At 69.7% G+C, this 55,486-nt stretch carries 58 protein-coding genes and 1 riboswitch (2 of these 59 cut by a window edge); of the genes, 24 read left to right on the top strand and 34 right to left on the bottom strand.

Going from position 1 to position 55,486, the window contains the following annotated elements; genetic code table 11:
- Both ACWZJV_RS24295 and ACWZJV_RS24290 read left to right on the top strand, forming a co-directional pair.
- Positions 1-404 carry the end of a hypothetical protein gene (locus ACWZJV_RS24295; RefSeq protein WP_457179158.1) on the top strand. Its footprint begins 634 nt before the window's first position, so only the last 404 of its 1,038 coding nucleotides appear in the window; its start codon lies beyond the left edge, outside the window; it ends in the stop codon at positions 402-404.
- Positions 405-411: 7 nt separating this feature from the next.
- A complete protein-coding gene (locus ACWZJV_RS24290; RefSeq protein ID WP_457179157.1) occupies positions 412-891 on the top strand; it encodes a GNAT family N-acetyltransferase in 480 nt (159 codons plus the stop codon).
- On the opposite strand, the gene ACWZJV_RS24285 is transcribed toward ACWZJV_RS24290, so the two are convergent.
- On the bottom strand, positions 888-2,228 hold the full coding sequence (locus ACWZJV_RS24285; protein WP_457179156.1) for a class II 3-deoxy-7-phosphoheptulonate synthase: 1,341 nt from the start codon (positions 2,226-2,228) through the stop codon (positions 888-890). The two genes, ACWZJV_RS24290 and ACWZJV_RS24285, sit on opposite strands and share 4 nt — an antisense overlap.
- 110 nt (positions 2,229-2,338) lie before the next feature.
- Positions 2,339-3,757, bottom strand: a complete 1,419-nt coding sequence (locus ACWZJV_RS24280) for an APC family permease (protein WP_457179155.1) — start codon at positions 3,755-3,757, stop codon at positions 2,339-2,341.
- A gap of 190 nt (positions 3,758-3,947) precedes the next feature.
- Between ACWZJV_RS24280 and ACWZJV_RS24275 the strand changes: the two genes are divergently transcribed.
- The 5 genes from ACWZJV_RS24275 (at position 3,948) to ACWZJV_RS24255 (ending at position 8,044) form a co-directional block, all read left to right on the top strand.
- Positions 3,948-4,778 (top strand): DUF1028 domain-containing protein, encoded by an 831-nt coding sequence (locus ACWZJV_RS24275; RefSeq protein ID WP_457179154.1) that lies wholly within the window; start codon positions 3,948-3,950, stop codon positions 4,776-4,778.
- Positions 4,775-6,244 carry an FGGY family carbohydrate kinase gene (locus ACWZJV_RS24270; RefSeq protein WP_457179153.1) on the top strand — a complete coding sequence of 490 codons (1,470 nt, stop codon included), beginning with the start codon at positions 4,775-4,777 and terminating at the stop codon, positions 6,242-6,244. Before ACWZJV_RS24275 ends, ACWZJV_RS24270 begins: the two co-directional genes overlap by 4 nt.
- Entirely contained in the window at positions 6,241-6,711 is a 471-nt protein-coding gene (locus tag ACWZJV_RS24265) for a hypothetical protein (RefSeq protein WP_457179152.1), read from the top strand. The genes ACWZJV_RS24270 and ACWZJV_RS24265 overlap by 4 nt, the downstream gene beginning before the upstream one ends.
- The gene (locus tag ACWZJV_RS24260) at positions 6,708-7,580 is read left to right on the top strand and encodes a metallophosphoesterase (protein WP_457179151.1); all 873 of its coding nucleotides are present in this window, start codon (positions 6,708-6,710) and stop codon (positions 7,578-7,580) included. The genes ACWZJV_RS24265 and ACWZJV_RS24260 overlap by 4 nt, the downstream gene beginning before the upstream one ends.
- 62 nt (positions 7,581-7,642) lie before the next feature.
- Positions 7,643-8,044, top strand: coding sequence for a nuclear transport factor 2 family protein (locus ACWZJV_RS24255; protein WP_457179150.1), 402 nt, complete (start codon positions 7,643-7,645; stop codon positions 8,042-8,044).
- Here ACWZJV_RS24255 and ACWZJV_RS24250 read toward each other — a convergent pair.
- Both ACWZJV_RS24250 and ACWZJV_RS24245 read right to left on the bottom strand, forming a co-directional pair.
- Positions 8,026-9,363, bottom strand: a complete 1,338-nt coding sequence (locus ACWZJV_RS24250; RefSeq protein ID WP_457179149.1) for a DUF222 domain-containing protein — start codon at positions 9,361-9,363, stop codon at positions 8,026-8,028. The two genes, ACWZJV_RS24255 and ACWZJV_RS24250, sit on opposite strands and share 19 nt — an antisense overlap.
- A 392-nt stretch (positions 9,364-9,755) precedes the next feature.
- Entirely contained in the window at positions 9,756-11,057 is a 1,302-nt protein-coding gene (locus ACWZJV_RS24245; RefSeq protein WP_457179148.1) for an endo-1,4-beta-xylanase, read from the bottom strand.
- 218 nt (positions 11,058-11,275) lie between these two features.
- On the opposite strand from ACWZJV_RS24245, the gene ACWZJV_RS24240 reads away from it, so the two are divergent.
- Positions 11,276-11,809: a GNAT family N-acetyltransferase gene (locus tag ACWZJV_RS24240; protein WP_457179147.1), complete on the top strand. Its 534-nt coding sequence runs from the start codon at positions 11,276-11,278 to the stop codon at positions 11,807-11,809.
- A gap of 186 nt (positions 11,810-11,995) precedes the next feature.
- On the opposite strand, the gene ACWZJV_RS24235 is transcribed toward ACWZJV_RS24240, so the two are convergent.
- From ACWZJV_RS24235 to ACWZJV_RS24220, 4 genes are all read right to left on the bottom strand, one after another.
- Positions 11,996-12,889 (bottom strand): hypothetical protein, encoded by an 894-nt coding sequence (locus tag ACWZJV_RS24235; RefSeq protein ID WP_457179146.1) that lies wholly within the window; start codon positions 12,887-12,889, stop codon positions 11,996-11,998.
- Between the two features lie 25 nt (positions 12,890-12,914).
- Positions 12,915-13,760, bottom strand: a complete 846-nt coding sequence (locus ACWZJV_RS24230) for an arylamine N-acetyltransferase family protein (protein WP_457179145.1) — start codon at positions 13,758-13,760, stop codon at positions 12,915-12,917.
- Positions 13,757-14,158 carry a flavin reductase family protein gene (locus ACWZJV_RS24225; RefSeq protein WP_269210794.1) on the bottom strand — a complete coding sequence of 134 codons (402 nt, stop codon included), beginning with the start codon at positions 14,156-14,158 and terminating at the stop codon, positions 13,757-13,759. The genes ACWZJV_RS24230 and ACWZJV_RS24225 overlap by 4 nt, the downstream gene beginning before the upstream one ends.
- Positions 14,159-14,238: 80 nt before the next feature.
- Complete coding sequence (locus ACWZJV_RS24220; protein ID WP_457179144.1) at positions 14,239-14,976, bottom strand: lysophospholipid acyltransferase family protein; 738 nt, start codon at positions 14,974-14,976, stop codon at positions 14,239-14,241.
- A gap of 98 nt (positions 14,977-15,074) precedes the next feature.
- Between ACWZJV_RS24220 and ACWZJV_RS24215 the strand changes: the two genes are divergently transcribed.
- Complete coding sequence (locus ACWZJV_RS24215) at positions 15,075-15,563, top strand: hypothetical protein (protein WP_457179143.1); 489 nt, start codon at positions 15,075-15,077, stop codon at positions 15,561-15,563.
- Here ACWZJV_RS24215 and ACWZJV_RS24210 read toward each other — a convergent pair.
- Genes ACWZJV_RS24210 through ACWZJV_RS24190 form a run of 5 tightly spaced genes read right to left on the bottom strand, consistent with a single transcriptional unit; the run spans position 15,560 to position 19,589 of the window.
- The gene (locus ACWZJV_RS24210) at positions 15,560-16,522 is read right to left on the bottom strand and encodes an ROK family protein (RefSeq protein WP_457179142.1); all 963 of its coding nucleotides are present in this window, start codon (positions 16,520-16,522) and stop codon (positions 15,560-15,562) included. The genes ACWZJV_RS24215 and ACWZJV_RS24210 overlap by 4 nt on opposite strands.
- Positions 16,523-16,546: 24 nt before the next feature.
- Positions 16,547-17,500: an ROK family glucokinase gene (locus tag ACWZJV_RS24205; RefSeq protein WP_008363120.1), complete on the bottom strand. Its 954-nt coding sequence runs from the start codon at positions 17,498-17,500 to the stop codon at positions 16,547-16,549.
- A gap of 3 nt (positions 17,501-17,503) precedes the next feature.
- Complete coding sequence (locus ACWZJV_RS24200) at positions 17,504-17,926, bottom strand: DUF5304 family protein (RefSeq protein ID WP_008363121.1); 423 nt, start codon at positions 17,924-17,926, stop codon at positions 17,504-17,506.
- Positions 17,927-17,928: 2 nt separating this feature from the next.
- A complete protein-coding gene (locus ACWZJV_RS24195; RefSeq protein WP_008363122.1) occupies positions 17,929-19,146 on the bottom strand; it encodes an ArsA family ATPase in 1,218 nt (405 codons plus the stop codon).
- 11 nt (positions 19,147-19,157) lie between these two features.
- Positions 19,158-19,589 (bottom strand): SRPBCC family protein, encoded by a 432-nt coding sequence (locus tag ACWZJV_RS24190; protein ID WP_008363123.1) that lies wholly within the window; start codon positions 19,587-19,589, stop codon positions 19,158-19,160.
- 132 nt (positions 19,590-19,721) lie between these two features.
- On the opposite strand from ACWZJV_RS24190, the gene ACWZJV_RS24185 reads away from it, so the two are divergent.
- The gene (locus ACWZJV_RS24185) at positions 19,722-21,515 is read left to right on the top strand and encodes an AMP-dependent synthetase/ligase (RefSeq protein ID WP_008363124.1); all 1,794 of its coding nucleotides are present in this window, start codon (positions 19,722-19,724) and stop codon (positions 21,513-21,515) included.
- 96 nt (positions 21,516-21,611) lie between these two features.
- Here the strand turns inward: ACWZJV_RS24185 and ACWZJV_RS24180 are convergent, their stop codons facing one another.
- The 4 genes from ACWZJV_RS24180 to ACWZJV_RS24165 form a co-directional block, all read right to left on the bottom strand.
- On the bottom strand, positions 21,612-22,835 hold the full coding sequence (locus tag ACWZJV_RS24180; RefSeq protein ID WP_457181983.1) for a M48 family metalloprotease: 1,224 nt from the start codon (positions 22,833-22,835) through the stop codon (positions 21,612-21,614).
- 5 nt (positions 22,836-22,840) lie between these two features.
- Entirely contained in the window at positions 22,841-24,055 is a 1,215-nt protein-coding gene (locus tag ACWZJV_RS24175; protein WP_457179141.1) for a hypothetical protein, read from the bottom strand.
- A gap of 37 nt (positions 24,056-24,092) precedes the next feature.
- The gene (locus ACWZJV_RS24170) at positions 24,093-25,079 is read right to left on the bottom strand and encodes an NlpC/P60 family protein (RefSeq protein ID WP_457179140.1); all 987 of its coding nucleotides are present in this window, start codon (positions 25,077-25,079) and stop codon (positions 24,093-24,095) included.
- Positions 25,080-25,094: 15 nt separating this feature from the next.
- A riboswitch (cyclic di-AMP (ydaO/yuaA leader) is annotated at positions 25,095-25,299 on the bottom strand.
- A gap of 96 nt (positions 25,300-25,395) precedes the next feature.
- Positions 25,396-25,593, bottom strand: coding sequence for a hypothetical protein (locus tag ACWZJV_RS24165; RefSeq protein WP_008363129.1), 198 nt, complete (start codon positions 25,591-25,593; stop codon positions 25,396-25,398).
- Between the two features lie 122 nt (positions 25,594-25,715).
- Between ACWZJV_RS24165 and ACWZJV_RS24160 the strand changes: the two genes are divergently transcribed.
- Genes ACWZJV_RS24160 through ACWZJV_RS24150 form a run of 3 tightly spaced genes read left to right on the top strand, consistent with a single transcriptional unit; the run spans position 25,716 to position 29,071 of the window.
- The gene (locus ACWZJV_RS24160) at positions 25,716-26,981 is read left to right on the top strand and encodes an NYN domain-containing protein (RefSeq protein ID WP_196874723.1); all 1,266 of its coding nucleotides are present in this window, start codon (positions 25,716-25,718) and stop codon (positions 26,979-26,981) included.
- A gap of 36 nt (positions 26,982-27,017) precedes the next feature.
- On the top strand, positions 27,018-28,769 hold the full coding sequence (locus tag ACWZJV_RS24155; RefSeq protein WP_457179139.1) for a DEDD exonuclease domain-containing protein: 1,752 nt from the start codon (positions 27,018-27,020) through the stop codon (positions 28,767-28,769).
- A 23-nt stretch (positions 28,770-28,792) separates the two neighbouring features.
- Positions 28,793-29,071, top strand: a complete 279-nt coding sequence (locus tag ACWZJV_RS24150) for an Lrp/AsnC family transcriptional regulator (protein ID WP_040757138.1) — start codon at positions 28,793-28,795, stop codon at positions 29,069-29,071.
- A 29-nt stretch (positions 29,072-29,100) separates the two neighbouring features.
- Here the strand turns inward: ACWZJV_RS24150 and trpD are convergent, their stop codons facing one another.
- Positions 29,101-30,138 carry an anthranilate phosphoribosyltransferase gene (trpD, locus tag ACWZJV_RS24145; RefSeq protein WP_457179138.1) on the bottom strand — a complete coding sequence of 346 codons (1,038 nt, stop codon included), beginning with the start codon at positions 30,136-30,138 and terminating at the stop codon, positions 29,101-29,103.
- Complete coding sequence (locus tag ACWZJV_RS24140; protein ID WP_008363138.1) at positions 30,135-30,545, bottom strand: hypothetical protein; 411 nt, start codon at positions 30,543-30,545, stop codon at positions 30,135-30,137. The genes trpD and ACWZJV_RS24140 overlap by 4 nt, the downstream gene beginning before the upstream one ends.
- A 139-nt stretch (positions 30,546-30,684) precedes the next feature.
- Here ACWZJV_RS24140 and ctaE point away from each other — a divergent pair, with 139 nt between their 5' ends.
- The 5 genes from ctaE to ACWZJV_RS24115 all read left to right on the top strand — a co-directional run bounded on the left by ctaE (position 30,685) and on the right by ACWZJV_RS24115 (position 35,623).
- A complete protein-coding gene (gene ctaE, locus ACWZJV_RS24135) occupies positions 30,685-31,350 on the top strand; it encodes an aa3-type cytochrome oxidase subunit III (RefSeq protein ID WP_196874724.1) in 666 nt (221 codons plus the stop codon).
- Between the two features lie 13 nt (positions 31,351-31,363).
- Complete coding sequence (gene qcrC, locus ACWZJV_RS24130) at positions 31,364-32,245, top strand: cytochrome bc1 complex diheme cytochrome c subunit (protein WP_040757077.1); 882 nt, start codon at positions 31,364-31,366, stop codon at positions 32,243-32,245.
- Positions 32,242-33,405: a cytochrome bc1 complex Rieske iron-sulfur subunit gene (gene qcrA, locus ACWZJV_RS24125; protein WP_008363144.1), complete on the top strand. Its 1,164-nt coding sequence runs from the start codon at positions 32,242-32,244 to the stop codon at positions 33,403-33,405. The genes qcrC and qcrA overlap by 4 nt, the downstream gene beginning before the upstream one ends.
- Positions 33,402-35,129 carry a cytochrome bc1 complex cytochrome b subunit gene (gene qcrB, locus ACWZJV_RS24120; RefSeq protein ID WP_008363146.1) on the top strand — a complete coding sequence of 576 codons (1,728 nt, stop codon included), beginning with the start codon at positions 33,402-33,404 and terminating at the stop codon, positions 35,127-35,129. Before qcrA ends, qcrB begins: the two co-directional genes overlap by 4 nt.
- A gap of 113 nt (positions 35,130-35,242) precedes the next feature.
- A complete protein-coding gene (locus tag ACWZJV_RS24115) occupies positions 35,243-35,623 on the top strand; it encodes a hypothetical protein (RefSeq protein ID WP_457179137.1) in 381 nt (126 codons plus the stop codon).
- 4 nt (positions 35,624-35,627) lie between these two features.
- Here the strand turns inward: ACWZJV_RS24115 and ACWZJV_RS24110 are convergent, their stop codons facing one another.
- From ACWZJV_RS24110 to ctaC, 10 genes are all read right to left on the bottom strand, one after another.
- Positions 35,628-36,479, bottom strand: a complete 852-nt coding sequence (locus tag ACWZJV_RS24110; RefSeq protein WP_008363150.1) for a MurR/RpiR family transcriptional regulator — start codon at positions 36,477-36,479, stop codon at positions 35,628-35,630.
- Positions 36,476-37,351, bottom strand: coding sequence for a phosphonate ABC transporter, permease protein PhnE (gene phnE, locus ACWZJV_RS24105; RefSeq protein WP_457179136.1), 876 nt, complete (start codon positions 37,349-37,351; stop codon positions 36,476-36,478). Before phnE (ACWZJV_RS24105) ends, ACWZJV_RS24110 begins: the two co-directional genes overlap by 4 nt.
- The gene (phnE, locus tag ACWZJV_RS24100; protein WP_457179135.1) at positions 37,348-38,169 is read right to left on the bottom strand and encodes a phosphonate ABC transporter, permease protein PhnE; all 822 of its coding nucleotides are present in this window, start codon (positions 38,167-38,169) and stop codon (positions 37,348-37,350) included. The genes phnE (ACWZJV_RS24105) and phnE (ACWZJV_RS24100) overlap by 4 nt, the downstream gene beginning before the upstream one ends.
- Positions 38,166-38,969, bottom strand: coding sequence for a phosphonate ABC transporter ATP-binding protein (phnC, locus tag ACWZJV_RS24095; protein WP_457179134.1), 804 nt, complete (start codon positions 38,967-38,969; stop codon positions 38,166-38,168). Before phnC ends, phnE (ACWZJV_RS24100) begins: the two co-directional genes overlap by 4 nt.
- Positions 38,966-39,943 (bottom strand): phosphate/phosphite/phosphonate ABC transporter substrate-binding protein, encoded by a 978-nt coding sequence (gene phnD, locus ACWZJV_RS24090; RefSeq protein ID WP_457179133.1) that lies wholly within the window; start codon positions 39,941-39,943, stop codon positions 38,966-38,968. Before phnD ends, phnC begins: the two co-directional genes overlap by 4 nt.
- Complete coding sequence (locus ACWZJV_RS24085) at positions 39,937-40,659, bottom strand: HAD family hydrolase (protein ID WP_457179132.1); 723 nt, start codon at positions 40,657-40,659, stop codon at positions 39,937-39,939. Before ACWZJV_RS24085 ends, phnD begins: the two co-directional genes overlap by 7 nt.
- A gap of 204 nt (positions 40,660-40,863) precedes the next feature.
- On the bottom strand, positions 40,864-42,021 hold the full coding sequence (locus tag ACWZJV_RS24080; protein WP_008363157.1) for a L,D-transpeptidase: 1,158 nt from the start codon (positions 42,019-42,021) through the stop codon (positions 40,864-40,866).
- A 201-nt stretch (positions 42,022-42,222) separates the two neighbouring features.
- On the bottom strand, positions 42,223-42,639 hold the full coding sequence (locus tag ACWZJV_RS24075) for a cytochrome c oxidase subunit 4 (RefSeq protein ID WP_457179131.1): 417 nt from the start codon (positions 42,637-42,639) through the stop codon (positions 42,223-42,225).
- Between the two features lie 5 nt (positions 42,640-42,644).
- Positions 42,645-44,327, bottom strand: a complete 1,683-nt coding sequence (gene ctaD / locus ACWZJV_RS24070) for an aa3-type cytochrome oxidase subunit I (RefSeq protein WP_457179130.1) — start codon at positions 44,325-44,327, stop codon at positions 42,645-42,647.
- A complete protein-coding gene (gene ctaC, locus ACWZJV_RS24065) occupies positions 44,324-45,217 on the bottom strand; it encodes an aa3-type cytochrome oxidase subunit II (protein WP_196874732.1) in 894 nt (297 codons plus the stop codon). The genes ctaD and ctaC overlap by 4 nt, the downstream gene beginning before the upstream one ends.
- A 175-nt stretch (positions 45,218-45,392) precedes the next feature.
- Between ctaC and ACWZJV_RS24060 the strand changes: the two genes are divergently transcribed.
- Both ACWZJV_RS24060 and ACWZJV_RS24055 read left to right on the top strand, forming a co-directional pair.
- Positions 45,393-46,502 (top strand): cysteine desulfurase family protein, encoded by a 1,110-nt coding sequence (locus ACWZJV_RS24060; protein ID WP_457179129.1) that lies wholly within the window; start codon positions 45,393-45,395, stop codon positions 46,500-46,502.
- Between the two features lie 79 nt (positions 46,503-46,581).
- A complete protein-coding gene (locus ACWZJV_RS24055) occupies positions 46,582-46,818 on the top strand; it encodes a sulfurtransferase TusA family protein (protein WP_457179128.1) in 237 nt (78 codons plus the stop codon).
- 24 nt (positions 46,819-46,842) lie between these two features.
- Here ACWZJV_RS24055 and ACWZJV_RS24050 read toward each other — a convergent pair whose 3' ends face one another.
- Complete coding sequence (locus ACWZJV_RS24050; protein ID WP_457179127.1) at positions 46,843-47,826, bottom strand: carbohydrate kinase family protein; 984 nt, start codon at positions 47,824-47,826, stop codon at positions 46,843-46,845.
- A gap of 119 nt (positions 47,827-47,945) precedes the next feature.
- Here ACWZJV_RS24050 and ACWZJV_RS24045 point away from each other — a divergent pair, with 119 nt between their 5' ends.
- Positions 47,946-48,161 carry a hypothetical protein gene (locus ACWZJV_RS24045; protein ID WP_196874735.1) on the top strand — a complete coding sequence of 72 codons (216 nt, stop codon included), beginning with the start codon at positions 47,946-47,948 and terminating at the stop codon, positions 48,159-48,161.
- A gap of 93 nt (positions 48,162-48,254) precedes the next feature.
- On the opposite strand, the gene ACWZJV_RS24040 is transcribed toward ACWZJV_RS24045, so the two are convergent.
- The gene (locus ACWZJV_RS24040; protein WP_457179126.1) at positions 48,255-48,866 is read right to left on the bottom strand and encodes a TetR/AcrR family transcriptional regulator; all 612 of its coding nucleotides are present in this window, start codon (positions 48,864-48,866) and stop codon (positions 48,255-48,257) included.
- An 87-nt stretch (positions 48,867-48,953) separates the two neighbouring features.
- On the opposite strand from ACWZJV_RS24040, the gene ACWZJV_RS24035 reads away from it, so the two are divergent.
- Positions 48,954-50,366, top strand: coding sequence for an MFS transporter (locus ACWZJV_RS24035; protein WP_457179125.1), 1,413 nt, complete (start codon positions 48,954-48,956; stop codon positions 50,364-50,366).
- A 97-nt stretch (positions 50,367-50,463) separates the two neighbouring features.
- Here ACWZJV_RS24035 and erpA read toward each other — a convergent pair whose 3' ends face one another.
- The gene (erpA, locus tag ACWZJV_RS24030; RefSeq protein ID WP_008363173.1) at positions 50,464-50,817 is read right to left on the bottom strand and encodes an iron-sulfur cluster insertion protein ErpA; all 354 of its coding nucleotides are present in this window, start codon (positions 50,815-50,817) and stop codon (positions 50,464-50,466) included.
- Positions 50,818-50,881: 64 nt separating this feature from the next.
- Entirely contained in the window at positions 50,882-51,967 is a 1,086-nt protein-coding gene (locus ACWZJV_RS24025; protein ID WP_457179124.1) for a glycerate kinase family protein, read from the bottom strand.
- Between the two features lie 94 nt (positions 51,968-52,061).
- On the opposite strand from ACWZJV_RS24025, the gene ACWZJV_RS24020 reads away from it, so the two are divergent.
- Together ACWZJV_RS24020 and nadA are read left to right on the top strand one after the other, a co-directional pair.
- On the top strand, positions 52,062-53,111 hold the full coding sequence (locus ACWZJV_RS24020) for a DUF695 domain-containing protein (protein WP_457179123.1): 1,050 nt from the start codon (positions 52,062-52,064) through the stop codon (positions 53,109-53,111).
- A gap of 76 nt (positions 53,112-53,187) precedes the next feature.
- On the top strand, positions 53,188-54,360 hold the full coding sequence (gene nadA, locus ACWZJV_RS24015; RefSeq protein WP_008363175.1) for a quinolinate synthase NadA: 1,173 nt from the start codon (positions 53,188-53,190) through the stop codon (positions 54,358-54,360).
- A gap of 86 nt (positions 54,361-54,446) precedes the next feature.
- Here nadA and ACWZJV_RS24010 read toward each other — a convergent pair whose 3' ends face one another.
- Positions 54,447-55,486, bottom strand: the 3' portion of a protein-coding gene (locus tag ACWZJV_RS24010) for a sensor histidine kinase (RefSeq protein WP_457179122.1). The gene runs 394 nt beyond the window's last position; only the last 1,040 of its 1,434 coding nucleotides appear in the window; its start codon lies off the right edge, out of view — the gene reads right to left on this strand; its stop codon occupies positions 54,447-54,449.

Below are 55,486 nucleotides of genomic sequence, written 5' to 3'. Positions count from 1 at the left end.
CCACGGTGGAGGCTGCGTACCAGCCCTTCGTCCAACCTTCGGGGAAGCTCGTCCAGGAGCAGCGGAACGGTCAGGCCCGTCGCTGGGCGCCGCAGGAGACGGTCGTGGAGGAGACCGCGGCCGACCAGGTCTACGAGACCGAGCCCGCCTACGCGGCCGGCTACGCCGAGGGGGCCTACGCCACCGACGAGGCGGCCGACTGGCAGAACGGCTACGGATACGCCGGCGAGCAGGAGCCGATCGAGCAGGACTTCGGCGACTACGGCGTCCAGCAGGAGTACGTCTCCTCGCTGATGGCCGCCGAGCCCGAGGACAACCCCTCGACCTGGATCGTGCTGCTGTGGGTCGGAGCGATCTTCATGATCGTGATGTTCGTGCTCGGTGTCTGGCTGATGACGCTGTAGCGCCTGTATGCCGAGAATCATCGTCGCCGAGATCGACAGCGACGAGCAGCGCGCCCTTGCCCTCGACGTGTGGCGGGCGGCCAACGCCGCTCGCCGCCGCACCGCCACGGAGGCCCGCGTCCGCCGGGTCCGCGAGAAGCTGGCCGGCGCCGAGCTCGCGCTGCTCGCCCACTACGGCACCCGGCCGGCAGGGATGCTGGTCGCCGAGACCTACCTCGTCGACGGCGTACCGCTGCCGGGCTACGGCCACATCTCGATGGTCTTCGTCGACCCCGCGGTCTGGGGATCCCACGTCGGGACCGAGATGATCCGCGACCTCCAGGCACGCGGCTGGGAGGGCCTCAGCGTCTGGACCCGCACCGACAACCGGCGGGCCCAGCGTCTCTACGAGCGCACCGGGTTCACCGACACCGGCAACCGCAGCACCCTCCACGACGGCGAGGAGATCATGCAGCTGGCGTGGGCGCTGGACGCCGACGACGACTAGCGGGAGCGGAGCATCTCGGCGACCTGAAAGGCCATCTCGAGCGACTGGACGCGGTTGAGGCGCGGGTCGACCACGGACTCGTAGCGGTGCACGAGGCCGGCCTCGTCGAGCTCCTCGCCGCCGCCGATGATCTCGGTGACGTCGTCGCCGGTGTTCTCCACGAGGATGCCGCCGGGGACGGTGCCGAGGGAGTGGTGGACGTCGAAGAAGCCCTGGACCTCGTCGAGGACGTCCTCGAAGCGGCGGGTCTTGTAGCCGTTGGAGGTGGAGAAGGTGTTGCCGTGCATCGGGTCGGAGATCCAGGTGACGTTGACGCCCTCGGCAGTGATCTTCTCGACCAGACCGGGCAGCCCGTCGCGCACCTTGTCCGCACCGAAGCGGGTGATGAAGGTGAGCCGGCCCTCCTCGTTCTTCGGGTTGAGCTTGGCGGCCAGCGCGAGCGCGTCGTCGGGGGTCGCGGTGGGGCCGAGCTTGCAGCCGATCGGGTTGTTGAGGTGGCGGAAGTACTCCACGTGGGCGCCGTCGAGCTGACGGGTGCGCTCACCGATCCAGACGAAGTGGCCCGAGACGTTGTAGGGCGTCTCGGTGCGCGAGTCGATGCGGGTCATCGCGTGCTCGTACTCGAGCAGCAGCGCCTCGTGGGAGGAGTAGAAGTCGACCCGGTGGAACTCCTCCGGGTCGGCGCCGATGGCCTCCATGAAGGCGATCGCACGCTCGATCTCGGAGCCCATCGCCTCGTACTTCGCACCGACGGGCGAGTTGCGCACGAACTCGGAGTTCCAGGTGTGCACCTGGCGCAGGTCGGCGTAGCCACCGGTGGTGAAGGCGCGCACGAGGTTCAGGGTCGAGGAGGAGGCGTGGTAGACGTCCAGCAGCCGCTGCGGGTCGGGGATGCGGGACTCCTCGGTGAACTCGAAGCCGTTGACCGCGTCACCGCGGTAGGCCGGCAGGGTCACCCCGTCGCGGGTCTCGGTGTCGGAGGAGCGCGGCTTGGCGTACTGCCCCGCGAGACGGCCGATCTTCACGACCGGGACGGAGGCGGCGTACGTCAGGACCACGGCCATCTGCAGCAGCACCCGGAGCTTGTTGCGGGTGTTGTCGGCGGTCGCCTCGGCGAAGACCTCGGCGCAGTCGCCGCCCTGCAGGATGAACGCCTCGCCGCGGCCGGCGGCGGCGATCGAGCTCTTGAGCTGGTCGCACTCCCCCGCAAAGACGAGCGGCGGCTGCTTCCTCAGCTTCTCGACCGCCGCGGCCAGCGCGGCCGGGTCGGAATAGGTCGGCTGCTGAAGGGCTCCGATGGCGTGCAGCTGCTCGAGGGAGGGGAAGGCGTCGTTCACGTGCCTCAGGGTACGCGGATCGAGCGATTGTTACGAAGTCATCTCAGACACGGCGAGGCCGGCGTACGTCCTGTGGAGAACGTGCGCCGGCCCCGACCGATGTCACCTCGCTACTGGTCGTCCTCGGGGTTGACGTCCATGTGCTCGATGTCGGTGAAGTGCGGCGGCTCGTCGTCCTTGTTGGCGAACTTGTTGACCAGCCAGGTGACCGCCCACAGGATCACGCCGATGACCATCAGGCCGCCGGCGATCTCGTAGACGATGCCGTCGCGGTCGACCCACGGGCCGGCCAGGTAGATGCACAGGATCGCGGCGATCGGCGGCAGCCACCTCGGCGCGGTGAAGAACGTCTTCTCGGTGTCGGGGCGCCGGTTGCGGAGCACCACGCAGGCGATGTTCACGATCGCGAACACGCACAGCAGGAGCAGCGCGGTCGTCGAGCCGAGGTTGGACACGATGTTGCTGTCCGGGTCGCTGGAGACGTACCAGATCAGCAGCAGGGCCAGCAGGGTGGTGAAGATGATCGCGATGTAGGGCGTGCGGCGGCCGGGCAGGACCGCGCCCAGCTGCTTGGGCAGCACTCGCTGCTTGGCCATGCCGTAGACCAGCCGGCTGGCCATCAGCATGTTGATCAGCGCCGTGTTGGCGACGGCGAAGACCGCCAGGAACGGGAACACCTTGTCGATCGGGAAGTCGGGAGCGCCCTTGCCGACCACCTCGAGCAGAGCCCGGCCCTCGGACTCGCGGATCGTCTCGAGCTCACCCGGCGTCAGCACGCTGACGACCGAGATGGCCACCAGGATGTAGAGCAGCGCCGCCGCGCCCAGGCCCATCAGCATGGTGCGCGGGAAGATCCGCTCGGGCTCCTTGGTCTCCTCGACCATGTTGACGGCGTCCTCGAACCCGACCATCGCGAAGAACGCGACCGAGGTCGCGGCGGTGACCGCGAAGACCACGCCCATGTTGGAGTAGTCGTCGAAGGAGACCAGCTCCGACATGTCCGCCTTGCCCTGGGCGATCACGTAGAAACCGACGCCGATGACGATGCACAGCGCGACCATCTCGACGACGGTGAGGATGATGTTGAACTTCACGCTCTCGCCCACGCCACGCAGGTTGATCAGCGCGAGCAGGACCATGAAGCCCAACGCCAGGAGGGTGACGACGCCCTCGCTGGGCGCATCCATCCAGCCGTTGATCTCCAGGCCGCCGAAGAAGTTCTGCGCCAGCGTGTTGGCCGAGGTCGAGGCGCTGGTGATGCCCGAGCAGGCGACCGCGAAGGTCACCATGAAGGTGAGGAAGTGGAAGCCGAACGCCTTGTGCGTGTAGAGCGCGGCACCGGCGGCGCTGGGGTACTTCGTCACCAGCTCGAGGTAGGAGTACGCCGTCATGGTGGCCACCACGAAGGCGAGCAGGAACGGCAGCCACAGGATGCCGCCGACGTAGCCGGCCATGGTGCCGGTCACGGCATAGACGCCGGCTCCCAGGATGTCACCGACGATGAAGAGCAGCAGGAGCCACGGCCCCATCACTCTCTTCAATTCGGGTGTTTCTTCTTTCGCCAGGGTTGTCATGATGTCCTTCCTGGTCACGATCGAAACTCAGTTCCGAAATTGGGATGAAGGGATCCCTCAATCAAAGCCCAACCACGCCGTCAGGTGTACGACAATTCGTAAACACGCCGTAGCCGGACGAAATTTCGTGGATAGGGTCGCTGCCATGACCTTCTCCATCGTCGCCAGAGCTGTTGATCCAGGCACCGGGGAGCCCACCTGGGGTGTGGCCGTCGCTTCGAAGTTCCTCGCCGTCGGATCGGCCGTCCCGGCCGCCGTCGCGGGGGTCGGCGCGATCGCCACCCAGGCCGAGGCCAACGTCGCCTACAAGGGTCTCGCGCTCGCCCACCTCGACGAGGGTGCGACCGCCGCTGTCGCCCTCGAGAGGCTGCTGGAGGAGGACGAGCGCCGTGACCACCGCCAGGTCGGCATCGTCGACGTCGACGGCAACGCCGTCTCCCACACCGGACCGTCCTGCTTCGACTGGGCGGGCGGCCGCACCGGCGACGGCTACGCGATCCAGGGCAACATCCTCACCGGCCCCGAGGTGGTCGAGGCGATGGAGGCCGCCTGGCTCGCCTCCTCCCCCGAGGAGCCGCTGCAGCACCGGCTCCTGGCGGCCCTGGCCGCGGGCGACGAGGCCGGCGGCGACAGCCGCGGGCGGCAGAGCGCGGCGCTCCTGGTCGTGCGCGAGGACGCCGGCTACGGCGGCAACGACGACATCGCGGCCGACCTGCGCGTCGACGACCACGCGGCGCCGATCACCGAGCTGAAGCGACTCCTCGACCTCAGCGACTTCTACCTGACCGCCTCGACCGAGGCCGAGAAGGTGCCGGTCACGCCCGAGCTCGAGGCCGAGCTGGAGACGTACGCCGCGGCGCAGGGCGCCACCGGCTTCCTCGCCTGGGTGGCCACCGAGAACTACGAGATGCGGGTGGCCGAGGACCTGTCCTGGCTCGACCGGCGCATCCTCGACATCGTCAGGACGCCCAAGTGAGCTCCATCCTCGCCATCGACGCCGGCACCACCGGCGTCACCGCGCTGATCGTCACCGACAAGGGCGAGGTCGCGGCTCGGGGGTATGAGGAGTTCGACCAGCACTTCCCCAGGCCGGGCTGGGTCGAGCACGTGCCCGAGGGGATCTGGCAGGCCACCCTGGAGGCGTGTCGTACGGTGCTCGCGGCCCACGGCCGCGACGACCTCGTCGGCATCGGGATCACCAACCAGCGCGAGACGGTGGTGCTGTGGGACCGGGAGACGCTGGGGTCGCCGCGGCGCGCGATCGTGTGGCAGGACCGGCGTACGACGGCGATGTGCTCTGCGATGGCGTCCCACGACGCCCGGGTCCGCGAGCTGACCGGTCTGCGCCTGGACCCCTACTTCACGGCCACCAAGCTGGCCTGGATCCGGGAGAACGAGCCGCACACGTGGACCCATGTGGAGTCGGGGCGCTACGCGGTCGGCACCGTCGACTCCTACCTCATCGCCCGGATGACCCGGGGTCTGCACCATGTCACCGACGTCTCCAACGCGTCGCGGACGATGCTGTTCGACCTCGGCGCCAACGACTGGTCCGACGAGCTGTGCGACCTGTTCGGGGTGCCGCGCGACGCGCTGCCGGAGATCGGGCCCAACTGGGGTGAGGGCGTGGTCACCGACCCGCGCTCGTTCCTCGACCTCTCGCTGCCGATCGCCGGCGTGGCCGGCGACCAGCAGGCCGCGCTGTTCGGGCAGGCTGCCTTCGAGGTGGGCGACTCCAAGTGCACCTACGGCACCGGCTCGTTCGTGCTGACCAACACCGGCTCGGAGGCGAAGCGGTCGGACTCCGGGCTGCTCACCTCCCCCGGCTGGATGTCGCCGTCGGGAGAGGTCACCTACGTGCTCGAGGGCTCGATCTTCGTGACCGGCGCCGCGGTGCAGTGGCTGCGTGACGGCCTCCAGATCATCGGCTCGGCCGCGGAGACCGAGGCCCTGGCGAGCACGGTCACCTCGTCCGAGGGCGTCGTGTTCGTGCCCGCCCTGACCGGTCTCGGCGCGCCCCACTGGGACCCCGACGCCCGCGGCACCATCATCGGCATCACCCGCGGCACCACCCGTGCCCACATCGTGCGGGCGACCCTGGAGGCGATCGCCTTCGAGGTACGCGACGTGATGGCCACCATGCCGACGCCGGTCGCCTCCCTCAACGTCGACGGCGGCGCGGCCGCCAACAACCTCCTGTGCCAGCTCCAGGCCGACCAGCTCGGGGTCGACGTCTCCCGCCCTCGCTACGTCGAGACCACCGGCCTCGGCGCCGCATTCCTAGCCGGCCTCGGGGTGGGCGTGTGGTCCTCCTTCGACCAGATCCGCGAGACCTGGGCCCTGGACCGCACCTTCTCCCCCGACGCGTCGCGCCGGGAGGCGGCCGACGAGGCGTACGCGTCGTGGGCCAGAGCCGTCGAACGATCCCGGCAGTGGGCGTGAGCGGTCCCCGGCGCGGGCTTCCGTGGTGGGCGTGGGCGCTGATGGCGGGCGCGGCGGGGCTCCTCGTCGCGGCGCTGGCCGGGGGCGTCACGTTCGTCGCCTGGGTGGACACCGACCTGCGCGAGGCGGCCGACGATGTGCCGGCAGACTGCGTCGACCTCGCGCACGCGGTCGGGGCGCCGGGCCTGCCGGAGGGCACCTCGGCCGCGACCTGCACCAACATCGAGTTCCAGGACTGGCAGTACGAGGGCATGATGACGGTCCCCCGAGCCGAGCTCGACGCCTGGCTCGCCGAGCTGCCCGGTTCGCCCGCGCTGGCCGGATCCGGCTGCACCGATGCGATCGCCTGTGTCCAGGTCGACCTCACCCAGGCCGGGGACGAGGTCGACGCCCGCTACCTCGATGTCGCCGTGCAGAGCGAGAAGGACGGCATCGCCGAGGTCCTCATGTCAGCCTTCACCACATGACCCGGATCCTGCATCTCTCCGACACCCATGTCACCGGCAGCGGTCTCGACATGGACGGCGTCGACGCCGTGGCCGCGCTCGACGCGATCCTGCGCGACGCCCGCCACGTGCCAGGCCTGGATGCGGTCGTGGTCAGTGGTGACATCGCCGACGACGGCTCGGCCGAGGGCTGCCGGGCGGTCCTGGAGCGGGTCGGGGCGTTCGCTGCCGAGCGCGGCATCCCGCACATCTACTCGACGGGCAACCACGACACCCGTGGACCGTTCCGCGAGGTGCTCGGCAGCGGACACCTCGATGCCGACGGGAGCGACCGCGGGCGGCTGCTGGACCCGGAGTCCGACCTGTGCGCGTCGGTCAGCTACCTCGGCGAGCTCCGGGTCGTCACCATCGACAGCCTCGTCCCGGGCAAGACCCACGGCTTCCTGGACGAGGCCCAGCTCGCCCGTCTCGCCGCCGAGCTGTCCACCCCGACGCGCGACGGCACGGTGCTCGTCCTTCACCATCCGCCGCTCCACCTGGCCTCCCTCCCCTGGGTCGCCGACGTCGTCCTCCACAACATCTCCGCCCTGGGCCGCGTGGTGCGGAGCAGCGACGTACGCGCCATCCTCGCCGGCCACCTCCACTTCCAGGTCAGCGGCTTCCTCGCCGGCATCCCCGTCTGGGTGACCCCCGGCGTCGTGACCCGCATCGACACCACCGCACCCCCACATCTCGTACGCGGCGTGCTCGGTGCCGGCGCCTCCGTCGTCGACCTCGCCGACCGGGCCTCCCCCACCTTCCACGTGATCACCGCCCGCGACCCCCGTGCCGGCGAGCAGGTCTACGTCTACGACCCCGTCTCCGGAGAGGACACCTTCGAGCCGCTCTGAAGCGCAGGCCCTGGTCCGGAAAACTGTTTGTCACGCTCCCGCAGGCACACCACCCTGTGCGCATGACCCTGCCCATGACTGACGGTGCGAACGCGCCCGCGGACGAGGCCGTCCTGCGTCCGCTCAGCGCCTACGTATCCGGCCACGCCACCGGTGACCCCACCCATTTCCGCGACGCGTTCCTCCCCTCGGCCCACATCGAAGGCATCCGCGACGGCGCCTTCGTCTCCTGGCCGCTCGAGGACTACTGCGCCCTGCTCACCGGCTCCCCCGCACCCGATGAGGAGGAGCGCGTACGCCGCCTCGACTCCGTCGCGGTCCACGGCACCGTCGCCACCGCGACCATGACCCTCATCCACGGCCCCGACACGTTTACCGACGTGTTCCTGCTCGTGCTCGTCGACGGAGCCTGGAAGATCGCGAACAAGGTCTACCACCGGCACGCTCAAGCCGCGGCCGCATAGTCGAGGAGTACGTCGCGCAGGCTGAGCTCTGCCCGGGACAGGGGTGGTGGGTATTGGCCCCAGGTGTCGGGTGGTGGGCTGGTGTAGGTGTGGCCGGTGGGTGTGATGGTGGTGACGCTGCCATCGGGTCCGGGTCGGGCTTGCCAGCCGGTCGCTTCTTTCGCCTGATTGCACCGCTCGCACAGCCCTTGGAGGTTCTCGGCGCTGGTGGTGCCGCCATCGGCGTGGCGTTGGATGTGGTCGATGTTGCGGATCCGGGCATCACAACCGACGGTCCGGCAGGTCCCGCTGTCGCGGGTGGTGATGAACTCAGCCAGCCCATCAGGTGCTTTCCGGGACCGGGACTCCATCGCCACCAGTTGACCGGCGGGGTCGGTGAACAACCGGCGCACGAACACCTCGGCGTCGCTGAGGGCGTCGCGGGCCCAGGTGGCGGGGACGGGGCCGTAGCCCTCGACCATCGCGGCCTGGTCGGCGCTGTTGGTGAGTGAGTCGGCGGTCATCACGATCTTGACCTCGATCCGAGGCTTCGCCTCAGCGGTGCTGCGGCCGGTGACGCGGTTGACCAGGGTGTCGGCCATGACCTGGCCCCGGGTCCGTTCATCCCCGGCGGCACGGGCGGCGTTGGCGGCCTGATCCAGGGCGGCGAAGACGGCGACGCCGTCCTTGACCGGGAGTAGGGCTCCGAGCCAGGTCATGGTGTCCGGTGCCGGCCGCAGGCTCACCCGGCGGTCCTTGGTCGCGTTTGCGGCTCGGGCGACGACGGATGCTTGGTCGAGAGTGATCGCAAGCTTCTTGGCAGCGTTCTCGAGCTGCCGTAGACCCATCGCCGCTGCCTTCGCCAGTTCACCGTCGGGTCTGGTGGCGCAGAGCTCGTGATCGATGACCCGGCGGTCCTCGCGTGAGAGGCAGGCGGTCTCGCGGGCCAGGATGGTGGCCTGCCACTGCGAGAACAACCCGGCCTTCATCAACGCGAAGGTGTGCGGCATCTCGGTGATCAGGATCTTCGCCAGCCCGAGCAGCTTCGCACCCTTAGCTGGGGAGACCCGTCGCGCGAGCGCGATCTGGGAGGCGACGCCTTCGCCGAGTTTCCGGACGGGAACCCCGGCCTCGGCTTGGCGTGCCCGAGCGGCTTCCTCGAGACGTACTGAAGCCTCGGCCTGAACAGCCTCAGCGCGGCACTTCACCTCTTCAAGACGGGCGATCCAATCAACCAACTCTCCCTCGGACGCACCGGAAGGTGGTCCGTCGAGGAGGCGGTCGATGGTCTCGTACATGTGCTTTATTATATGCGAATCGCGCACCGTTGCGCGACTCATTTGTGCTGGTCATTGGGATGTTACGCAGTCAGCGAACAAGTCACGTGAGTGCCGCGCCACACACTCGCCGCCGCCCCGATATAGGCGAAATCTTTCTCGATCGGGTGCCGAGTCAAGGATGGCCGAAGGCCACCGGCGAAGCCGGCGGGCGAAGCCCGTCCTTGACGCGGCGCGCGATCGAGAAACACTCAAAGAACGGGTCGGCGGCGAACCCCTGAAACGAGGAGCAGTCGCCAAGCGAGCTCTCCTGATGACGAGAACTGTGTTGGTCTCGACACGCCTCCGCCTAGCGGCTCCGGCGGCTCGACCAGCGGGGACAAGCGGCTCGACCAGCGGAACAAGCGGCGCGAGCGGGGCCTCGGCCACACGACCGAGACCCCGCCCATTCAAGATCAGACCGCCGTACAGCTAGCAGTCGGAGTCGACGTGTTCCCGCCCGAGTAGAGCGTGATCCCGAACTGGTTCCCGTTGCCGTTGGGCGTGGCAGTGAGAGTCCCCGAGGTCCCGGAGACGGTGGCGTTCCACGAGTTCTGCAGACTCTGCCCCGACCCGGTGCTGATCCTGACGACCCAGTTGTTGGTCCCACTGACGGCGAAGACCGTGTTGAACCGGTCTCCCCACGACTCGGTCCGGGTGACGGTCACCGTGCAGCTCCCCTGCGGCGGCGTGGTGGTCCCACCATCTGCAGTGTTGAGCTGGTTGAGCACGTAGGTGTAGGCCAGCTTCTTGTTGCCCGAGCCGTCGAAGAGCAGCGGCGTGTCGGAGGCACGCCACGAGTCGGTGTCACGTACGCCCCAGACCGTGATGCCCGTGCAGCGAGTGACCGCCATGCAGGCCTGGGTGACACCACGGAACTGCTCGGCCTGCGAGGTGCCGGACCCGGCGATGTCGAGCTCGGTGATCTGCACGTCGACACCCAGATCGGCGAAGTTCTGCAGGGTGACGTGGTAGTTGCTCGGCACCGGGTTGCCAGAGTTGAAGTGGGCCTGGAAGCCGACGCAGTCGATGGGTACGCCACGCGACTTGAAGTCGCGGACCATGTTGTAGACGGCCTGCGTCTTCGCGTGGCTCCAGTTGTCGGTGTTGTAGTCGTTGTAGCAGAGCTTCGCGTTGGGGTCGGCGGAGCGGGCGGCACGGAAGGCGGCCTCGATCCAGTCGTTGCCGGTGCGCTGCAGGTTGGAGTGGCGGCGAGCCCCCGAGGAGCCGTCCTCGAAGGCCTCGTTCACGACGTCCCAGGCGTAGATCTTGCCCCGGTAGTGGCCCGCGACGCCGGCGATGTGGTTGAGCATCGCGTTGCGGAGCGAGCTGCCCTCCATGTTCTGCATCCAGCCCGGCTGCTGGGAGTGCCACGCCAGCGCGTGCCCGCGGACTCGCTTGCCGTTCTGGAGGGCCCAATTGGCGATCTGGTCTCCCGAGGAGAAGCTGAACTGGTTCGGCGACGGCTCGGTCGCGTCCATCTTCATCTCGTTCTCGGCGGTGATCATGTTGAACTCGCGGTTGGCGATGGTCGTGTACTGCGAATCCGACATCCGGCTGGCCGCGATGGCGGTGCCGAAGTAGCGGCCGGACTCTGCAGCAGCGGCCTGCAGGGTGGAGCCGTCGGCCTGGGCCGGAGCGGCCGCAGAGACGACAGCGATGCCACTGGCGATCAGCATGGCGGCGACGGCGGCTCCTCGGGCCATCCGGGCACGCACGGGTCTAACTCGAACTCGGGTCATCATCGATCCTGTTCTCTCGATTGAACGGCGGTCGGTGGTACCTCAGAGCTCGCGCGAACTCGGTCGAAAACGTTATCGACATCGTTTTACAGCGTCAATAGATTGAAGCCGATTTGCGTGACATTCCTCACGCAGGAATCCTGTCGGCACAAACCCGTACGACCCGCAGGCACCGACATGACAGGCTCACCCGCGTGCCCTTCACCCACCGCGTCGCGACACCAGACGACATCCCGGCCCTGACCGCGATCATGGACGCCTCGATCGCGGAGCTCCAGAAGACGTTCCTGACCGAGGCCCAGATCGCGTCGAGCCGGATGGTGATGGGCATCGACACCCAGCTGATCGAGGACGGCACCTACTTCGTGGTGGAAGAGGGCGACGAGATCGCCGGCTGCGGCGGCTGGAGCAGGCGGGCGACCCTCTACGGCGGTGACCACACCCCCGGCCGTGAGCCGACGCTGCTGGACCCGGCGAAGGACCCGGCCAGGGTGCGAGCGATGTACACCAACCCCGCCTTCGCCAGGCGCGGCGCGGGAAGGCTGATCCTGGAGCTGTGCGAGCGGGCGGCGGCGGAAGAGGGCTTCACCACCCTCGAGCTGATGGGCACGCTGTCCGGCGAGCCGCTCTACCGGTCCTACGGCTTCGAGCCGGTCGAGCGGATCACCGACGACCGCGGCGGCGCACCGGTCCCGCTGGTCCGGATGCGGAAGCCCGTCACCCTCTGAGGCTCAACGAGCGAAGGAGAACAACCTCTCCGGCAGCGCCACGTGCGAAGCACCACCGGACCGCCGATGGACCCCGACCCGGAATCCGGCGTCGGCGGGACGTACGAGCCTCTCCTCGGTGAAACCGTGACGAGCGAAGACCTCGCGGACGAGGTCTGCCGGGTCTCCGGCGGACGCCGGTCAGGTCTACCCGCCGAGCCGCTCCACCTCCGCGGCCGCCGAGTCCCGGGCGGCAGCCGCCTCCGAGACCGCCGCCTCGGCGGACTCACGCTCCTCCTCCGCCTCGGTGAGCTCGTCCTCGACCCCGAGCGCCGTCTCCTCCAGATCGGCCAGGCGACGGCGGAGCTCCTCGATCTCGGACTTCACCTGGAGCGACCGCGCCTCGATGTCCTTGAACGCCGAGACGGCCTTGTCCCGCTGAGCCTCGGCGCCGGAGAGCGCCGACTCCGCCTCCTCGAGCGCCTCTCGGGCCTCGTCGAGCGCCGCTGTGTCGGGCAGGTCCGGGACCGCCCGCAGCGGCTCGGGAGGCGGCGGGACGACCTCGGGCACCTCGAAGCCCAACGCGTCCGGCAGTGCGACGGCGGAGGCCGCGTCCACGGCGTCGACGCCGGTGGCCGACAGCGGGGAGACGAGCAGGCCGCTGCGTACGGCCTGGGCGGCGGACCCGTCGATCATCGCCGCGGTCAGCGTGGCCTCGACCTGGGTCGCCACCGCCTCGGTCACCCGGAGGCCGTGCTCGCGCGCCAGGCCGCGGGCACGGGTCGTCACCGCCGCGGTCAGCTGCCGCCGCTGCTTGGTGAGCTCACGCAGCTGGGCGGCGTCCATCCCGGTCTGCGCCTCACGCAGCAGGGCGCCGACCGAGATCACCTGCTCCACCTGCTCGGTCTCGTAGCGCACCAGCAGGTTGACCACCCACGCCGCGGTCGACGGCTTCTTGAGCGCCTTGACCGGGCCGGCGAGCGGAGTGCCCTTCAGCCCCTTGGCCCGGGCGTCGCGCTCGGGGGTGAAGTCGCCCAGCGGCAGCCCGTAGAGCTCGGCCGCGATGTCGAGCAGGTCGGGGGCAGGTGCGTCGTCGCTCATGTCCGCCATCTCAGCACGTCGCCGACTATCGCGTCAGCAACCACTCGTCGTACTCGGCGGCCTGTCGCTTGTGGAGCTCGCGCAGCGCATCGTCCTCGACGCCCCGGAACGACAGCCCGATCCCGGCGAGAGCCGTGCGCCACTGCTCGAAGTCGCGCAGCTCGCGCTCGAAGGCCCCCTCGCCGCTGCGCGCGTGCCGGATCGAGCGGATCGTCTCGGCTCCGGACGCGTCCCGCCGCTGCACCACGAGCTTGCGCGTGAAGTCACCGTCGGGCGGGGTGGAGAGACGCACGTGGGAGGTCTCGATCTCCTCCTGCGTCACGCTGCCGCGCACGAATGAGCCGTTGAAGGAGCCGTGCGGGTCATGGTGGAAGGTCCATCCCGACTCCCCCACACGGGCCAGCCGGTAGACGAACCCGGACTGCCGAAAATGCCCCTCGACCAGCGGCAACGGGTCGCGGAAGCCGTCGCCGTAGCCGACGTCGACCACCCATCGGCCACCGGGGTTGGCCGCGGTCGGCAGACCGCGGATCTCCAGCGCCAGATGGTCCAGGGTCCCCGAGGGGCCGGTCGCCTCGAGCATCTGGCCGGTGCGGCGTACGACGTCGAAGCCCAGCTCGGCGAGCGCCAGCGAGAAGACGCCGTTGTTGTGGAAGCAGTAGCCGGCGTTGCCCCCGGCCGCCACCCGCTCGAGCGTCTCCGCCGGGTCGACGGCGTCGGGCATCCCCGTGGCTCCGATGGCGGCGAGCATGATCGAGAGGTTCTCGTAGGGCAGCGTGTCGAGATGGCGGTGGTGAAGATCGACAAGCGTCTCGTACGTCGCCTCCGGCCGTCCCTCGATGCCGAGCCGTCGCAGGTAGCCCTCGATCATCGTTCGTACCTCCCGTGCCGGTGGACCAGCGGGTCGGTGTCGTCACCGACCTCGAGCGACACGATCTCGCACGTCGCCAGGGCCGACCAACCGATTTCCGTCATCGAGACCAGGCGTACGCCGGCCCAGGTCGGGGCGTCGGTGAGGCGGCGGCCGAACTCGGTCGTCTCCCACGACCCCAGCCGGAACGCGCCGCCAGGAGCGGGAGCGGTGCCGCCGAACGCCTCGGCCAGGTCGCGGTGGCGCCAGTGGAGCAGCGAGACGACGCCGACGCCGGTCTCCTCGAGCTCGTCCCGCAGGTCCGAGTCGGGGTCGAGCAGCCCGAGCACGGCTCCCGGCGAGCCGTTGGCCATCATCAGCGAGGAGACCGTGAGCCCGGCCGAGCCCGACGTCCACAGCGAGACCCGCCCACCCAGACGACCGCGCCACCGGCGTACCGGATCCTCCGGCGTCGGGAACGGGTGGGACGAGTGGATCGTCAGGCTACGTCCTTGGTCGGCCGCGAAGACTTCTTCGCCGGCTTCTCACCGGTGGCCAGCTTCTTGGCGTCGGTGGCGTACATGTCGACGTACTCCTGGCCGGACAGCTTCAGGATCTCGTAGACGATCTCGTCGGTGATCGCGCGCAGGATGTAGCGGTCGTTGGCCATGCCCTCGTAGCGCGAGAAGTCCAGCGGCTTGCCGAAGACGATCCGCGGCCGGACGATCTTGCCGAGCTTCTTGCCCGGGGGCGCGATCACGTCGGTGCCGATCACGGCGACCGGGATCACCGGAGCACCGGTATCCAGAGCCAGCCGGGCGATGCCGGTGCGGCCGCGGTAGAGCTTGCCGTCGTGGGAACGGGTGCCCTCGGGGTAGATCCCGAAGAGCTCGCCGTCGCCGAGGACCCGCTTCGCCGCGATCAGGGCACCCTCGGCCGCGGTCGCTCCCGACCGGTCGATCGGCACGTTGCCGGTGCCGCTGAAGAACGTGCGCTGCAGGAATCCCTTCACGCCCGTGCCGGTGAAGTACTCCGCCTTGGCCACGAACCGCACCATCCGCGGAGAGCCGAGCGGCATGAAGAGCCAGTCGGCGTAGGAGAGGTGGTTGCCGGCCAGGATCGCCGGCCCCTTGCGCGGGATGTTCTCCACACCCTCCCAGGTCGGACGGAAAACCGCCCGGAGCAGAGGACCGACAGCGACCCACTTCAAGAACGAGTAGAAGAGCTTCGTCGACACCCCATCGCCTTCCCAAATTGCCTTCGACCGATGAGCCTATAACGAGACAGGTACTTCTACTCCCGCACCCTGTCATGAGATCCGGCTAGGCTGGAAGAGTGAGTGACCGAGACGACCGGCCCGAGGACACGACCGGGGCCTCCGACGACGCCTCCGTGCCTGCCGACGGACCGCCGTCGGACGAGGAAGTCTGGCGCGAGATCGTCGAGAACTACGGCGACCGCCCCGCCCTCGAGGAGGAGCCGGTCTCCCGTGGACTCTTCGAGAAGAAGATCGACATCGTCGAGCCCGTCGACGAGCCGGACCCCTACGACGACATGTGGCGCGACGACGAGGAGGGCTACGTCCCGCCGCCTCCGCCGCCCCTGCCGAAGCCGACCCCGGCGCGTCTGCTGGCGTGGATCGGCGTGCTCGGCGCACCGGTCGCCGTGCTCGTGCTGATCGTGGTCACCCAGGTCACCGACCGGCACTTCGACAGCTGGGTCATCGGCGGACTGGTCGCGGCCTTCATCGCCGGGTTCGTCTACCTGCTGATCACGATGCCGTCCGAGCCCCGTGACCCCTGGGACGACGGCGCCCGCGTCTAGCTCTCGCCGGTGGCCCGGCGGGCCAGGATGCTCGCACCCACGACCCCTGCCTCGGCCCCGAAAGCGGCCTCCGCGATCGGCGGCACCTCGCGGTGGAGGCGACCGACGAGCGAGGCCTCCAGGGCCGTCCGGGCGGGCGCCAGCAGCAGGTCGCCCGCGGTCGAGACTCCCCCGCCGACGACCAGGAGCTCGGGGTCGAATGCGGCCACCAGGCCGGCCATCCCGACCCCCAGCCAGGACCCCACCGACTCGTACGCAGCCAGCGCGAGCGCATCGCCGTCGGCCGCAGCGGCGGTGATGGCCGGGCCCGTGATCTTGAGCGGGTCACCCGCGGCCAGCTCGTCGAGCGCGCCGCCGGCGTACTCCTCGGTCTCCACGCGGGCGCGCACGAAGGCGACCAGCGCGTTGCCGGAGGAGTACTGCTCCCAGCAGCCGGTGAGGCCGCACTCGCAGGGCAGCCCTCCGGGCACGACCTGCATGTGGCCGAACTCCCCGGCCATCCCGTTGCGGCCCCGCACCACCCGGCCGTCGAGGATCACGGCGCCGCCGATGCCGGTGCCGAGGGTGATGAGCAGGGCCGAGTCGACGCCGCGGGCCGCGCCGAGCTCCAACTCGGCCAGGGCGGCGCAGTTGGCGTCGTTGTCGAGCGCCACCCGGGTGCCCCAGCGGGAGGACAGCCGGGTCAGGGTCGGCTCGCCGCGCCAGGGCAGGTGAGGAGCGAACATGACCCGCTCCCCCGCCGCGTCGACGAACCCCGCGGCAGCCAGCCCGACGCCGGCGACGGGCCGGCCGGCGGCCACCTCGGTGACCGCCTCGGTCAGCGCGTCCTCCACCAGCTCGAGCTCGACCCGGCGCCCGGGTGTGCTGCGGTGAGCGGTGCGGAGCACCTCACCGGACGGCGAGACCTCCGCCGCGAGCACCTTGGTGCCGCCGATGTCGACACCGATGTGCAGGCTCACTGGACCCGGCTCATCGGACGTGGCTCACCTGCGGGCCAGGTCGGCCGCGCCGATCAGGCCCGCCTCGTTGCCCAGCGTCGCCTTGCGGATGTCGAGCATCGGGCGGTGTCCGCGGCCGGTCAGCTGCGCCAGGAAGGCGCGCCGCGCAGGCCCGAGCAGCAGGTCGTCGGCCTCGGCCACGCCGCCGCCGATGGCCACCACGGCCGGGTCGAGCACGGCGGCGATCGAGGCGATCCCCTCGCCCAGCCAGATGCCGAGGTCGGTCAGCGCCTCGATCGCGAAGGCGTCCCCGTCGCGGGCCGCCTCGGTGATCAGCGGACCCTTGATCTTGTCGAGGTCACCCTCGGCGCGGTCCAGGACCTCGCGGGCCAGCAGCGACCCGCCGCGCGCCGCGGCGCGGACGTTGCGCACCAGGGCCGACCCCGAGGCGTACTGCTCCCAGCAGCCGCGGTTGCCGCAGCCGCACAGGTGGCCGTTGGGCACGACCCGCATGTGGCCGATCTCGGCGCCGACGCCGAAGGCGCCGCGGTAGAGGTCGCCCTCGAGCACCAGGCCGCCGCCGACACCGGTGCCGACGGTCACCAGCATCATGTTGTCGACCTCGGCACCCGCGCCGTACTCGAACTCGCCCCACGCAGCGGCGTTGGCGTCGTTCTCGATCACGACCGGCAGCTCGAGGACCTTCTCCAGGCGCTCCTTGAGGGGCACGTCGCGCCAGGCGATGTTGGGGGCGAAGAGGACCGTCGAGCGGCCCTTGTCGATGTAGCCCGCAGCGCCGATTCCGACGCACTCGATCGGGTGCTTGGTCTTGAGCTCCTGGACCACCTCGACGATGGCGGCCTCGATGGCCTCCGGGCTCTTCGCCGGCGACTCGACCCGGTGGTCCTCGATGATGTTGCCGTCGTGGTCGACGACTCCGCCGAGGATCTTGGTGCCACCCACGTCGACACCGCAGGCCAGCTTCTTCGTCGTCGTCATGCCTCAGCTCCAGCCGTCGAGATCGATCCGCTCGACCTTCTCCGAGCGTCGCGCCCAGTCCCGGGTCGCATCTTCCTCAGCCCGCACGCCATCACTGTGAGCATCCTCGCCTTCACTAGGGCCAGCACCCGGACTCGTGGCCGCCGCGTTGAGCACCGTGGCCGCGGCCTGCATCAACGATGCGGCAGCGCTGGCCAGATGCACCTTGACCTCCGGGCTCGACTCCCGGAGGACATGAACGGTACGGCACAGCGGGCAGTAGGTGCATTCCGGTGCCCCCGTTCCGAGATGGTCTCCGAGCCCTTCGGCGAGGTGGCCGATCCGGGAGTCCTTGGCCCACTCGCCGATGGCCTCCATCAGCCGGCCGAGCTCCTCGGCGGTCGACCCCAACGGCTCGTCCGCCCACTCGTGGCGCTGCTCGCTCACGATTACTCGCTCTCGATGTTCGTCGTCTGCCGAGAAAACGTTACTCGCAGCTCCCCACCCTCGACGCGCGCCCCGCTGACGCGCATCCGGGCGAGTGCGGCGGGCAGGGTCAGCAGCCGCCGGTAGGACCCCACGGTGATCGCCAGCTCGTCGCCGTTGCGGCCCAGCTGGACCTGGTCACGCTCGACCCACTGGGCCAGCCCGGGCAGCGCCAGGTGGACCACGGTGGTCTCGCCGCCGTCGTCGCTCGCGGTCCGGAACGGCGCCGGGGTCTCGGGGACAGCCAGCGGGTCGACGCTGCCGGTCCAGGCATAGGCGGCCTCGGCGACCTCCCGCAGATCCTCGACGCCCACCGGCTCGGAGGGCCGGTAGAACGAGCGCCACACCGGCAGCCCCTCGAAGGAGGCGCCGACGTCGCCGAGCACGTCGTCCTGGGCCTTGACCCAGCCGGCCCGCCAGTCGTCGGAGCCGCCCGCCGGGAAGATCCGGTTGGCGACGACACCGTCGACGCGATAGCCGTAGAGGGAGAGCGTCGTCCACGACCGTCGTGCCTCGGCGAGCACGACCCGCTCGGGGGTCAGCACGATGCGTACGGACGCCTCGGGGCCGGACAGCAGGGCGCGGACGTCGGCGAGCTCGTCGTGGAGCCGGACGAGCGCGTCGAAGACGGAGTCGCCGGGCATCGGCACCCCGGCAGCCTTGGTGAGCACCGGCTTGAGCGCCTTCACCATCGTGCGCTGGACCGGGAGGATGCGCTCCAGATACCAGCCCAGGGCCTCGGGGAGGGCGAGCAGGCGCAGCGTCTCGGCGGTCGGGGCGCAGTCGACGACGATCGTGTCCCACTCCCCCGAGACGGCCATCCGGCGCAGCTCCAGGAGCGCGAAGACCTCCTCCGCGCCGGGGATGACGGTCAGCTCCTCGGCCGCGATCCGGTCCACCCCGATGGTGTCCAGGACGCTCAGCAGATAGCCCTGCACCTCGGCCCAGGACTCCTCGAAGCGGCGCTGGGCGTCGACGTGCTGGACGTAGAGGTGGTCGGAGACCTGGACGGGCTCGGAGCCCAGCGCCGACTCGAGGCCGAAGGCGTCGCCCAGCGAGTGGGCGGCATCGGTCGAGAGGACCAGCGTGCGCAGCCCGCGGGCCGCGGACATCGCCGCGGTGCCGGCCGAGACGGTGGACTTGCCGACGCCGCCCTTGCCGGTGAAGAGAAGGATTCTCACGAAGGCATGCCCTACTTCTCCACCCGCTGCTTGAGGCCGCGCAGGGCGGTGTCGATCAGGACCTTCTCACCCTTGCGCTTGAGCATGCCGATCAGCGGGATGCTCAGGTCGAGCGCGAGCCGGTAGGTGACCTCGGTGCGGCCGCCGAGGTCGCGCAGCACGTAGGCGCCGTCCATCGACCGCAGCAGGTTGCCCTTCACCAGCGACCAGGTCACCTGACGGTCGTCGTCCCAGTCGTACGCCAGGGTGTATTCGTCCTTGATCGGCGCGACGTCGAGCACGAACCGGACCTGCTCGGCACGCCCGTCGACGCCGGTCTCGAGGACGCTGACCTCCTGCATGCCCTTGGCCCAAGCTGGATAGGACTTGAAGTCCGCGATCACCGCCATCACTGCCGAGGGCGCGGCCTCGATCACGATCGTCGAGGTGGTCTGATCGGCCATCGGTGGTGTCCTCACTCCCTGACTTGCTAGGTGGCATGGAGCGTACCGGATAGCATCCCGGTGAAATGGTCGGGCTGTGACGGGGGTAACCTCCGGTTCGTACCCACCTACCATCAGTATGCGGAGGCCCTTGTGCGCGAGTTCTCCACGCCCGCGACGTACGTCGTTCCCCCCACCGGCAACCTGAGCGACGATGTCGTCCGCAACGCCGCCGAGGCGCCCGATGTGGCCGTCCTCAGCCGGCCAGGTCCTGACGGCACCTGGGTCGACGTGACGTCCGCGGAGTTCCTCGCCGAGGTCTCCGCGGTCGCCAAGGGTCTGATCGCGGCGGGTGTCGGCGCTGGGGACCGGGTCGCGCTGCTCTCCAAGACTCGCTACGAGTGGACCCTGATCGACTACGCGATCTGGTTCGCCGGCGCGGCGACGGTGCCGATCTACGAGACCTCCTCCGCCGAGCAGATCGAGTGGATCCTGCAGGACTCCGCCGCCGTCGCGATCGTCGCCGAGGACGCCGGGCACATCGGCCGGATCAGCGAGGTCCGCGCGAGCTGCACCGCTCTCAACAACGTCTGGTCGATCAACGACAACGCCGTCGACCTGCTGGTCAAGCTCGGCACCGACATCACCGACGAGCAGCTCGAGGCCCGCCGCAGCGCGGTCACCCCCGAGGACGCCGCGACCCTGATCTACACCTCCGGCACCACTGGGCGCCCGAAGGGGTGCGTGCTCACCCACGGCAACTTCATGTTCGAGCTCGGCGTCGCGGTCGACTCCCTCGACGGCCTGTTCAACATCGAGGGCCGCAGCACGCTGCTGTTCCTGCCGCTCGCGCACGTCTTCGCGCGGATCATCCAGATCGGCTGCATCAAGTCGCGCACCCGCCTGGGCCACACCCCCGACATCAAGAACCTCGTCGCCGACCTCGGCACCTTCCAGCCGACCTTCGTGCTCGCGGTGCCGCGGGTCTTCGAGAAGGTCTACAACACCGCCTCGCAGAAGGCCGTCGCCGACGGCAAGGGCCGCATCTTCGACATGGCGACCGAGGTCGCGATCGACTACTCCCGGGCCACCGAGACCGGCAAGGCCCCGCTTCTCCTCACCGCCAAGCACAAGCTGTTCTCCAAGCTCGTCTACGGCAAACTGCTCGCCGCCCTCGGCGGCAACTGCTCCTACGCCATCTCCGGCGGCGCGCCGCTCGGCGACCGCCTCGGCCACTTCTACCGCGGCATCGGCGTCACCGTCCTGGAGGGCTACGGCCTCACCGAGACGACCGCGGCGCTCACGGTCAACCTGCCCGAGGCGTTCAAGATCGGCACCGTCGGGCGGCCGCTCCCCGGCACCTCGGTCCGCGTCGCCGACGACGGCGAGCTGCTCTTCAAGGGCGGCCAGGTGCTCAAGGAGTACTGGCAGAACCCGACGGCCACCGCCGAGGCCAAGACCGACGACGGCTGGTTCCACTCCGGCGACCTCGGCGAGGTCGACGACGAGGGCTTCGTCAAGATCACCGGCCGCAAGAAGGAGATCCTGGTCACCGCCGGCGGCAAGAACGTCGCCCCGGCCGTCCTCGAGGACCGCCTCCGCGCCCACGTGCTCGTCGACCAGTGCATCGTCGTCGGCGACGGCCAGCCGTTCATCGGCGCGATCGTCACCATCGACCCCGAGGCGCTGCCCACCTGGGCCGAGGCCAACGGCAAGTCGGCCAACATCGACGACCTCGTCGACGACGAGGACCTGCGCGCGGTGATCCAGAGCGCCGTCGACGACGCCAACAAGGCGGTCTCCAAGGCCGAGTCGATCCGCAAGTTCGTGATCATCCCCGACTCCTGGACCGAGGAGGGTGGCCAGCTCACCCCCAGCCTCAAGCTCAAGCGCAACGTGGTCATGCGCGAGTTCAGCCACGAGGTCGAGGCGCTCTACGCGAAGTAAAAGCTGTTCCAGTGGCGCCGAGTCGGCGCATCTGACCCCGTGCCTGGCGAAGCGAAGCGAGCCAGAGGCGTCGGATGCGCCGACTCGGCCTTTATCTCAGTCCAGAACCCGATGCGCGATCGCGATCCGCTGCAGGGTCGTCGGGTGCGAACCGAACCACCACTGCGACCACGCCTGCGGCGACGGGTCGGAGAGAGAGCGTACGCCGAGGGCGTGCTGCAGCCGCGTGAACGACTCCAGGTCGCCGGTGGCGTGGAGCGCGTCGACATCGGCGCGGGCCTCGACGTGCCGGCTGAGCCCGTTCTGGACGGGCATCGCGAGCACGCTCGCCAGCGCGAAGACCGCCAGCAGCATCGGGATGCCTTCGGGCGTGGCGTACTGGTCCTGGCGGCGGTAGGAGAGCAGCAGCCCCAGCAGGCCGACGCCGGCGACCGCGCCGGCGGCGCCGATGACGGTGCCGACCAGGACGTCGTCGTGCTTGGCATGGGCGAGCTCGTGGGCGACGACGGAGAGGACCGCCCCGTGCGCCGCCGCATCGCGCTGCGAGTCGACGAGGTTGTCGTAGAGGACGACCCGGCGGGTGGAGCCGAAGCCGGTGACGTACGCGTTGAGCGAGGTCGTGCGCCGGGAGGCATCGACCACCAGGACATCGTCGAGATCGACGCCCTCGCGCTCGGCGATCGCCATCACCTCGGTGCGGAGCTGGCCGCGCGGCAGCGGCTCGAAGTCGTTGAACAGCGGGTCGATGACGACCGGGTAGACGAACGATCCGAGCATCACCAGGGCCGCGACCAGGGCGGCGGCGACCGCCGGCCACCACCGACGGCCGAGGCGGATGCAGGCGAAGAGCGCGAGCAGCGCCAGGGACGTGATCACGATGCCGACGACCTGGTTGAGCAGCGAGTCGGTCAGCCAGGGCGTCCATCCCTGCCTGGAGAGCCCGTAGCGCACCTGCAGGCGGTGGATCGCCACCCCGAACGGCAGCGTCGCGATCCAGCCGAGGAGCGTGACCACGGCGACCGCGAGCACCACCCGGAGCAGCCACGGCCCCCGCAGCCGGGCCACCAGGCGCCTTCCGAGCGAGGTGAACCCGAGCACGCAGGCGATCACCAGCGAGACGAGCAGCGAGGCCCGGCTGAGCCAGCGCGCGGTGCCGGAGTAGGCCAGCATCCGCTCCAGCTCCTCGGGGGTGAACACGTCACGCTCGTCGGGCAGGTCGAGCGGGCCGCCCGGGTAGGGATGCCACGGGATCAATGTCCACGCGAGCACCACGAATGCGACCGCCCCGAGGACGAGAACCACCCAGGACGTACGCCGCATGCCGATCACGACGCAGAGTGTGACAGACGGGTCCGCCAGCGGGCGGTCAGCTCGTCCTCCCCGAAGCCGAAGCTCGCCTGAAGGGCCTTCTCCAGAGGGATGCCGCGGCCGGTGTCGTCGTAGAGGTCGACCAGGGCCTGCTCGCCGCCGGCCTCGGCGAGCACCTCGCAGGCCAGCCAGGCGGCCTCGTACTCGGCGCCGAAGTGCTCCGAGCGGGTGTTGAACTCGGCCTTGCCCGGCAGGTGGTCGGGGGCGCCGTTCTCGCGGACCTGGGCCAGGATCTGGCCGGCGGTCTTGCTCAGCGGGAGCTTGGTGTCGCGCAGCGCGACGTAGTCGGCGAAGCCCTCGACCAGCCACATCGGCCGGTTGACGTTCGTCGCCGCGTCGGTGGCCGCATGGGTGGCCTCGTGGGTGATGACCACCTGGGCGCCGGGCGCGTCCAGGTCGCCGATGACGCCCTGGTTGACCCACACATGGAGAGGTGTCCCGGGCTTCGTGGAGCCGTCGACGGTCGCGGTCACGGCGGCGACGGCGGTGTAGGTGCCCTGCTGGGCGCCGAGCGCGGAGTCGAGGCCGGTGGCCGGCACCTCGAGGACCAGGCGCGGCCGGTCCCACGGGATCACCTTGCGGACCTGGGCGACCGCGGTGGCGGCCAGCTCGGCGTAGCGGTCGGCGACCTCCGCGGAGGCCTGGACGATCACGAGGCTGGAGCCGGCGCGGCGCACCTCGACGGGGCCGCTCAGCCACAGCGGCATCCGGGTGCCCTGGGACGCCGAGAAGCCGGTGATCGCCCCCTGCGCGTCGAAGCCGACCCTGAGCTCCTCGGTCAGCGCCGGGTCGCCCGGGGTGCGCCACGACATCTCCACGTCGGCGGTGAAGGAGCCGTCCTGCTCCACGTTGCCCGCCTCGGCGACGTACCGCGCGGTCACGTCCTCGAGGCCGATGGCGTGCGCGTTGCGCACCGCGACCGAGGCGGCGTCCTCGCCGTCGGGCTCCGCCCCCTCACGTACGCCGCTGACCAGCTGCTCCAGCGAGGCCCGGGCGCCCTCGGTGTCGGCGCGCACGACCGGCGCGGTGGACGGTGTCGGCGCGACGTACTCGCCACCGCCGGTGAGCCGCCACCCGACGAACCCGGCGAGCAGCATCACCAGCACCAGCGCGGCCCCGATCACGGCGGGGTGCGCCTGCAGGCGGGAAAGAAGAGAGCCGACCGTTCGCACCTGCGAACGATCGGCCTCTTCGGGGTCCTGGGTCAACTCAGCCCGGGCGGACGGCGCCCGTGTAGGGCATCTCGTCGATCGGCGAGACCTTCACACCGGTGCTCGGGTTGGCGGCGTGCACGATCTGGCCGTTGCCGATGTACATACCGACGTGGCTGATCGGGCTGTAGTAGAAGACCAGGTCGCCGGGGGCGAGCTGGTCGCGCGAGACCTGCGGGCCGCTGCTGTACTGCGCCGAGGAGGAGTGGGGCAGCGAGACACCGGCCTGGCCCCAGGCACCCATGGTGAGACCGGAGCAGTCCCACGACTCGGTGCCGGTGGCGCCGTAGACGTAGGAGTCGCCGACCTGGGCCAGGGCGTAGTCCACGGCCGCCTTGGCGCGGCCCGAGGGCGGCGGCAGGTTGGACGGGATGCTGGTGTCGGTGGACTGGATGGCCTCCAGCTCATCGGCCTCGAGCTCGTCGAGCTCGGCCTGGGCCGCCTCGAACTTCTCGTCGATCTCGCTCTTCTTCTGCTGCATGGTCGTCTTGACCTTGGACATCTGCGCCTTGGCGTCCTCGGTGGCCTCGCGGCGCACCTGGAGGGCCTCGGCCTCGGTGTTGTACCGAGCAAGCAGGTCGGCCTGCAGCGCGTTGTAGGACGAGACGGTGGCGAGACCGGCGAGGAACTCCTGCGGGTCCTCGGAGGTGATCACCTGGCCGACGGCGGAGACGTCGGAGCCCTCGAACTGCCGCAGCACGGAGTCGCGGAGCTCGGCGCGGATCTTGTCGAGCTCCTTGCTCTGGCGCTTCTCGTCGGCGTTGAGGTCCTCGAGCTGGTCCTTGAGGTCCTGCAGCCGCAGCTTGGCGTTGCTGTAGTCCTCGTTGGCCGCCTCGGCCTGCGTGTAGAGCTTGTCGACCTTCTTGCGAACGTCGTCGATGTCTGGTTCGGCCTGGGCGGGGGTCGCTGCGGGAATGATCCCGGCGACACCGATGGCGGCGATGCCGGCTGCACCGGCAATGAGTCGCTTCCGGTCGCGTGTCACGAGCGGACGGTCTCCTTGTGTAGTCGTTGAACGCCTACCGGGTGAGCTGACGGGTTCAGGCACGACCTGCCCTACCACCGCTCCTCGACCTGGTCTCCCAGATCGACCTTGCGGCGGATGCACCCCAGGTGATCGCACTCCGTCTTGCGGCGTACGACCGGTGTGGTTCCCCGGCTCCTGGCCCGCCCCGAAGCGGGCCTGGACTAAGCGCGACACTCGCGTGAGCCGGTTGACTCACTTCCACGAGCGCCAAGTTCCTGCGCACATTAGCCGACGGGATCCCCCACCTGCCAACCACCCACGCCCAAAAGTTCGGCTACATACCTTCCACTAGTGGCAGAGCCACCATCCGCAGCGGCGGGACGAGCCCGCCGTCGGCGAGCACGTCGAGCGCCCGGCGCTCCTCGTCCTCGATGGTCAGCTCCGGCGGCGGGCCCAGCAGCACGGTGACCACGCAGTCGTGGCACGCCAGTCCGCGCACGAGGCAGGTGTCACAGTCGATTCTCGTCGTCATGCTGCGACGGTCTCACCGACCACCGACATTTTTGCTTTCGTACGGTTGCGTGCGGCGTGTCATCGCCATCGCAGCGCGGTATTCGAGGCGGCGATCGCTGGGGTGGTCCCTACACTTGGAACATGGAGGTCTCCGCGTACGCGACGCTCCCCGACACGGTCCGGGGGCGCATCGTCGCGCTCACGGCCGGGGTGCTTCCCGACGTGGTGCGGCTCCCGCCCGCGCTCAAGCGGATCGCCGACTTCGCGCCCGCCCGGCGCGCCAAGGCCGGCGGCGCGATGATCGCCTCGGTGCTTGAGACCGACGACGAGGTGCGGGAGAAGGTCGGGAGCCAGCTGCGCCCGGCGTACGTCTCCGAGGGCTCCGGCGAGGACGTCACGCTGCCGGAGGATCCGGCCGAGGCGGCCGCCGTCGTGTGGCTCGTCCGCCCCGACGGCTGGGAGGTCTCGCTCAAGGAGGCCCTCGACCGGCTGGACGCCGCCGCGGTCCCGGTGGTCGACGCCGAGGTCGCGCGCCTGCGCGGCAAGCTCGCCGCGGCGGAGGACGAGATCCGCGAGGTGCGTGCCGACCGCAAGGCGCGGCTCGACGAGCTCAAGGCCGACAACACCGCGCTGCGTCGCAAGCTCGGCGAGGCGCGGGCCGCCGCCCGCGAGGCCGGCACCGGGCTGGACGAGGCTCTGACCGAGGCACGCGAGGCGCTCGCCCGCGCCCAGGAGGAGCTCGCCTCACGTGACCGCCAGCTGCGCCAGCTCCGCGGCCAGATCGACAAGCTGGAGCGCGAGGCGGCCGCCGAGCGGCGTACGTCGAAGACGGATCGCGAGGACGCTTCGCTGCGGGCCCGTTTCCTGCTCGACACCCTGCTCGACGCGGCCGGCGGGCTCCGCCGCGAGCTCGCGCTGCCGCCGGTCACCGGCACCCCGGGCGAGCGGGTCGAGGCCGAGCTGGCCTCCGCGGACGCCGCCGCTGGCGTGGGCGTCACCAGCAGCGCCCACCTCGAGCAGTTCCTGGCGATGCCCAGGGTCCGGCTGATCGTGGACGGCTACAACGTCTCCAAGGCCCTGTGGCCCGACTCCGCGCTCGATGCCCAGCGGCTGCGGCTGCTGCGCGCGATCGCCCCGATCGCGGCCCGCACCGGCGCCGAGACGACCGTCGTCTTCGACGCCCACTCCGCGTCCGTACGTCCCACCGCCGTGCCCCCTCGTGGCGTCAAGGTCATCTTCTCCCCCGAGGGCGTCATCGCCGACGACGTCATCCGCGACCTCGTCGACGCCGAGCCCGCCGGCCGTGTCGTCCTCGTCGCCACCGACGACGCCGAGGTCATCAAGGACGTACGCCGCGCCGGTGCCCGCACCGTCCCGCTCTCCTCGCTCTCGCCCCTGCTGGGTTGACGCCTCTGTCGGTGGCGCCCGCTAGTGTGTTCGAACATGAGCACGATGGCGGTTCGTGAGGCGCGGAAGGAGATGCGCGCCCGAGCCGTGGCACGCCGGCACCAGGAGACCGCCGGCCGCTGGGAGGCGCAGCGCGGCTTCGACGAGCTCGGCCGACCGCTGCGCGACCTCACCTTCTGCGTGGTCGACCTGGAGACGACCGGCAACAGCCCCGACAACGGCGGCATGATCACCGAGATCGGCGCGGTGAAGGTGCGCGGCGGCGAGGTGCTGGGTGAGTTCCAGACGCTGGTCAACCCGCACACCGGCATCCCGCCGTCGATCGCCGTCCTGACCGGCATCACCAACTCGATGGTCGCCTCCTCCCCCACGATCGAGTCGGTGCTGCCGGCGTTCCTCGAGTTCGCCGAGGGATGTGTGCTGGTCGCCCACAACGCCCCGTTCGACGTGGGCTTCCTCAAGCACTTCGCCGCGAAGCAGGAGCGGCCCTGGCCCCGTTTCGAGGTGCTCGACACGGTGAAGATCGCCCGCCGGGTGATCACCCGCGACGAGGCGCCCAACCACAAGCTCGGCTCGCTCGCCCGGGTCTTCGGCTCCCCCACGACCCCCAACCACCGTGCGCTCCAGGACGCACGGGCCACCGTCGACGTCCTCCACGGGATGATGGAGCGCCTCGGCAACCTCGGTGTGCTGACCCTCGAGGACCTGGCCGCGTTCTCGGCCAAGGTCACCACCGCCCAGCGCAAGAAGCGCCATCTGGCCGAGGACCTGCCGCACGCGCCCGGCGTCTATCTGTTCAAGGACAGCCAGGACCGGGTCCTCTACATCGGCACCTCGAAGGACCTGCGCACGCGCGTACGCACCTACTTCACCGCCTCCGAGACCCGCTCCCGGATGGGCGAGATGGTCGGGCTGGCGGCGACCGTGCAGGGCATCGAGTGCGCCACGGCGTTGGAGGCGGGGGTGCGCGAGCTGCGGCTCATCGGCGAGCACAAGCCGCCCTACAACCGCCGCTCGCGACGGCCGGAGAAGATGCACTTCGTCAAGCTCACCCAGGAGCCGTGGCCCAGGCTCTCCCTGGTCAAGCGGGTGCTCGACGACGACGCGGACTACCTCGGGCCGTTCGGCTCCAAGAAGGTCGCCGAGAAGGCGCTCCAGGCCCTCCACGACACGTTCCCGATCCGGCAGTGCTCCGACCGGCTCCCGCTGCTCCCGCGCAAGACCCCGTGCGTCCTCGCCGAGCTCCACCGCTGCCTGAGCCCGTGCGACCAGAGCGTCCCGGCCGAGACGTACGCGACCTTGGTGTCCCGGGTCCGCGAGTCGATCCTCCACCGGCCCGACGAGGTCGTCGAGACGATCACCGAGCGGCTCACCGGCCTGGCCGAGCAGGAGCGGTTCGAGGAGGCGGCCGTCCACCGCGACCGGCTCACCTCCTACCTGCGCGCCGCGGCCCGCACCCAGCGGCTCAGCGCCCTGACCCGGCTGCCCGACCTCACCGCGATCCGGCGGGAGGACGACGGCCGCTGGGCGGTCCACGTCGTCCGCCACGGGAGGCTCGCCGCGGCCGGGGTGATCCCCCGCGACGCGAATGCCCACGCCTACGTCGCCGACCTCCAGCTCAGCGCGGAGACGGTCCTGGACGCACCGGGACCGGTGCCGGCCGCGAGCGCCGAGGAGACCGAGCTGGTGCTGCGCTGGCTGGAGTCCCCGGGCGTACGCCTCGCCCACATCGAGGGCGAGTGGACCTGCCCGATCGATGGTGCGGGCCGGCGGGCAGCGAGCCTCTAGACGGATCGGCTAACGTGACCTGCGTGATCACAGCGATCGTCTTCATCAATGCCGAGGTCTCCCAGATCCCCGAGGTGGCAGAGGCCGTGGCCGCCATCGACGGCGTCAGCGAGGTCTACTCCGTGACCGGCCAGATCGACCTGATCGCCCTGGTGCGCGTCCGTGCCCACGAGGACGTGGCCACGGTGGTCGCCGACAAGGTCAACAAGGTCCCCGGCGTGCTCGAGACCGAGACCCACATCGCCTTCCGCACCTACTCCCAGGTCGACCTGGAAGCCGCCTTCTCCATCGGCCTGGACTGACGGGCGCGCTCGGCGTGTGATCCGCTACATCAACGCGACGTAGCCGCGACCCACCGGTCGAGCACCGCCTGAGCAGCCCCGGAGTCGATGGCGTCAGCAGCCCGGGCGATACCGCCGGAGAGCCGCTCGTCGACACTGCCGGAGCCGGCGTCGTGGACCGCGAGGGCGGCGCCGGCGTTGAGCAGCACCGCGTCGCGTACGGCGCCCTTCTCCCCCGCCAGCAGGCGGCGGACGACGGCGGCGTTGTAGGCGGCGTCGTCGCCGCGCAGGTCCTCGGCGGTGGCGCGGGCGATGCCGTGGTCGAGCGGCTCGACGCTCGCCTCGGTCACGACGCCCTGCGAGACCATCCACACGTGGGACGTCGTGGTGGTGGTGAGCTCGTCGAGGCCGTCGTCGCCGCGGAAGACCCAGGCGTCGACGCCACGGCGGGCGAAGACGCCGGCCATGACCGGCGCAGCGGCAGCATCGGCGCAGCCGATCGCGGAGGACGCGGGGCGCGCCGGGTTGGTCAGCGGGCCGAGCAGGTTGAAGACGGTGGCGATGCCGATCTCACGCCGAGCGGCGGCGGCATGACGCATCGCGGGGTGGAAGGCGGCGGCGAACAGGAAGGTGATCCCGGCCTCCTCGGCCACCTCGCCGACACGCGAGACATCGAGGTCGAGCCGGATCCCGAGTGCCTCGAGCACGTCGGCCGACCCCGACTTGGAGGAGGCGGACCGGTTGCCGTGCTTGACGATCTTGGCGCCGGCACCGGCCGCGACGATCGCCGACATGGTGGAGATGTTGACCGAGAACGACCGGTCACCACCGGTGCCGACGATGTCGAGCACGCGCCCGGGCACGAAGATCGGGTTGGCCTTGGCCAGCATCCCGTCGGCGACCCCGGCGAGCTCGTCGACGGTCTCGCCCTTGGCGCGCAACCCCACCGCGAAGGCGGCGATCTGCGCGCTCGTCGCCTCGCCCGAGAGGATCTCCCCCATCGCCCACGCCGACTGGTGCGCGGACAGGGACCGTCCCGCGACCAGCGTGGTGAGGACCTCAGGCCAGGAGTTGGGGGCGGACGTCATGCGCCAACGTTAACGGGCCGCAACAGTCCCACCACCGTCCGGGCCAGCTCGAACGGGTCGAGCGGGTGGGCGACGGTGGCCTCCGCACGCGACCAGGTGCCGAGCCATGCGTCCTGGGGACGACCGATGAGGACCACGATCGGCGGAGCGCCCGGCACCTCGTCCTTGACCGCCTTGGCGATCCCCAGCCCGCCGGCCGGCGCGGCCTCCCCGTCGAGCACGGCCAGCGCCAGGCCACCGGCGTCGAGCTGCGCGCGCACGGCCGGCTCGGTCGCCACCTCGACGTACTCCACCTCCGGAAGGGACGGGTGCGGACGGCGCCCCAGAGCGAGGATCACCTGCTTGCGTACGTCGATGTCGTCGCTGTAGACGAGGATCTTCAAGGAATTCGGGGTGGTGTCGGTCACACCCCGATGCTAGCGCCAACACCAGGGTCCGCGGCCATATGTCACACACCGAACCTGAGCGGTGTCCAAGGGATGTGAGAGCACCCTCGAACACGACACACAGGGTCCCAAGAAGACTCTGGGAAAGGGGCAGGACATAATGGCGGGCGTGGCGACAGTATCGACTCTTCCAACAGCCCGCCTGCACGGGCATCACGACCGTCCGAGCATGGTCAGCGTGGGGACGATCATCTGGCTCGCAAGCGAGCTGATGTTCTTCGCGGCGCTGTTCGCGGCCTACTTCACGATCCGCGCGGTCAGCCCCGAGGTGTGGGAGGCAAACACCGAGGGACTCAACATCCCGTTCGCGGCGGTCAACACGACCATCCTCGTGCTGTCGTCGTTCACCTGCCAGTTCGGCGTCTTCGCCGCCGAGCGCGGCCAGGTCGGACGTAAGGGCTCCTTGCTCGCGATCCGTCTGTGGGGTCTGCGTGAGTGGTTCATCCTCACCTACCTCATGGGTGCGATCTTCATCGCCGGTCAGGCGACGGAGTACGCGGCCCTGGTGCAGGAAGGCATCGCCCTCAACCGGGGCATCACCGGTCCCGACGACCCCTACGGCTCTGTCTTCTACCTGACCACCGGCTTCCACGGCCTGCACGTCACCGGCGGTCTGATCGCCTTCCTCTTCGTGCTCGGCCGGACCTACGTCGCCAAGCGCTTCACCCACGAGCAGGCCGTCTCCGCGATCGTCGTGTCCTACTACTGGCACTTCGTCGACGTGGTGTGGATCGGCCTGTTCGCGACCATCTACCTCCTCAAGTGACCAAGGACTGAATGTGCGTCTACTGAACCGCTCCGTCGGTCGACTGTCGCGGCACCGTCGCCGCCCGTTGGCCGGTGCCGCCGTGCTCCTGGTCGCCCTGTTGAGCACCGGCGGTGCGTACGCCGCTCTCGCCCCGGCCTCCCAGGCCGAGCAGGAGAAGGACAACGCCGCCCTCGTCGCCGAGGGCAAAGAGCTCTTCATGATCAACTGCTCCACCTGCCACGGCTCCAACGGTGAGGGCATCACCACCCAGAACGGGAAGCTCTACGGCCCCTCCCTGATCGGTGTCGGTGCTGCCTCCGTCGACTTCCAGGTCGGCACCGGCCGGATGCCGATGGCCCAGCCCGGTGCGCAGGTCGAGGTCAAGGACCCGAGCTTCAACCAGGACGAGATCGACGCCATGGCCGCGTACGTCGCCAGCCTCGGCCCCGGCCCGGCGATCCCGGACGAGGAGCAGTACGACCCGGAGACCTACGCCTCCGAGAAGGAGAAGGAGGAGGCGGTCACCCTCGGCGGCCAGATCTTCCTGACCAACTGCACCGCCTGCCACAACTTCACCGGTGCCGGCGGCGCGATGCCGCGCGGCGGCGAGGCTCCGAGCATCCTCAACACCGACCCGAAGCACATCTACGAGGCGATGCTGACCGGTCCGCAGTCCATGGACACCTTCTCCGACGGCAACATCAGCCCGGAGGAGAAGAAGGCGGTCATCTCCTACGTCGAGTCGATGAAGGAGCAGCCCGACTACGGCGGCTTCAACAACGGTTCGCTCGGTCCTGTGACCGAGGGCATCGTCGCCTGGATCGTCGGTCTCGGCGTCCTGGTGGCCTTCGCCGTGTGGATCGCCTCGCACACCACGCGCACCAACCAGACCAAGAAGGGATCTGCCAAGTGAGCAGCGACCTCAGCGAGATCGAGAAGCACGACGACTCGCACCCCGAGCTCAACGCGCACACGGACGCGCTGCTGCCCGACCCGGGCATGCACGAGCATCACTGGCGTCCTACCGACGTCGACCCGAAGGCGGAGAAGCGCGCCGAGCGTCAGGTGAGCCTCTTCTTCGGTCTCTCCGCGCTGTGCTCGGTGCTGTTCGTGGTCGCCTACTTCACCATCAAGCCGGGCTACGACGGTGACGTCTGGGCCGGTTACGGCGCCTCCAACCTGGCGCTGGGCTCGACCCTCGGACTCGCGCTGCTCTTCCTCGGCATCGGTGTCATCCAGTGGGCCCGCAAGCTCGTCGTCGACATCGAGCACGCAGAGGACCGCCACCCGGCCGCCTCCTCCCCCGCCACCCGCGAGGTGGCCGTCGCCGAGCTCAAGGCCGCGCTCCACGAGTCCGGCATGGCTCGCCGCCCGTTCATCCGCAACGCGATGATCGGCTCGGCCGCCCTGCTGGGTCTGCCCGCGATCGTGATGCTCAAGGACCTGGGCCAGACCAACGCCCAGATCACCGAGGAGCAGCCCTACCCCGGTGCCGGCCTCGAGCACACCGTCTGGGACGCCGGCGTGCGCGTCGTGCGCGACGTGGTCGGCACCCCGATCCGCCCGGGCGACCTGGAGGTCGGTGACCTGGTCAACGCCGAGCCGGCGACGATCTTCGACGGCAGCCTGCACGGTGCGCCGCTGCAGATCGCCAAGTCGAAGGCGGCCACCATCCTGCTCCGCATGGACCCCAACGACATCGCCAACGACGTGACCCGCAACTGGTCGGTCAACGGCATCGTGGCCTACTCCAAGATCTGCACCCACGTCGGTTGCCCGATCTCGCTGAACGAGCGCACCACGCACCACCTGCTGTGCCCGTGCCACCAGTCGACCTTCGACCTCGCCGACCACGGCAAGGTCATCTTCGGTCCGGCCGGCCGTCACCTGCCGCAGCTGCCGCTGGGCGTCGACGCGGACGGCTTCCTCGTTGCCCTCTCCGACTACCCTGAGCCTGTGGGCGTCAGCTACTGGGAGCGCAACACCTACGACATCGACGAGATCTTCGACGACTGGTCAAAGGACCACGCCGCCGATGCTGAGCAGTACGGCTACAAGGAGGGCGGACAGTGAGCACCGACACGTCCAAGGTTGCCGCCAGTAACGGCACCAATCCCGCTGCCCCGGCGGGCAAGCCGACCAAGGCAGGTGCGGCGGCCAACTGGGCCGACGAGCGCCTCGGCCTCGGTGGCCTGAGCAAGTTCCTCTCCCGCAAGATCTTCCCCGACCACTGGTCGTTCATGCTGGGTGAGATCGCGCTGTGGAGCTTCGTGGTCCTGCTGGTCACCGGTGTCTTCCTGACCCTGTGGTTCAAGCCCTCGATGGCCGAGATCACCTACCAGGGCTCCTACGCGCCGCTCCGCGGCATCGACATGTCCGAGGCGATGGCCTCGACGCTGGACATCTCCTTCGACGTACGCGGCGGTCTGCTGCTGCGCCAGGTCCACCACTGGGCGGCGATGCTGTTCATCGCCTCGATGATGATCCACATGATGCGCGTCTTCTTCACCGGCGCGCACCGCAAGCCGCGTGAGATCAACTGGGTCATCGGCGCCACGCTGCTGCTCCTCGGCACGCTCGAGGGCTTCACCGGCTACTCGCTCCCCGACGACCTGCTCTCCGGCACCGGTATCCGGGCCGCGGACGGGTTCATGATGGCGATCCCGATCGTGGGGACCTACATCTCGTTCTTCCTGTTCGGAGGCGAGTTCCCAGGCGATGACATCATCCCGCGCCTGTTCACGATCCACGTGCTGCTGATCCCGGCGCTGCTGCTGGCGCTGATCGGTGCCCACCTGATCCTGCTGATCTACCACAAGCACACCCAGTGGCCTGGACCCGGCCGCACCGAGAAGAACGTCGTCGGCTACCCGATGGTGCCGAACTACATCTCCAAGATGACCGGCTTCTTCTTCATCACCTTCGGTGTGACCGCCCTGCTCGGTGCCTTCTTCTCGCTCAACCCGGTGTGGAAGTTCGGGCCGTACGACCCGACCAAGGTCACCGCCGGCTCGCAGCCCGACTGGTACATGGGCTGGCCCGACGGCGCGCTGCGCATCATGCCGGGCTGGGAGTCGCACTTCTGGGGCTCGACCTGGTCGTGGAACATCTTCTTCCCGGTCATCGTGCTGCCGATGGCGGCCTGGATGGTCGTGCTGATGCTCCCCTTCATCGAGGCCTGGATCACCGGTGACAAGCGCGAGCACCACCTGCTCCAGCGCCCGCGCAACGCTCCGACCCGCACCGCCACGTTCGTCGCGCTGATGACGTTCTACGCGGGCTTCTGGGCCGCGGGCGGCAACGACATCATCGCGATCAAGTTCGACCTCTCGATCAACCAGATCACCTACTTCCTGCGGGCGTTCGTGTTCCTGGGTCCGATCGTGGCGTTCATCATCACGCGTCGTTGGTGCATCTCGCTGCAGCGTCACGACAACGAGAAGCTGCTGCACGGCTACGAGACCGGCACGGTCATCCGTACGCCGGAGGGCGCCTACCACGAGAAGCACCTGCCGCTTCCCGAGGACGAGGCCTTCGCCATGACCGTCCGCGACCGCGGCCGGGCCGGCGAGGAGCCAGAGCTGAAGAAGAACGGCAAGCAGTCGTTCCGCGCCAAGCTCCGCGCCTTCTACTACGACCACGACGTGGACAAGCCCACCGCCCAGGAGCTCAGCGAGGCACACCACCACGCCGAGCACGAGGCTCACGAGCTGGCCGCCCACGAGGGTCACCAGGTCGACGGTCACGACTTCGACGATCACCGCCACTCGGCGATCGAGGAGCCCCTCAGCCACTGACGCTGAAGGCGTACGCCACGTGGCGCCGTTCCCTCCGGGGGACGGCGCCACGTGCGTTTTCCGGGCCGAAACCCGGTTGCCCCTCCCCCGGCGGGAAATCTAGGGTCCAGCACATGACCGGCCTCCAGGCTCGCCTCCGAGCCGACCTCCTCACCGCCCGTAAGGCCCGCGACACCACGGCGACGGCCGTGCTGCGCTCGACGCTGGCGGCCATCGCCAACGCCGAGGCGCTCCCGGTGGCGGAGACTGCCCTGGCCACGGACGGGACCGCCTCGAGCTCCACGTCGGCACAGGGACCGATCGCCGGCGCCGCGACCGGCGTCGGTGCGACCGAGGCCGCCAGGCGCGACCTGAGCGACGAGGACGTCCGCGAGATCATCTCGGCCGAGCAGACCGAGCGTCGGGCCGCCGCGGCAGACATGGAGAGCCACGGAGCGGGCGAAAAAGCGGAGCAGCTCCGCGCGGAGGCGGAGCTGCTCGGGGCCTATCTCTAGAGGATCAGCCCTGCGGGTCGAGCTCGCCGCCGACGACCTCGAGCACCCGGGCGCGTACGTTGGCCGCGGCCTCGGGGTCGCGGGCCGCCACGGCGGCGACGAGAGCGTTGCCGAGGATCAGCTGCGGGATCCTGATGATCGAGTCGAGCTCCTGACGGAACCCGGCCCGGCCGCCCTGCGGGGTGACCAGCTCGACCTCGGCGAGCTTGGTCAGCTGGGTGCCGGTGAAGGAGGTCAGCGCGATCACGGCCGCTCCCCCGGCGACGGCCGCCTGGGCGACCTGGATCGTGGGCGCGGTGGCGCCGGTGCCGCTGACGACGACGCAGACGTCGCCCGGCTGGAGCAGCCGGGCCCGGATGAGCTGGTCGAGGTGGTCGCTGGGCGCGACGGTGCTGAGGCCCTGGGAGCCCAGCCGCATCGCGATGTCCTGGGCCACCGGGGAGGAGACCCCGGTGCCGGCGACGAGGATCGAGCGGGCCTCGGCGAGCAGCTCCACGGCCCGGCTGACCTGCTCCTCGGAGAGGAGGCCGACCATGTCGGAGGCGGAGTCGGCGATGTCGGCGAAGAAGGAGCGCACCACCGTCAGCGGGCTGCCTCCCTCGGTCGTCTCGGTCTTGGCCGAACCCAGGTCGCGCGCCAGGAGCACCTTGAGGTGCGGGAAGCCGCGGAACCCGAGTCTCTGCGCGGCACGGACCACGGTCGCGGTCGAGACGGAGGCCTCGGCGGCGATCTCGGCGGTGGTCGCCTCGATGGCCCACTCCGAGCGGGTCAGCACGACCTCGGCGACCGCGCGCTCGGAAGGGTTGAGCCGCGGCATGGCGGCCCGGATGGCGGGAAGAACCGGCGCACTCGTCATGCCGCCACCGCAGTGGCCTCGGCGCCGTGCAGGATCCGGTGACGCAGCGCTGCAGACAGCTGGTCCACCAGGATCGTCACGATGATGATCACAGCTAGCATGATTCCACCCCACTCCCATTCTCTGCCCCGAAGGACACGGTTTAAAAGCGCTCCAATTCCACCGGCGCTCACGACGCCGAGGATTGCGCTTGCCCTGATGTTCACCTCGAAGCGGTATAGCCAGAACGCCACGGTCTCGGGAAGCATCTGCGGGATCACCGCAGCCCGGATGCGCTGCCACCACGACGCACCGGCGGCGGCGACCGCCTCGACCGGGCGCGGATCGACGGCCTCGATGTTCTCCAGCGTCAGCTTGCCCAGCGAGCCGATCGAGTGGATGCCGATCGCCATCGCTCCCGCCATCGGGTTGAGCCCGAACAGGGGCAGCATGACGATCACCGCGAGCAGGATCTCCGGGACCGCGCGGATGGCGTTGAAGAAGAGCCGCACCGGGACGCGTACGACCAGCGGCGAGGTGTTGGAGGCGGCCAGGAACGCCAGCGGGAAGGAGAACAGCGCTCCGACGCAGGTGCCGATCCAGGCGAGCGCGACCGACTCCCCCATGAGCTTCAAGGACTGCAGCCACCAGTCTCCGTAGGTGAGCTCCGGGTCGGCCTGACCCTCGGGATGGGCTCCCGGCCAGGTCAGCACACCGTCGAGCATCTGGCCTGCGTATTGCAGGATCTCTCCCGGGAACTGCGGCAGCCGCTCCCACTTGGCGTCGTCCAGGGACCAGGCGGCGATCAGCACGATGCCGATCAGCGTCAGCCCGGCCACGGTGTAGGGCCACTTCGGCGGTGGCTTGGGCCGCGTGGCGGTCGCCTCGGTCACACCAGCCTCCTGCGCAGGATCTGGGAGAGCAGGTCGATCGCGACGACGACCACGAAGATGACGATGACGACCGCCGCGAGCCGCGCGTAGTCGGCCCGGTTGAAGTAGAGCATGATCAGCTGCCCGATCCCGCCGGCCCCGACCGCGCCCAGCACCACCGAGGCGCGGATGTTGAGCTCGAAGACGTACAGGACGTACGAGGCGTAGTTGGGCAGGATCTGCGGCACGATCGCCGCACGGGCCCGCTGCCAGCGGGTCGCCCCGGCCGCGTCGAGCGCCTCCAGGGGTCCCGGGTCGACGGCGTCGATGCTCTCCGCGGTCAGCTTGGCGACGATGCCGATGTTGAAGATGGTCAGCGCCAGGATCCCGGGAAGCGGACCGGTGACGACGGCGACGAAGACGAGGGCGTAGGCCATGTCGGGCAGCGACCGGATCACCGACATCACCGGCTTGATGACCCGGTAGACCGCAGGTGGCGCGCTGACCTTGGAGCCCAGCAGAGCCACGCCGAGGGCGATCAGGGAGCCGACGAACGTCGCGATGACCGCGATGGCGGCCGTCTCCATGAGGGCGGTCCACAGCCGCGAGGAGGGATCGGTGATCTCCTGCCACTCGGGACGGACCACCTCCGCGAGGATCGAGGTCAGCATCGGCCACTGCTCGATCACCGGGGCGAGCGAGAAGTCGATCGCCCAGCCCGCCACCACCGTGATCGCGACGGCACCGAGAACGCCGCCGACGAGCAATGGGCTCGGCGGCGGCTGCTCCGGGCGGACCGGGCGCTGGCCGCCCGGGCGCTCGAGGGTGGCCTGACTCATGCAGATACGTCCTCGGCGGTCAGCGAGCGGCCGTAGATCTTCTCGAAGACCGCGTCGTCGGCCTCGGCAGCGGGGCCGTCGAACACCACCTGTCCCGCGCGCATGCCGATGATGCGGTCGGCGTAGCGCCGGGCGAGATCGAGGAAGTGCAGGTTGACCACGGTAGTGATACCTAGATCCCGGTTGATCCGTTGCAGGTCGCGCATCACCAGGTTGGCTGTGGGCGGGTCGAGCGAGGCGACCGGCTCGTCGGCGAGCACCACGGAGGGCTGCTGTGCGAGCGCCCGAGCGATCGCGACCCGCTGCTGCTGTCCGCCGGAAAGCTCGGAGGCGCGTACCCATGCCTTCTCGACGATCCCGACGCGCTCGAGCGCCTCGAAGGCGATCTCCTTGTCGGCCTTCGTGTGGACGCCGAGAGCCGACCGCAGCCACGACTGGGCGTGCAGCCGGCCGGTGAGCACGTTGCCCATCACCGAGCGACGGGTCACCAGGTTGAACCCCTGGAAGATCATCCCGATCTCGGCGCGCAGCCGCCGCAGCCGGCGGCCGCGTGCCGTGGCCACCTCGGTCCCGCCCACCGAGAGCGAGCCCGACGTGACCGGCACCAGGCCGTTGATCGTGCGGATGAGCGTCGACTTGCCCGCCCCGGAGAGCCCGACGACCACGACGAACTCCCCCGCCGGGATGGTCAGGGAGACCCCGTCCAGTCCCCGGGTGCCGTTCGGGTAGACCACCGAGACATCGTCGAAGACGATGCGGTGACCACCAGCGGGCCCGCCTCCGGGGTTCGAACCGCTCATTCGCCGAAGTTCTCCTCCACGGACTTCGCCTTCTTCAGGGCTGCCGTGTCGACCTTCTCGAGGCCCTCGATCTCGTAGACCGCCTCCAGCGTCTTGAGCCCCTTGGGGTCCTTCGCCATCGCGGTGAACGCGTCGGTCACCTTCGTACGCAGCTCCTTGGAGAGCCCGCCGGCGACGACGATGCCGTCGTTGGGGATCTCGGTGGAGTAGGCGAAGACCACGACCTCGGAGGCCACCTTCGGCTCGTCGGCCGCGACCTCCTCGCGGGCGTCGTCGAAGCTCACGCCGATCGGGTAGTCGCCGCGCGCCACCGCCAGCACCGCGGCGTCGTGGTCGCCGGCGAACTGCGCGTCGAGGTCGACCAGCGCGTCGCCGCCGGTGACCTGGCTCCACTGGGTGGCCGGGTAGTAGTAGCCCGAGGCGGAGCCCTGGTCGACGAAGGCGATCGAGGTGCCGGGCTTGATCTTGGCGATCGCCTCCTCACCGGCGGGGCCGGTCTTGGCGGCATCGGTGCCGTTGCAGTACTTGAAGCCCTCGACCACCTTCACCTCGTCGGCGCAGTAGGTCTCGGGGTCGTTGGTGAACCACTGGGTGTGGTAGGTCCCCGAGCCGTAGCGCACCGACTGCAGGACCGGCACCGCACCGGCCTGGTCCTCGGCCTGCACCATGCCGATCGGGCCGAGCATCGCGACCTGCGCCTGGTCGGACTTCATCGCCACGATTGCGGCGGCGTAGCTCTCGGTGACCTCGGCGCGTACCGGGATCCCGATCTTGTCGCTGAGGAACGACTCCAGGCCCTTCGCGCTCTGCGTGATCGAGTCGACGTCGCCCGAGGGCACCAGCGAGAGCACGATCTCCTCGGGATCCTCCGCGGGCGCGGCGCTGTCCTCACCACTGCCACAGGCGGCGAGCGAGACGGCGAGCGATGCGGCGGCACCGACCGCCAGCAACCGGTTCCTGGGGGTTCTCAACATTGGACAGACTCCTTGAGGGGGTGAGCTGCGATGAAGGATGACGGGTCACTCGACCAGTCCGAGACTGCGGGGTACAGGTCCACGAGTGATCCTGCACGAACATGAGCTGGTCCTTGCCGGCGGTCGAAGGCATCAACGTACGCAGCAACACAACCACGCTCGACGGCGGGAGCCAGGTCATTGCGCCAGATGTCGCCGACCGACATCAACCACTCGGGGGCGTCAGTGGCACCGGCGGCGTCGAGGAAGGCATCCAGGTGCCCCTTCATCCGGGTCGGCTTGAGCGCGTCGGTGCGCACCTCGTCGACCACGCCGCCCAGGCCGAGGTGCTCCAGGATCGCGTCCAGCCCGCTGCCGGGCGAGTTGGTCAGGATCACCCGGTGCGCGTCGATCCCGGCGAGCAGATCGGTCAGCCCTTCGGGTGTGTGGATGTCCCCCGGGCACTCGCTCATCTCCGCCCTGCTCAGGACGTACGCAGCGCTCAGCTGCTCCTCGGTGACCCCAGCGGCCAGGCCCAGGATCTTGACCGCCTCATAGCCGTCCTGAGCGCCTGTGAGCGTCTTCGGGGCACTCTCGGGCAGCCGCTTCCCCAGGAAGGCCTCAGCGGCCTCCAGGAGCGCCTCAGGGACGGCCGTGAGGGCAGCCACCCTCTCGGCGTAGAGAAGCACCGGGGTGTCGCCGAGACACACCGTGCCGTCCAGGTCCAGTACCAGCACCGGCCGAGGCAACGCATCCACCTTCCAGGGGCGCGGGCCGTCGGGGTCAGCCCTGCGCAACGCGATTACGTGATAACTGGAACGTAGGTAAAGACGCTTCAGGACGCAAGCAGCAAACGCTTGATGTCACACGCTATTTACTGCAATGCACGATATCGACTCGGGCCGTCTCACAGGCCCAAGCCGGCTTCGGCGCGCCGCGGGTCAGGCGAGGGCAGACCCGGCCCGGTATTCCTCGTAGGGGGTGTTCCAGTCGCCCCAGCCGTTGCTGAAGGTCATCTCGCGGTTGGTGCCGACGGTCTCGACGACGTCGCCGCGACGGGTCATGTCGTAGAGGAACTTGGCGTTCTCGTCGCTCATCCCGGTGCAGCCGTGGGAGACGTTGGCGTTGCCCTGCTGCGCGACCGACCAGGGCGCACCGTGGATGAACTCACCGGAGAACGTGAGCCGCATGGCCCACTTCACGCCCTCCATGTTGTAGTACTCCCGGTCGCCCTCGTTGATCCCGATGGTCTCGGAGTTCATGGTCTTGCGCTTGAACTTCTCGATGATGACCTTCACGCCGCTTCGGGTGATGAACCCTTCCTTGCCGGTCGTGATCGGGATGGTCTTGATCTTCTGCCCGTTCTTGAAAACGTCCATCTGGTGGGTCTGCGCGTTGGCCCGGTAGATGTGCGCGTCGCCGGTCTTGAAGGTGATCTCGCGGTTCTTCTGGCCGAAGATGCCGCCGCCGGCAGGGACCGAGTTGATGTTGAGCTTCACGTTGATCGTGGAGTTCGCCTGCCAGTAGGTGCGCGGACGGTAGTGGACCTCCTTGTCGCTCACCCAGTACCAGGACCCCTCCTGCTCCGGCGTCGACTCGACCAGCATCTTCTTCTCGAAGGCGGCCTTGTTCTTCACCGGCAGGTCGTACGTCACGATGATCGGCATCCCGACGCCGACGGTCTCCCCGTTGAGCGGTGCGATCGACGGGTAGGTCTGGCGGTCCAGGCCGAGGTCCTCGGTGGAGAAGGTGATCTGGCTCTTCTTCTGCAGACCGTCGTCACCGGTCGCGGTGACCGCGAGCGTGTAGGAGGCGGTCGGCTCGAGCACCTCACCTGCGCTCCAGCTCAGGCCGTCCTCCGTGATCGTGCCACGCACCTTGGTGCCCTTGGCCCCGGTCAGCATCACCTCGTCGAGCCGCCCCTTGGCCACGTCGACCTTGACCACCTTGTCGACCGCGACCCCGGTGGCCTCGTTCTCGACGTTGGGCGTGATCTGCACCGTCGGCTCGGCGGGCTTCTTCGGCTCCTTCGACGCCGGGTCGGCCCCGCACGCGGCGAGCACGGGGGTCAGGACCGCGGTCGCGGTGGTCAACAGCACCCCCCGACGGGCCAGCAGGGACGGGCGGCGAAACGGTGACTGCGTTGACACGGTGAGACTGCTCCAGACCTGAAATTGTGAACCCAGCGCTCTGAACCGGGACGCGGGCGCGATAACCCTATCGGGCATTGCCAAGAGCCGCCCAAGAACGGCAGCGGGGCCCGATCCGGTCTCGGATCGGGCCCCGCGAACGTTTACAGCTCAGTGCTTGAACTCGCCTCGGTAGTACTCGAAGTTCCAGCCGGCGGTGGCCAGCATGGCGAGCACGGCGGCGATGATGACCAGCCACCAGGCGGCCATCGCGACGGCGAGGACGACCAGGGCGAAGGTGAGACCGGCCCACAGCGGCCACCAGGAGAACGGCGGGAAGAAGCCGTACTCGCCGGCGCCCTCGGCGATGTCGCCGTCCTCGCGGTCCTCGGGACGAGGGTCCATCCGGATGGCGTGGAAGCCGAGGTAGACGGTGATCATCGCGAACAGCAGAGTGCACATCACCAGCGCCGACGTGCCGGTCCAGTCGCCGCCCTCCTCGGAGGCCGCGGTGACGAACCAGTAGGCCGGGGTGACCAGCACCATGAAGACGGTGCAGACCACGAAGATCCAGGCTTCAGACTTCAACGGGCTCAGCCTTCCTTGTTGGAGCTGGTGGAGACGAGATCGTCCTCATCGTGCTCCAGCGCGGCGATCTCCGGGTGGTGGAGGTCGAAGGCCGGGGACTCAGAGCGGATCTTCGGGATGGAGACGAAGTTGTGGCGCGGCGCCGGGCAGGCGGTGGCCCACTCCAGCGAACGGCCCCAGCCCCACGGGTCGTCGACCTCGACGATCGGCGCGTGACGCGAGACGTAGAGGTTGTAGAAGAAGGGCAGCATCGACAGGCTGAGCAGGAACGCGCCCACGGTCGAGAACTGGTTGAGGAAGGTGAAGCCGTCGCTGGGCAGGTAGTCGGAGATACGCCGCTGCATACCCTCGACACCGAGCCAGTGCTGGACCAGGAAGGTCGCGTGGAAGCCGACGAACAGCAGCCAGAAGTGGACCTTGCCGAGGCGCTCGTCGAGCATCCGGCCGGTCATCTTCGGCCACCAGAAGTAGAAGCCGGCGAACATCGCGAACACCACGGTGCCGAAGACGACGTAGTGGAAGTGCGCGACCACGAAGTAGGAGTCGGAGACCTGGAAGTCGAGCGGCGGGCTCGCCAGGATGATGCCGGTCAGACCACCGAAGAGGAAGGTCGTCAGGAAGCCGATCGACCACAGCATCGGGGTGTCGAAGCTGACCGATCCGCCCCACATCGTGCCGATCCAGTTGAAGAACTTCACCCCTGTCGGCACCGCGATCAGGAACGTCATGCCGGAGAAGAACGGCAGGTTGACCGCGCCGGTGACGAACATGTGGTGCGCCCACACCGCCACCGAGAGGATCGCGATACCGAGGGTCGCGGCCACCAGGCCGATGTAGCCGAAGATCGGCTTGCGGCTGAAGACCGGGAGGATCTCGGAGATGATGCCGAAGAACGGCAGCGCGATGATGTAGACCTCGGGGTGCCCGAAGAACCAGAACAGGTGCTGCCACAGGATCGGGCCGCCGTGGGCGGCGTCGAAGACGTGGGAGCCGAACTGGCGGTCGGACTCGAGCATCAGCAGCGCGGCGGCCAGGATCGGGAACGCGATCAGCGCGAGCAGAGCGGTGATCAGCACGTTCCACGTGAAGATCGGCATCCGGAACATGGTCATGCCCGGCGCACGCATGCAGATGATCGTGGTGATGAAGTTGACCGAGCCCAGGATGGTGCCCAGACCACTCATGTAGAGACCCATGATCCACAGGTCGCCACCGACACCCGGCGAGTACTGCGCGCTGGACAGCGGCGTGTAGGCGAACCAGCCGAAGTCGGCCGCACCGGTCGGGGTGAAGAAGCCGCTGGCCGCGATGATTCCGCCGAAGAGGTAGAGCCAGTAGCTGAACATGTTGAGCCGCGGGAACGCGACGTCAGGGGCACCGATCTGCAGCGGCATGATGACGTTGGCGAAGCCGAAGAACAGCGGCGTCGCGAACAGCAGCAGCATGATCGTGCCGTGCATGGTGAACAGCTGGTTGAACAGCTCGTCGTTGACGACCTGCTGACCCGGGAAGGCCAGCTCCGAGCGCATCAGCAGCGCCATCAGGCCGCCGACGAGGAACCAGACGAACGACGTGACCAGGTACATCTTGCCGATCAGCTTGTGATCGGTGGTGGTCAGCAGCTGGTAGACGTGCTTACCGAGCGGCTTGGGGCCCCCGGTGACCGGGCGCGCAGCTGTGGCGGTCACTCGCCCTCCTCCTCGTTGTGGCTGGCGATGTCGTCGGTGGTGCGGGTGGACTTGCCACCACCGAGCAGCGGGCGCTCGGCCTCGAAGCCCTTCTGCGCCAGCGCGTCGACGTAAGACTTGTAGTCGCTCTCGGAGAGGATCGCGACCTTGAAGATCATCCGGGCGTGGTAGACGCCGCAGAGCTCGTAGCAGGCGCCGCGGAAGGTCTTGCCCTCGATGAGGTCGTTGGCACCCGGGTTGAAGGTGGCCGTGGCCTCCTTCGTGGTGATCGAGTAGTGGTTGACCCGACCCGGGACGACGTCCATCTTCATGCCGAACTCCGGCACGCCGAAGTTGTGGATGACGTCAGCCGAGCGCAGGTTGAAGCGCGTGGTGGTCTTCTCCGGGAGGACCAGCGTCGGGATGTGCGAGCCGGTGCCCACGACGTAGCCGTAGCTGTCGTAGGGGAACTCGTCGTCGACGAGGTTGTCGTCCGCGCTGGCGTCCAGCTCGCCGATGCCGTGGTTGAAGGTCCACTGCCACTGCTGGCCGGTGACCTCGATCACGTTGGTCGGCGACCCGTCGTCCAGCATCTCGTTCTGGACCTTGACGGTGTGGTCGAAGAACACGATCACCATCAGGACCGGAGCGATCGTGTAGAAGATCTCCAGCGGCAGGTTGTAACGCGTCTGGACCGGGATGTCGGCGTCGCTGCGGCGCCGGTAGCGCCAGATCGCCCAGAAGATGAGCCCCCAGGTCAGGATGCCGGTCAGCAGCGCGGCGATCCATGCGCCCTGCCACAGGGCGAGGTTGTGCTCCCCCTGCTCAGAACGTGGCTCGGGAAAGCCGAAACGCGCCGCCTCGTCCGAACAACCACTCAGCAGGAGGGCGCCGGCCGTCAGCGTCGCCACCAGCGCACCACGTCGGGCGCGGGCGTGGGACGGAGTCGATCCGGCCCCTGGCAAGTGCAGACCCACTACGAGCCTCTCTCTCATGCGAACACTCAGATGTCGGCAGACTACCGCGAGCGCCTCCGGATTCATCTTCAGGGGTTCCCCATGTCGCGTATGGCTACCGTTGGGTTCTGTGACCGACAGCTTCACCTACCTGGACGCCGCATCGGCCGAACCGCTCCATCCGGCGGCCCGCGACGTGCTTCTCGCCGCGGCCGAGCAGGGGTACGCCGATCCCCGCCGCCTCCACCGGCCGGCCCGTAACGCGGGGCTGCTGCTCGAGAACGCCCGCGAGGTCGTGGCCGAGGCGCTGGGCGTACGTCGCGATGAAGTGCTTTTCACATCGTCGGGCTCCACCGCCGTGCACGCGGGCCTGCTGGGGCTCGGATCACGTGGTATCGGTCACAGTGCCGTCGAGCACCAGGCCGTCATCGACGCCGCGCGCTGGTCGCAACGCTCTCCCGTCACCGAGCTGGCCGTCGATGCCGAGGCACGGGTCGAGGTCGACGCCGTCCGCGCCGCCATCGCCTCCGGTGACGTCGACGTGGTCGCCGTCCAGCAGGCCAACCACGAGGTGGGCACGCTCCAGCCCCTCGACGCGGTCGCCTCCGCGGCCGGCCCGGCCGCCCTCTTCGTCGACGCCGGCGCCTCGATGGGAAGGCTGCCCCTGCCCTCGGTCGGGGACGCGATCGCCGGCTCCGCCCGAAAGTGGGGTGGTCCCGGCGGCGTCGGCGTGCTGGTCGTGCGCAGATCGGCGCGGTGGCGCTGGCCGTTCCCGGGCGATGAGTGGTCGCGTACGGATCAGGGGTTCACGAACATCCCCGGGGCCCTGGCCGCCGCGGCGGCGCTCCAGGCGGTCGTCGCCGAGCGGGAGGAGGTCAACGCCCGCCAGCACGAGCTGATCTCGCTGGTCCGGGAACGGGTCAGGGCGGAGATCCCCGACGTGGACGTCGCCGGCCCCGACGACGACCGGCTCCCCCACCTGGTGACGTTCTCGGCCCTGTACGTCGACGGCGAGGCGCTGGTGACCGCGCTGGACCGCCTAGGCGCCGGTGTCGCGAGCGGCTCGGCCTGCACCTCCGACACCCGCGAGCCGTCTCGGGTTCTTGCTGCCATGGGAGCGCTCACACACGGTAACGTTCGGCTGTCGCTGACCCGCGACACGACGCGAGAGGATGTGGAGCGCGTGCTCGACGCACTGCCCGGGATCGTCAAGGACCTGCGCGCCGAGGCTGGGCTATGAGCGAGCGCAAGCGAGTGAACGTCCAAGACGTCACACGGCCGCGCCCGTATCCTGGCGCTTGCGCTACGGGGGTGGTCGTGTGAGCGCGCCGGTCATCACCCTCGACTGCCGGGGCCAGGCCTGCCCCCGGCCGATCATCGAGCTCGGCCGCCACCTCGGCGACGTCGAGGTCGGCGAGGTCATCGCCGTCGCGGCCGACGACGTCGCCGCCCACCACGACGTGCCCGCCTGGGCCCGCATGCGCGGCCAGGAGTTCGTCGGCGAGGTGGAAGCAGAGGACGGCGTACCCGTGTATCGGATACGCCGTCTCAGCTGAGCGGGTAGGAATCACCAGAGAAGTTCAGGCCTTGATGTGCGAGGCGATCTGGTCGGCGGCGGTGTCGCCGTACGACTCGCGCACGCGGGCGACGAACTCCTCGGCGGTGAAGGAGTACTCCTGCGGGCCGACGGTCTCGACGCAGTAGGCGGCCAGGACACAGCCGACCTCGGCGGCCTGCTCCAGCTCGCAGTCCCAGGCCAGCGCGGCCAGGAAGCCGGCGCGGAAGGCGTCGCCGACGCCGGTGGGCTCGACCGCGTTCACGTTCTTCGCGGCGGGCAGCACGATCGCGTCCTCGCCCTTGCGCTGGATGCGTACGCCGTCCTTGCCGAGCGTGGTGACCTGGGTGCCGACGCGGGCCAGGACCTCCTCGGCCGACCAGCCGGTCTTCTGCTCGAGGACGTGGGACTCGTACTCGTTGGTGAACAGGTAGGCGGCGCCGTCGACGAGCTCGCGGATCAGCTCACCGTCTCCGAAGGCGAGCTGCTGGCTCGGGTCGGAGATGAAGGTGTAGCCGCGCTGGCGGGCCTCCTCGGTGTGGCGCCTCATCGCGTCGGGGTCGTCGGGAGCGATCAGGACGAAGGACGGCTCGCCGACCTTCTCCGCGATCGGGCCGAGCTCGATCTCGCGGGCCTCGGCCATCGCGCCCGGGTAGAAGCTGGCGAACTGCGCCATCGCGGTGTCGGTGGTGCACACGAACCGCGCAGTGTGCAGCGTCTCGGAGACGCGCAGGTGGTCGCAGTTGACGCCGTGGCGCTCGAGCCAGGAGCGGTAGTCGGCGAAGTCCTCGCCGACCGCCCCCACGAGCACCGGCGAGAGGCCGAGGTTGGCCAGGCCGAAGGAGATGTTGGCGCCGACGCCACCGCGGCGGATCTCGAGGTCGTTGACCAGGAAGCTCACCGAGAGCTTGTCGAGCTGGTCGGCGACCAGCGAGTCGGCGAACTTTCCACCGAAGCTCATCAGGTGGTCAGTGGCGATGGAGCCTGCGATCAGGAGTGAACCGGACATGCGCGGAACCCTACCGGCGAGACCTCGGGCGACGTTAAGGCTCGACCGTTGCCAGGAGATGAAATGTTACCGCTGAGTCGGCCTTCAACTACCGGTTGGTAGTGCTTACCGTCGTTTGCATGACAGATATGCGCGTTCCGTACGACGACCTCGACAGCCCCGCGCAGCTCTGCGCCGACTGCGCCGCCGCCGACAGCGCGCTGCGCCTGCCCGCGCCACGGGTGCGCGAGACGGCCCGCCCCGCTCCCGCGGTGCGGATGCAGTCCCGCGAGCCGCGCGACGCCGCCATGCTCGAGACCTGCGGCCATGTCGCCGACGGCCTCGCCCTGACCTGAGCCGGCGGCACCGCCGCCCTGGTGCGTCGCGGCGACCGGAAGACATGAGAGCCCCTGTCACGGACAGGGGCTCTTGTCATGTCCGCGCCAGGGTCAGCCCCGCGCGATCATCCCGGTCAGCGCGAGGTCGAGGAGCCGGCCGGCGCGGGCGGTGTCGGTGGCGCTGTCCCGGCTGATCACCCAGGCGATCCCGGCGGCGAGGTCGAAGAGCTCCTCCATGCGTACGTCCGGCTTGATCTCGCCGGCCTCCTGCGCCCTGGCGAGCAGCTCCTTGGTCGTCTCCTGCATGTGCGCACAGGTCACGCCGAGCAGCGAACCCTCCCGGCCGGCCGCGTCGAGCACGCTGTCCGGCAGCCCGCCGTAGGTGCCGATCTGCGCGATCGTCGCCAGCAGCCACTCCCGCAGAGCGACCAGGGGCTCCTCGGTCTCGGCGAGCTCGGTGCCGCGCTTGTGCACGGCCGCCATGTTCTCCGCGAGCGCCACCGCGATGAGCTCGTCGCGCGTCGGGAAGTGCCGGTAGAGCGTCGCGTTACCGACACCCGCGGAACGGGCGATCTCGTCGATCGAGGTGTCGACGCCGTCGCGCGCGAAGGCCGCGCGGGCCGCCTCGACGACGGCGTCGTAGTTGCGGCGCGCGTCGGCCCGCTTCGGCCGCCTGCTCTCCCAGTCGGTGATCTCGGTGCCGGTGATCTCGGTCGCAGTCATCCCATACCCCTTGACAATAACCGGGGACTGTCCCCACATTTGAACCGGGGAGTCTCCCTGGTTCCGATGATAGCGAGGTACGCAGACATGACAGAGCTTCACGAGGCACGGGCCGACAGCGGGGCCGGTGCCCGCGGCGGAGGGTGGGCGGTGGCGGCGGTGGTGACCTGCCAGCTGATGCTGATGGTCGACGGCGTGATCGTCACCGTCGCGCTGCCCTACATCCGCGACGAGTTCGGGCTCGGCGCGGTCGGCCTGTCGTGGGTCGTCTCCGCCTACGCGCTGGCGTTCGCGGGCTTCCTCCTGGTGAGCGGGCGGCTCGGGATGATGTTCGGCCCCCGCCGCGTGCTCCTGGTGGGCGCGGCGATCTTCGTGATCGCCTCGGCAGCCGGCGGGCTCGCTCCGTCCGGTGAGCTGCTGATCGCGGCGCGCGCCGTGCAGGGCATCGGCGCGGCGCTCGCCGGGCCGGCGATCATGGTGCTGCTCGTTGCGAACACCGACGAAGGCCCGCAGCGGCTGCGCGGGATGTCGTGGTTCATCATCGGCTCCAGCCTCGGCAGCTGCCTGGGCCTGGTCGCGGGCGGCGTACTGACCGTGCTCCTGGACTGGCGCTGGGTGATGCTGATCAACGTGCCCGTCGGGGTCGCGGTCATCGCGGGGACCATGGCCTTCGTCCGGGAGGCCGACCGGATGCCCGGGCGCCTGGACATCCCCGGAGCGATCACCTCCGCCGTCACGATGGTCTCCCTGGTGCACGGGCTCACCCGAGCGGGCCAGGAGGGCTGGGACGACCCGGTCGTGCTCGGCTCCCTGGCTCTCGCGCTGCTCGCGCTTGTCGCGCTGATCGCCGTGGAGTCGCGCGCAGCGCACCCGGTCGTGCCGCTGCGCCTGCTCGCGGGCACCCGCCGCGCCGTCCCGTATGCGGGCATGCTCCTGGTCCCGGCGATGATGATCGGGTTCTTCACCTTCTCGGTGCTCTTCCTGCAGGACGTACGTCACTTCGACGCGCTCGAGGCAGGGCTGGCCTACCTGCCGTGGGGAGCATCGGTGATCCTCGGCGCCCGCCTCGTGCCGACGCTGGTTGCCCGCATCGGGGACCGCGGGACGATCACCCTCGGAATCCTCCTCGGCCTGGCGGGGCTGGTCGCCTTCGCGCTGCTGGCCGCCGATGCGCCGCTGTGGGCCGGCGTCCTGGTGCCGTGCTTCGTCTTCGGCTTCACCGCGCCGTTCTTCTTCACCCCGGCCAGCGCCGCGATCATGGCGGCGGGAGGCGAGGACTCCGGTGCCGCTGCCGGGCTGTTCCAGTCGATGCAGCAGCTCGGAGGCGCGATCGGCGTCGCGACGCTCACCGCCGTGTTCACCAGTCGCGCCGAGGACGGGATCGAGCCGGCGATGGAGTCCGCGATGCTCGCCTCCACGGCCTTCGGGCTCGTGCTCCTGCTGCTGGCGCTGACGACGCCGGCGTTCGCCGGCCGCCGGCCGGCGCCGGTCACCACCTGAGCGTCATCCCGAGCGTCATCCTGAGCGTCGTCGAACGCACGAGCGCCCCCGTCCGAACCGGACGGGGGCGCTCGCGTCGATGCTCAGTGGTGCTGACTCAGTGGAACGAGTCACCACAGGCGCAGGAGCCGGTGGCGTTGGGGTTGTCGATGGTGAACCCCTGCTTCTCGATGCTGTCCACGAAGTCGATCATCGCGCCGTTGAGGTAAGGGACGCTCATCCGGTCGACGACGACGGAGACACCGTCGAAGTCGGTGACGACGTCACCGTCGAGGGTGCGCTCGTCGAAGAAGAGCTGGTAGCGCAGGCCGGAGCAGCCACCAGGCTGCACGGAGATGCGCAGGCTCAGGTCGTCGCGGCCTTCCTGCTCCAGGAGGCTCTTCACCTTCGCGGCGGCAACGTCGCTCAGGTTGATGGAGTCGGCGCGGCGTTCGGTCGTCTGCTCGGTCATGTAGCTGGGCTCCCTGTGCGTGGGTGCGGGTTGTGTCTCTGGGTCAATCGTCGCACATCCTCGGTTATTCCCGGTGGTCGGCGGACCACGTCCGGGCGACCCTGGCGGCGACCTGGACCAGGGATTCGTACGCCTGGCCCAGCGCGCGCTCCTCGCCGACGCTGTCGACGAGCGAGTAGGCGGCGTCGATGCCGAGCGTACGCATCTCCCGACCGCTCATGCTGACCTTCCCCGCCAGCACGATGCAGGGCCGCAGGGCCTGCTCGGCGAGCCTGGCCACCCCGGCCGGCACCTTTCCGGCGGCACTCTGCGGGTCGAAGGACCCCTCGCCGGTGATCACCAGGTCGGCCCGCGAGGCCAGCTCGGGCAGCCCCAGCAGGTCGGCGACGACGTCGAACCCAGGCCGGCGGGTGGCGCCGAGAAGCAGCAGCGCGAACCCCATCCCGCCGGCCGCTCCCGCACCCTTCTCGGTCGCGGTCCTGCGGGAGGTCGCGGCGGCCAGGTCCTGCAGCGCTCCGTCCCAGCGGGGCATGGTCTCCTCTGCCAGCCCCTTCTGCGCGCCGTAGACCTTGACCGCGCCGAAGAGCCCGGTCAGCGGGTTGTCCACGTCGCTGGCGATGACGATGTCGAGGCCGAGCGGCTCGGGCAGCGTGACCTCGGTGATGCCCTCCAGCCCGGCGACACCGGCATCGAGCGGCCGGTCGGCGGTGGCGCCCAGCGCGGCCAGCAGCCCCGCTCCCCCGTCGCTGGTGCCCGAGCCGCCGAGCCCGACCACGACGGTGCTCGCCCCGGCGTCGCGGGCGGCGAGGAGCAGCTGCCCCACGCCGTACGAGGTCGCCTGCTCGGCCCCCTTCCCGCCGGTCAGGTGCAGGCCGGCGGCCTGGGCCGACTCGACGTAGGCGGTCTCGCCCACGACCAGCACCTGCGCCGACACCGGCTCGCCGTGCGGCCCCCTGACCTCGACCTCGCGCAGGTCACCGCCGAGGACGTCGTGGAGCAGCTCGAGGAATCCCGGTCCTCCGTCGGCCATCGGAGCCAGCGAGAGCTCGTCTCGCGGAGCCGTACGCCGCCACCCCTCCGCGATCGCGGAGGCCGCCTGGGAGGCGGTGAGCGTGCCTGCGTACTTGTCGGGGGCGATCAGCACTCGCATGGCCGAAACCTACCCGCGGCCGGACGTCGACGGGTGCCCGAGGACCGTTATCGATGTCGTAACCAATGCGCATGCGTCGCGTTAAGGTCGTTTCGTGCGGATCTTCGGGCGACGCGAGGCCAGGGACTCAGAGAGCAGGCGGATCAGCGCCTTCTGGACCTGGTGGGCGCAGAAGGGTGCGCTGGCGTGCGGCGCTGCGCTCGGCGCCGACGACCAGGACGCCCTGGTCGCCCTGCTGGCCCGGCGGGTCGACGCGATGGAGGCGGGCCTGAGCTGGGAGGTCGGCCCCGGGCCCCTGGGCGGACGGCTGCTGGTCGTCTCGGCAGGAGGCAACCCGGACCATCGCGCGCTCGCGCGCCGCTGGCTGCTCGCCGCGCCCGAGCCCGACGGCGTCTCGCCCTGGGAGTTCAGCGACCAGCGCCCGCCGGTCGACGATCCGGTCGAGGCCGTGCTCACCACGCCCGGTGGCGACGCGATCCGGCTCGCCGACGTGCTGGTCGGTGCCCGGCAGAAGGGCGCCCACTTCGACCTCACGCTCTTTCACCCGGCCTTCCCCGACCTCACCGAGGAAGCCCGTCTCCAGGTCGCCTTCCACGCCCTCGACACCACGCTGGGCGAGTCCAGCACGGAGCTGTGGATCGGTGAGGTCGAGACCACCACCGCCCGCCCCCGTGACGGCTTCGGCCTCGACGGGCTGCGCGCCGCGGTGAGGAACCTCCGCAAGGAGTACGTCGACCCCGACGGCAACCCGGCCTGGGTGCTGCTCCACGGGGAGAGTCCCCAGGGTCCGGTGATCGCGAGCGCGGTGGTGCCGCTGCACCCGGTGACGGCACCCAACCTGACCCACCACGTCGGCGTGATGGTGCCCTACATCGGCTTCGCCGAGCGGGGCCTCCCCTCCGCCGACGCCCTGCGCGAGCTCGGGCAGCTCGAGGACCGGCTCGCCTCGACCCTCGGCCCCGACGGCCGGGTCGTGGCCCACGAGACCACCAACGGCGTACGTCTCCTCCACGCCTACGTCGATCCCACCACCTCGGCCCCGCAGCGGCTGGAGGAGACGGTCGGCGGCTGGGTCCACGGCGACGTCGTCACCCGGGTCGACACCGACCCGGCCTGGGACGCCGTCCGGCCGCTGCGCGCCTGAGCCGGGCCCGCGGCGAGTACCACCATGTGACCCACGCCACCGGGCCATCGAACCCTCGACATGTATTATCGTCATCATGACGACTGTCGACCTCCCGCTGCTCCCCCTGGGGCGCGGCACCGACCTGAACTCCGAGCGTGGCGTCGAGTGCCCCGGCGACCTGCCGGCCGCCTCCGACCCCGACCTGGTCAAGCGCGCTCTCGCCGCCAAGGAGAAGCTGGGCGAGAAGGTGTTCGTCCTCGGACACCACTACCAGCGCGACGAGGTCATCCAGTTCGCTGACGTGACCGGGGACTCCTTCAAGCTTGCGCGCGACGCTGCCGCCCGGCCGGACGCGGAGTACATCGTCTTCTGCGGCGTGCACTTCATGGCCGAGTCGGCCGACATCCTGACCTCGCCGTCGCAGGCGGTCATCCTCCCCGACCTCGCCGCGGGCTGCTCGATGGCCGACATGGCGCGGCTGGGCCAGGTCGAGAAGGCCTGGGAGGCCCTCTCGGAGGCCGGTGTGGCCGAGCAGGTCGTGCCGGTGACCTACATGAACTCCTCGGCCGACATCAAGGCGTTCTGCGGCCGCCACGACGGCGTCGTGTGCACCTCGTCCAACGCGCAGGCCGTGCTGGAGTGGGCCTTCGAGCAGAAGGACGACGCCAAGGTCCTCTTCTTCCCCGACCAGCACCTCGGCCGCAACACCGCGGTCCTGAAGCTCGGCATGTCGCTGGACGACTGCGTGGTCTGGGACCCGCTCAAGCCCGGCGGCGGCGTATCTGCCGAGGAGCTGCGGGCGGCGAAGGTGATCCTGTGGAAGGGCCACTGCTCGGTCCACGGCCGCTTCTCCCCCGACACCATCGACGACCTGCGCGCCGAGATCCCGGGCGTGCAGATCCTGGTCCACCCCGAGTGCCAGCACGAGGTCGTCCTCAAGGCCGACCTGGTCGGCTCGACCGAGTTCATCATCAACACGATCGAGGCCGCTCCTGCCGGCTCGGCCTGGGCGATCGGCACCGAGCTCAACCTGGTCAAGCGCCTGGCCGCCGCCCACCCCGACAAGCGGATCGTCTTCCTCGACCGCACCGTCTGCTACTGCTCCACGATGAACCGCATCGACCTGCCCCACTTCGTCTGGGCCCTCGAGTCCCTGGTCGAGGGACAGGTCGTCAACCGCATCGAGGTCGACGCCGAGACCGAGCACTACGCCAAGCTCGCCCTCCAGCGGATGCTCGATCTCCCGGGCAAGACTCAGGACGACTGACCCCGTCCAGCCGAGGCGTCGGCTACGTCGGCCGAGGTGGCACCGGTGTGCCACCTCGGCCGACGTGCGTGACGCCTCGGCTGCGGTCAGCTGACGGGGAGGCGTACGGCGATGGTGGTGTCGCCGGGAACGCTGGTCAGCCTCACGGTGCCGCCGTGGGAGGTGACGATCGCGTGGACGAGGGCCAGCCCGAGGCCGGCGCCACCGTCGCGCTGGCGCGCCTCGTCGGCCCGGGTGAAGCGCTCGAAGGCGTGCGGGACCAGGGCGGGCGGGAAGCCGGGGCCGTCGTCGTGGACGCCGAAACCATCAGGACGTACGCGGACCGTGACCGTGGTGCCGGCCGGCGTGTGCCGCCGCTCGTTGGTGAGCAGGTTGCTGATCACCTGGTGGAGCCGCTGGGCGTCGCCGGTGACGATCACCTCGGCGCCGTCGACTCCGCCGGAGTCGGCGTCGGCGGGCAGCTCGAGCCGCCAGATGTGTGACGGGTCGACGACCCGGGCGTCGTCGACTGCCTCCAGGAGCAGCCGGGTCAGGTCGACGGAGTCGCGCGCCAGCGGGCGGCCCTGGTCGAGACGCGCGAGCAGGAGCAGGTCCTCGACCAGCGCGGTCATCCTCAGCGACTCCTCCTCCACCTTGCCGAGCGCCGTCGGGACCGCCTCGGGCCGCTGCTGAGCGAGCTCGGTGTACCCGCGGATGGTGGTCAGCGGCGTGCGCAGCTCGTGGGAGGCGTCGGCGACGAACTGGCGTACCTGCTGCTCGCTGCGGTGCCGCTCGGCCAGCGAGGTCTCGACGTGGTCGAGCAGCGAGTTGAGCGCGGCGCCGACCTGGCCGACCTCGGTGTCCTCGTCGGTGAGCCGCTCGGGGACCCGCTCGGTCACCGAGACCTCGCCCGAGGAGAGCGGGAGCCTGGCGACGGTGTGCGCGGTGGCGGCGACCTCGCGCAGCGGGCTGAGCTGGCGGCGTACGACGAGGTAGCCCGCGCCTGCCGCGCCGACGACGCCCAGCAGGATCAGCAGGGCCTCCCAGTAGACCAGGCTGTCGATGGTGTTCTCGACCTCGTTGGTCGAACGTCCGGTGACGACGACCACCGTCTGGCCCAGGTTGCGGTTGAACCCTGATTGGGCGA

This window comes from Nocardioides sp. WG-D5, from assembly GCF_054031175.1.
Note: the sequence above shows the minus strand (reverse complement) of the source record. Positions and strands in the feature narration are given on the sequence as shown.

Bases quoted from the DNA above. Each gene is read 5' to 3' on its own strand.
- ACWZJV_RS24290 (WP_457179157.1), top strand. From the start codon at position 412: ATGCCGAGAATCATCGTCGCCGAGATCGACAGCGACGAGCAGCGCGCC.
- ACWZJV_RS24280 (WP_457179155.1), bottom strand. From the start codon at position 3,757: ATGGGGCCGTGGCTCCTGCTGCTCTTCATCGTCGGTGACATCCTGGGA.
- ACWZJV_RS24275 (WP_457179154.1), top strand. From the start codon at position 3,948: ATGACCTTCTCCATCGTCGCCAGAGCTGTTGATCCAGGCACCGGGGAG.
- ACWZJV_RS24260 (WP_457179151.1), top strand. From the start codon at position 6,708: ATGACCCGGATCCTGCATCTCTCCGACACCCATGTCACCGGCAGCGGT.
- ACWZJV_RS24255 (WP_457179150.1), top strand. From the start codon at position 7,643: ATGACCCTGCCCATGACTGACGGTGCGAACGCGCCCGCGGACGAGGCC.
- ACWZJV_RS24250 (WP_457179149.1), bottom strand. From the start codon at position 9,363: ATGAGTCGCGCAACGGTGCGCGATTCGCATATAATAAAGCACATGTAC.
- ACWZJV_RS24235 (WP_457179146.1), bottom strand. From the start codon at position 12,889: ATGAGCGACGACGCACCTGCCCCCGACCTGCTCGACATCGCGGCCGAG.
- ACWZJV_RS24230 (WP_457179145.1), bottom strand. From the start codon at position 13,760: ATGATCGAGGGCTACCTGCGACGGCTCGGCATCGAGGGACGGCCGGAG.
- ACWZJV_RS24205 (WP_008363120.1), bottom strand. From the start codon at position 17,500: ATGACGACGACGAAGAAGCTGGCCTGCGGTGTCGACGTGGGTGGCACC.
- ACWZJV_RS24190 (WP_008363123.1), bottom strand. From the start codon at position 19,589: ATGGCCGATCAGACCACCTCGACGATCGTGATCGAGGCCGCGCCCTCG.
- ACWZJV_RS24180 (WP_457181983.1), bottom strand. From the start codon at position 22,835: ATGCGGCGTACGTCCTGGGTGGTTCTCGTCCTCGGGGCGGTCGCATTC.
- ACWZJV_RS24165 (WP_008363129.1), bottom strand. From the start codon at position 25,593: ATGACGACGAGAATCGACTGTGACACCTGCCTCGTGCGCGGACTGGCG.
- ACWZJV_RS24160 (WP_196874723.1), top strand. From the start codon at position 25,716: ATGGAGGTCTCCGCGTACGCGACGCTCCCCGACACGGTCCGGGGGCGC.
- ACWZJV_RS24155 (WP_457179139.1), top strand. From the start codon at position 27,018: ATGAGCACGATGGCGGTTCGTGAGGCGCGGAAGGAGATGCGCGCCCGA.
- trpD (WP_457179138.1), bottom strand. From the start codon at position 30,138: ATGACGTCCGCCCCCAACTCCTGGCCTGAGGTCCTCACCACGCTGGTC.
- ctaE (WP_196874724.1), top strand. From the start codon at position 30,685: ATGGCGGGCGTGGCGACAGTATCGACTCTTCCAACAGCCCGCCTGCAC.
- ACWZJV_RS24115 (WP_457179137.1), top strand. From the start codon at position 35,243: ATGACCGGCCTCCAGGCTCGCCTCCGAGCCGACCTCCTCACCGCCCGT.
- ACWZJV_RS24110 (WP_008363150.1), bottom strand. From the start codon at position 36,479: ATGACGAGTGCGCCGGTTCTTCCCGCCATCCGGGCCGCCATGCCGCGG.
- phnE (WP_457179135.1), bottom strand. From the start codon at position 38,169: ATGAGTCAGGCCACCCTCGAGCGCCCGGGCGGCCAGCGCCCGGTCCGC.
- phnC (WP_457179134.1), bottom strand. From the start codon at position 38,969: ATGAGCGGTTCGAACCCCGGAGGCGGGCCCGCTGGTGGTCACCGCATC.
- phnD (WP_457179133.1), bottom strand. From the start codon at position 39,943: ATGTTGAGAACCCCCAGGAACCGGTTGCTGGCGGTCGGTGCCGCCGCA.
- ACWZJV_RS24050 (WP_457179127.1), bottom strand. From the start codon at position 47,826: ATGTCCGGTTCACTCCTGATCGCAGGCTCCATCGCCACTGACCACCTG.
- ACWZJV_RS24045 (WP_196874735.1), top strand. From the start codon at position 47,946: ATGACAGATATGCGCGTTCCGTACGACGACCTCGACAGCCCCGCGCAG.
- ACWZJV_RS24040 (WP_457179126.1), bottom strand. From the start codon at position 48,866: ATGACTGCGACCGAGATCACCGGCACCGAGATCACCGACTGGGAGAGC.
- ACWZJV_RS24035 (WP_457179125.1), top strand. From the start codon at position 48,954: ATGACAGAGCTTCACGAGGCACGGGCCGACAGCGGGGCCGGTGCCCGC.
- erpA (WP_008363173.1), bottom strand. From the start codon at position 50,817: ATGACCGAGCAGACGACCGAACGCCGCGCCGACTCCATCAACCTGAGC.
- ACWZJV_RS24025 (WP_457179124.1), bottom strand. From the start codon at position 51,967: ATGCGAGTGCTGATCGCCCCCGACAAGTACGCAGGCACGCTCACCGCC.
- nadA (WP_008363175.1), top strand. From the start codon at position 53,188: ATGACGACTGTCGACCTCCCGCTGCTCCCCCTGGGGCGCGGCACCGAC.